This window comes from Microcoleus sp. PH2017_08_TRC_O_A (genome assembly GCF_020738665.1).
Taxonomy (GTDB): Bacteria; Cyanobacteriota; Cyanobacteriia; order Cyanobacteriales; family Microcoleaceae; genus Microcoleus.
On sequence record NZ_JAEQCE010000026.1, the window covers coordinates 1 to 57,671 of the forward strand.

The 57,671-nt window shown below is 46.4% G+C and carries 55 protein-coding genes and 1 pseudogene (1 of these 56 running past the window's edge); 30 read left to right on the top strand and 26 right to left on the bottom strand.

Annotated features, from left to right (window positions below; translation table 11 throughout):
- The 4 genes from JGK22_RS10955 to JGK22_RS10970 form a co-directional block, all read right to left on the bottom strand.
- A partial coding sequence (locus JGK22_RS10955; RefSeq protein WP_293312864.1) for an esterase-like activity of phytase family protein occupies positions 1-2,447 on the bottom strand: 2,447 nt, incomplete at its 3' end.
- Positions 2,448-2,512: 65 nt separating this feature from the next.
- The gene (locus tag JGK22_RS10960) at positions 2,513-3,469 is read right to left on the bottom strand and encodes an Rpn family recombination-promoting nuclease/putative transposase (RefSeq protein WP_293312866.1); all 957 of its coding nucleotides are present in this window, start codon (positions 3,467-3,469) and stop codon (positions 2,513-2,515) included.
- A gap of 46 nt (positions 3,470-3,515) precedes the next feature.
- Positions 3,516-4,208, bottom strand: a complete 693-nt coding sequence (locus JGK22_RS10965; RefSeq protein WP_293182760.1) for a response regulator transcription factor — start codon at positions 4,206-4,208, stop codon at positions 3,516-3,518.
- A complete protein-coding gene (locus tag JGK22_RS10970) occupies positions 4,198-5,304 on the bottom strand; it encodes a HAMP domain-containing sensor histidine kinase (RefSeq protein WP_293182762.1) in 1,107 nt (368 codons plus the stop codon). Before JGK22_RS10970 ends, JGK22_RS10965 begins: the two co-directional genes overlap by 11 nt.
- A 355-nt stretch (positions 5,305-5,659) precedes the next feature.
- Here JGK22_RS10970 and kdpA point away from each other — a divergent pair, with 355 nt between their 5' ends.
- The 6 genes from kdpA to JGK22_RS11000 all read left to right on the top strand — a co-directional run bounded on the left by kdpA (position 5,660) and on the right by JGK22_RS11000 (position 13,620).
- Positions 5,660-7,420 carry a potassium-transporting ATPase subunit KdpA gene (kdpA, locus tag JGK22_RS10975; RefSeq protein WP_293312869.1) on the top strand — a complete coding sequence of 587 codons (1,761 nt, stop codon included), beginning with the start codon at positions 5,660-5,662 and terminating at the stop codon, positions 7,418-7,420.
- Between the two features lie 74 nt (positions 7,421-7,494).
- A complete protein-coding gene (gene kdpB, locus JGK22_RS10980; RefSeq protein WP_293312871.1) occupies positions 7,495-9,600 on the top strand; it encodes a potassium-transporting ATPase subunit KdpB in 2,106 nt (701 codons plus the stop codon).
- A 149-nt stretch (positions 9,601-9,749) separates the two neighbouring features.
- On the top strand, positions 9,750-10,019 hold the full coding sequence (gene kdpF / locus JGK22_RS10985) for a K(+)-transporting ATPase subunit F (RefSeq protein ID WP_293182768.1): 270 nt from the start codon (positions 9,750-9,752) through the stop codon (positions 10,017-10,019).
- 162 nt (positions 10,020-10,181) lie between these two features.
- Positions 10,182-10,808: a K(+)-transporting ATPase subunit C gene (gene kdpC / locus JGK22_RS10990; RefSeq protein ID WP_293182770.1), complete on the top strand. Its 627-nt coding sequence runs from the start codon at positions 10,182-10,184 to the stop codon at positions 10,806-10,808.
- A gap of 208 nt (positions 10,809-11,016) precedes the next feature.
- Complete coding sequence (locus tag JGK22_RS10995; RefSeq protein WP_293182816.1) at positions 11,017-12,159, top strand: universal stress protein; 1,143 nt, start codon at positions 11,017-11,019, stop codon at positions 12,157-12,159.
- A 192-nt stretch (positions 12,160-12,351) separates the two neighbouring features.
- The gene (locus JGK22_RS11000; protein WP_363319199.1) at positions 12,352-13,620 is read left to right on the top strand and encodes a sodium:proton antiporter; all 1,269 of its coding nucleotides are present in this window, start codon (positions 12,352-12,354) and stop codon (positions 13,618-13,620) included.
- 126 nt (positions 13,621-13,746) lie between these two features.
- Here the strand turns inward: JGK22_RS11000 and JGK22_RS11005 are convergent, their stop codons facing one another.
- From JGK22_RS11005 to JGK22_RS11025, 5 genes are all read right to left on the bottom strand, one after another.
- Entirely contained in the window at positions 13,747-14,343 is a 597-nt protein-coding gene (locus JGK22_RS11005; protein ID WP_293182772.1) for a ferric reductase-like transmembrane domain-containing protein, read from the bottom strand.
- A gap of 239 nt (positions 14,344-14,582) precedes the next feature.
- Positions 14,583-15,437, bottom strand: a complete 855-nt coding sequence (locus JGK22_RS11010; RefSeq protein WP_293182774.1) for an AraC family transcriptional regulator — start codon at positions 15,435-15,437, stop codon at positions 14,583-14,585.
- A gap of 221 nt (positions 15,438-15,658) precedes the next feature.
- Positions 15,659-16,303 (bottom strand): class I SAM-dependent methyltransferase, encoded by a 645-nt coding sequence (locus JGK22_RS11015; protein WP_293182776.1) that lies wholly within the window; start codon positions 16,301-16,303, stop codon positions 15,659-15,661.
- Positions 16,304-16,432: 129 nt separating this feature from the next.
- Complete coding sequence (locus JGK22_RS11020) at positions 16,433-16,945, bottom strand: cupin domain-containing protein (RefSeq protein WP_293191898.1); 513 nt, start codon at positions 16,943-16,945, stop codon at positions 16,433-16,435.
- 4 nt (positions 16,946-16,949) lie between these two features.
- Entirely contained in the window at positions 16,950-17,429 is a 480-nt protein-coding gene (locus JGK22_RS11025; protein WP_293182780.1) for a hypothetical protein, read from the bottom strand.
- 198 nt (positions 17,430-17,627) lie between these two features.
- On the opposite strand from JGK22_RS11025, the gene JGK22_RS11030 reads away from it, so the two are divergent.
- The 3 genes from JGK22_RS11030 (at position 17,628) to JGK22_RS11040 (ending at position 21,783) form a co-directional block, all read left to right on the top strand.
- A complete protein-coding gene (locus JGK22_RS11030) occupies positions 17,628-19,082 on the top strand; it encodes a folate/biopterin family MFS transporter (protein ID WP_293182782.1) in 1,455 nt (484 codons plus the stop codon).
- Between the two features lie 162 nt (positions 19,083-19,244).
- Positions 19,245-20,756, top strand: a complete 1,512-nt coding sequence (locus JGK22_RS11035; protein WP_293207338.1) for a carotenoid oxygenase family protein — start codon at positions 19,245-19,247, stop codon at positions 20,754-20,756.
- A 124-nt stretch (positions 20,757-20,880) separates the two neighbouring features.
- Positions 20,881-21,783 carry a DUF4436 family protein gene (locus tag JGK22_RS11040; RefSeq protein WP_293191904.1) on the top strand — a complete coding sequence of 301 codons (903 nt, stop codon included), beginning with the start codon at positions 20,881-20,883 and terminating at the stop codon, positions 21,781-21,783.
- Positions 21,784-22,068: 285 nt separating this feature from the next.
- Here JGK22_RS11040 and JGK22_RS11045 read toward each other — a convergent pair whose 3' ends face one another.
- Positions 22,069-22,923: an SGNH/GDSL hydrolase family protein gene (locus JGK22_RS11045; protein ID WP_293312873.1), complete on the bottom strand. Its 855-nt coding sequence runs from the start codon at positions 22,921-22,923 to the stop codon at positions 22,069-22,071.
- Between the two features lie 294 nt (positions 22,924-23,217).
- On the opposite strand from JGK22_RS11045, the gene JGK22_RS11050 reads away from it, so the two are divergent.
- The 10 genes from JGK22_RS11050 (at position 23,218) to JGK22_RS11095 (ending at position 32,464) form a co-directional block, all read left to right on the top strand.
- On the top strand, positions 23,218-23,313 hold the full coding sequence (locus tag JGK22_RS11050) for a nucleotidyltransferase domain-containing protein (protein WP_293191989.1): 96 nt from the start codon (positions 23,218-23,220) through the stop codon (positions 23,311-23,313).
- 57 nt (positions 23,314-23,370) lie between these two features.
- Positions 23,371-23,583, top strand: a complete 213-nt coding sequence (locus tag JGK22_RS11055; RefSeq protein WP_293182792.1) for a hypothetical protein — start codon at positions 23,371-23,373, stop codon at positions 23,581-23,583.
- The gene (locus tag JGK22_RS11060) at positions 23,580-23,861 is read left to right on the top strand and encodes a type II toxin-antitoxin system mRNA interferase toxin, RelE/StbE family (protein WP_293182794.1); all 282 of its coding nucleotides are present in this window, start codon (positions 23,580-23,582) and stop codon (positions 23,859-23,861) included. The genes JGK22_RS11055 and JGK22_RS11060 overlap by 4 nt, the downstream gene beginning before the upstream one ends.
- 129 nt (positions 23,862-23,990) lie before the next feature.
- Positions 23,991-24,500, top strand: coding sequence for an RDD family protein (locus tag JGK22_RS11065; protein ID WP_293196260.1), 510 nt, complete (start codon positions 23,991-23,993; stop codon positions 24,498-24,500).
- Positions 24,501-24,538: 38 nt separating this feature from the next.
- Complete coding sequence (gene rpmG, locus JGK22_RS11070) at positions 24,539-24,727, top strand: 50S ribosomal protein L33 (RefSeq protein ID WP_293182798.1); 189 nt, start codon at positions 24,539-24,541, stop codon at positions 24,725-24,727.
- 211 nt (positions 24,728-24,938) lie between these two features.
- Positions 24,939-25,154: a 30S ribosomal protein S18 gene (gene rpsR / locus JGK22_RS11075; RefSeq protein WP_006631377.1), complete on the top strand. Its 216-nt coding sequence runs from the start codon at positions 24,939-24,941 to the stop codon at positions 25,152-25,154.
- Between the two features lie 302 nt (positions 25,155-25,456).
- On the top strand, positions 25,457-27,466 hold the full coding sequence (locus tag JGK22_RS11080; protein ID WP_293207336.1) for a ribonuclease R family protein: 2,010 nt from the start codon (positions 25,457-25,459) through the stop codon (positions 27,464-27,466).
- Positions 27,467-27,985: 519 nt separating this feature from the next.
- A complete protein-coding gene (locus tag JGK22_RS11085) occupies positions 27,986-29,431 on the top strand; it encodes a 1-acyl-sn-glycerol-3-phosphate acyltransferase (protein WP_293182802.1) in 1,446 nt (481 codons plus the stop codon).
- A gap of 453 nt (positions 29,432-29,884) precedes the next feature.
- A complete protein-coding gene (locus JGK22_RS11090; protein WP_293312875.1) occupies positions 29,885-30,778 on the top strand; it encodes a histidine kinase dimerization/phospho-acceptor domain-containing protein in 894 nt (297 codons plus the stop codon).
- A gap of 246 nt (positions 30,779-31,024) precedes the next feature.
- The gene (locus JGK22_RS11095; RefSeq protein ID WP_293217050.1) at positions 31,025-32,464 is read left to right on the top strand and encodes an IctB family putative bicarbonate transporter; all 1,440 of its coding nucleotides are present in this window, start codon (positions 31,025-31,027) and stop codon (positions 32,462-32,464) included.
- Between the two features lie 849 nt (positions 32,465-33,313).
- On the opposite strand, the gene JGK22_RS11100 is transcribed toward JGK22_RS11095, so the two are convergent.
- The 3 genes from JGK22_RS11100 to smpB all read right to left on the bottom strand — a co-directional run bounded on the left by JGK22_RS11100 (position 33,314) and on the right by smpB (position 35,447).
- On the bottom strand, positions 33,314-33,544 hold the full coding sequence (locus JGK22_RS11100) for an Osc7112_2153 family protein (protein WP_293185323.1): 231 nt from the start codon (positions 33,542-33,544) through the stop codon (positions 33,314-33,316).
- Positions 33,541-34,266 carry a tetratricopeptide repeat protein gene (locus JGK22_RS11105; RefSeq protein WP_293185324.1) on the bottom strand — a complete coding sequence of 242 codons (726 nt, stop codon included), beginning with the start codon at positions 34,264-34,266 and terminating at the stop codon, positions 33,541-33,543. The genes JGK22_RS11100 and JGK22_RS11105 overlap by 4 nt, the downstream gene beginning before the upstream one ends.
- Positions 34,267-34,979: 713 nt before the next feature.
- Positions 34,980-35,447 (bottom strand): SsrA-binding protein SmpB, encoded by a 468-nt coding sequence (gene smpB / locus JGK22_RS11110; protein ID WP_293185326.1) that lies wholly within the window; start codon positions 35,445-35,447, stop codon positions 34,980-34,982.
- A gap of 138 nt (positions 35,448-35,585) precedes the next feature.
- On the opposite strand from smpB, the gene xrtO reads away from it, so the two are divergent.
- Both xrtO and JGK22_RS11120 read left to right on the top strand, forming a co-directional pair.
- Positions 35,586-37,136: an exosortase O gene (xrtO, locus tag JGK22_RS11115; protein ID WP_293185328.1), complete on the top strand. Its 1,551-nt coding sequence runs from the start codon at positions 35,586-35,588 to the stop codon at positions 37,134-37,136.
- Positions 37,114-39,978: a TIGR02921 family PEP-CTERM protein gene (locus tag JGK22_RS11120; RefSeq protein WP_293203345.1), complete on the top strand. Its 2,865-nt coding sequence runs from the start codon at positions 37,114-37,116 to the stop codon at positions 39,976-39,978. The genes xrtO and JGK22_RS11120 overlap by 23 nt, the downstream gene beginning before the upstream one ends.
- A 248-nt stretch (positions 39,979-40,226) precedes the next feature.
- Here the strand turns inward: JGK22_RS11120 and JGK22_RS11125 are convergent, their stop codons facing one another.
- From JGK22_RS11125 to JGK22_RS11145, 5 genes are all read right to left on the bottom strand, one after another.
- Entirely contained in the window at positions 40,227-40,697 is a 471-nt protein-coding gene (locus tag JGK22_RS11125) for a cupin domain-containing protein (protein ID WP_293185330.1), read from the bottom strand.
- Positions 40,698-41,322: 625 nt separating this feature from the next.
- The gene (locus JGK22_RS11130) at positions 41,323-41,631 is read right to left on the bottom strand and encodes a Rieske (2Fe-2S) protein (RefSeq protein ID WP_293185331.1); all 309 of its coding nucleotides are present in this window, start codon (positions 41,629-41,631) and stop codon (positions 41,323-41,325) included.
- 53 nt (positions 41,632-41,684) lie between these two features.
- Entirely contained in the window at positions 41,685-42,353 is a 669-nt protein-coding gene (locus tag JGK22_RS11135) for an HAS-barrel domain-containing protein (RefSeq protein ID WP_293185341.1), read from the bottom strand.
- Between the two features lie 170 nt (positions 42,354-42,523).
- The gene (locus tag JGK22_RS11140; protein WP_293185343.1) at positions 42,524-42,715 is read right to left on the bottom strand and encodes an NAD(P)H dehydrogenase subunit NdhS; all 192 of its coding nucleotides are present in this window, start codon (positions 42,713-42,715) and stop codon (positions 42,524-42,526) included.
- Positions 42,716-42,913: 198 nt separating this feature from the next.
- Positions 42,914-43,984 carry an Mrp/NBP35 family ATP-binding protein gene (locus tag JGK22_RS11145; protein WP_293145049.1) on the bottom strand — a complete coding sequence of 357 codons (1,071 nt, stop codon included), beginning with the start codon at positions 43,982-43,984 and terminating at the stop codon, positions 42,914-42,916.
- A gap of 189 nt (positions 43,985-44,173) precedes the next feature.
- Here JGK22_RS11145 and hemF point away from each other — a divergent pair, with 189 nt between their 5' ends.
- The 3 genes and pseudogenes from hemF (at position 44,174) to JGK22_RS11155 (ending at position 46,169) form a co-directional block, all read left to right on the top strand.
- Positions 44,174-45,217 carry an oxygen-dependent coproporphyrinogen oxidase gene (gene hemF, locus JGK22_RS11150; protein WP_293185344.1) on the top strand — a complete coding sequence of 348 codons (1,044 nt, stop codon included), beginning with the start codon at positions 44,174-44,176 and terminating at the stop codon, positions 45,215-45,217.
- Positions 45,218-45,563: 346 nt separating this feature from the next.
- Positions 45,564-45,695, top strand: a pseudogene (locus tag JGK22_RS33255) (zinc ribbon domain-containing protein); the annotation flags it as partial.
- A 111-nt stretch (positions 45,696-45,806) separates the two neighbouring features.
- Entirely contained in the window at positions 45,807-46,169 is a 363-nt protein-coding gene (locus JGK22_RS11155) for an STAS domain-containing protein (protein ID WP_106149243.1), read from the top strand.
- Between the two features lie 191 nt (positions 46,170-46,360).
- Here the strand turns inward: JGK22_RS11155 and JGK22_RS11160 are convergent, their stop codons facing one another.
- Both JGK22_RS11160 and JGK22_RS11165 read right to left on the bottom strand, forming a co-directional pair.
- On the bottom strand, positions 46,361-47,011 hold the full coding sequence (locus JGK22_RS11160) for a chromophore lyase CpcT/CpeT (RefSeq protein WP_293185345.1): 651 nt from the start codon (positions 47,009-47,011) through the stop codon (positions 46,361-46,363).
- Positions 46,995-47,330, bottom strand: coding sequence for a hypothetical protein (locus JGK22_RS11165; protein ID WP_293185347.1), 336 nt, complete (start codon positions 47,328-47,330; stop codon positions 46,995-46,997). The genes JGK22_RS11160 and JGK22_RS11165 overlap by 17 nt, the downstream gene beginning before the upstream one ends.
- Positions 47,331-47,353: 23 nt before the next feature.
- Here JGK22_RS11165 and psb29 point away from each other — a divergent pair, with 23 nt between their 5' ends.
- Positions 47,354-48,067 carry a photosystem II biogenesis protein Psp29 gene (gene psb29, locus JGK22_RS11170; protein ID WP_293185349.1) on the top strand — a complete coding sequence of 238 codons (714 nt, stop codon included), beginning with the start codon at positions 47,354-47,356 and terminating at the stop codon, positions 48,065-48,067.
- 13 nt (positions 48,068-48,080) lie between these two features.
- On the opposite strand, the gene JGK22_RS11175 is transcribed toward psb29, so the two are convergent.
- The 3 genes from JGK22_RS11175 to JGK22_RS11185 all read right to left on the bottom strand — a co-directional run bounded on the left by JGK22_RS11175 (position 48,081) and on the right by JGK22_RS11185 (position 50,092).
- Positions 48,081-48,239, bottom strand: coding sequence for a hypothetical protein (locus JGK22_RS11175; protein ID WP_293196268.1), 159 nt, complete (start codon positions 48,237-48,239; stop codon positions 48,081-48,083).
- Positions 48,240-48,395: 156 nt separating this feature from the next.
- Entirely contained in the window at positions 48,396-48,938 is a 543-nt protein-coding gene (locus JGK22_RS11180) for a late competence development ComFB family protein (RefSeq protein ID WP_293185350.1), read from the bottom strand.
- Between the two features lie 212 nt (positions 48,939-49,150).
- The gene (locus tag JGK22_RS11185) at positions 49,151-50,092 is read right to left on the bottom strand and encodes a M23 family metallopeptidase (protein ID WP_293211930.1); all 942 of its coding nucleotides are present in this window, start codon (positions 50,090-50,092) and stop codon (positions 49,151-49,153) included.
- 235 nt (positions 50,093-50,327) lie between these two features.
- Between JGK22_RS11185 and JGK22_RS11190 the strand changes: the two genes are divergently transcribed.
- Positions 50,328-51,455 (top strand): formylglycine-generating enzyme family protein, encoded by a 1,128-nt coding sequence (locus tag JGK22_RS11190; RefSeq protein WP_293191945.1) that lies wholly within the window; start codon positions 50,328-50,330, stop codon positions 51,453-51,455.
- 337 nt (positions 51,456-51,792) lie between these two features.
- Here JGK22_RS11190 and JGK22_RS11195 read toward each other — a convergent pair whose 3' ends face one another.
- Positions 51,793-52,884: an acyltransferase gene (locus tag JGK22_RS11195; RefSeq protein WP_293183659.1), complete on the bottom strand. Its 1,092-nt coding sequence runs from the start codon at positions 52,882-52,884 to the stop codon at positions 51,793-51,795.
- Between the two features lie 119 nt (positions 52,885-53,003).
- Here JGK22_RS11195 and JGK22_RS11200 point away from each other — a divergent pair, with 119 nt between their 5' ends.
- Positions 53,004-55,319 (top strand): cation:proton antiporter, encoded by a 2,316-nt coding sequence (locus JGK22_RS11200; protein WP_293229851.1) that lies wholly within the window; start codon positions 53,004-53,006, stop codon positions 55,317-55,319.
- Positions 55,320-55,335: 16 nt separating this feature from the next.
- The gene (locus JGK22_RS11205) at positions 55,336-55,515 is read left to right on the top strand and encodes a hypothetical protein (RefSeq protein ID WP_293312877.1); all 180 of its coding nucleotides are present in this window, start codon (positions 55,336-55,338) and stop codon (positions 55,513-55,515) included.
- A 157-nt stretch (positions 55,516-55,672) separates the two neighbouring features.
- Here the strand turns inward: JGK22_RS11205 and JGK22_RS11210 are convergent, their stop codons facing one another.
- Both JGK22_RS11210 and JGK22_RS11215 read right to left on the bottom strand, forming a co-directional pair.
- The gene (locus JGK22_RS11210) at positions 55,673-55,885 is read right to left on the bottom strand and encodes an RNA-binding protein hfq (protein WP_293183666.1); all 213 of its coding nucleotides are present in this window, start codon (positions 55,883-55,885) and stop codon (positions 55,673-55,675) included.
- A 59-nt stretch (positions 55,886-55,944) separates the two neighbouring features.
- On the bottom strand, positions 55,945-56,091 hold the full coding sequence (locus JGK22_RS11215; RefSeq protein ID WP_293183669.1) for a hypothetical protein: 147 nt from the start codon (positions 56,089-56,091) through the stop codon (positions 55,945-55,947).
- Positions 56,092-56,148: 57 nt separating this feature from the next.
- Between JGK22_RS11215 and dapF the strand changes: the two genes are divergently transcribed.
- Both dapF and JGK22_RS11225 read left to right on the top strand, forming a co-directional pair.
- Entirely contained in the window at positions 56,149-56,985 is an 837-nt protein-coding gene (gene dapF / locus JGK22_RS11220) for a diaminopimelate epimerase (RefSeq protein ID WP_293183672.1), read from the top strand.
- Between the two features lie 497 nt (positions 56,986-57,482).
- On the top strand, positions 57,483-57,671 hold the 5' portion of the coding sequence (locus JGK22_RS11225) for a hypothetical protein (protein WP_293196276.1). Its footprint extends 954 nt past the window's final position; 189 of the gene's 1,143 nt are visible here — the first part of the coding sequence; the start codon lies at positions 57,483-57,485; its stop codon lies beyond the right edge, outside the window.

Here is a 57,671-nt window from a genome sequence, read left to right on the forward strand (position 1 = left end):
TCGAAAATGTCGGGGTCGAAGTCATTGAATAAAACGGATGGAAATCCGGTCAACACGCGATCGTGCTCGACTTTGTATGTGTCGGGATTGGCGATCGGCGGACTGTTGGTAATATTAATTACAAATGTCTGGTTTGCCGAAGTATCGATGCCGCCGTTAGCTATACCGCCGTTGTCTCTGAGGTTGAGAGTGATATTAGCCTTGCCAGTTCCACTTGTGGCGGGGGTAAAAGTCAGTTGTCCGAAAAAGCCGATCGCCGGTGGTACGCTAAACAAACCGGGATTGTCATTTCCCACGACTTGAAAGTTGACGGTTTGTGTTGACTCGTTGACCGGCCCTGGAGAAATGGCTATGGCCCATCCAGGAAAGGTTTGCAGGCCAGCACTGTGATTGACAGTGCGATCGGGCCCTTTGACAAACGACGGTGCATCGTTGACAGGATTAACAGTAATTGTTGCAGTCTCGCTGGCCGTACTGAAAGCTGCTAAACCCCCAATACTGCTAGCAGTTGAAATATCAGCCGTCCCCCCATTCGTGAGGGTAGTACCGCTAGAGTTAGTCGTCGTTCCATCCCACGATTGATAGGTGATATTAGCACTACCGTTGTAGTCATTATTGGGAAGAAAGCGGATACTGGCATTGCCTGCTAGCAGTCTCGCTGCTGCTGTTGACGGTGTACCGAATGCCGTCCAAGTCGCACCGCTATCAATAGAATATTGCCAACTGCCGTTAGTATTGTCTGTCGCCGTCACAGCAATTCCTTGAGTGTCGGCGGTGTCGGGATCTGTAACTATTCCTGCAATTAAAACAGAAACTAAGGTGCCAGTGTTGCTGGCAGAAGGTACATCTTCGTTAATTGCTGTTAGTACCGGCGAACCGCTGTTGTTGAGTACGGGTGCGTTGTTGGCTGCAAACGCTGCGAATCTGGTGGGAAGGGCAAAATTGTTGTCGCTGACAAGAATTAGCGTTCGTTTCCCAGTTGCTGTTTGAGGAGGCCCAAATGTCATCCCTTCAAAATTGTCAACCAGTGCCGGAGTGCCTGTACTGAGGAAATAAGCAGAAGTGGCGATCGGAGTTTTCGATACTGGTGTAATGCTAGCAACACCAGAAGCAATCAAACCGGTATTGTTTTGAATATCTGTCGCACCGTTTAAAGAAATTTGATAAAGCTTCAAATCCCCTGACGGCGGTGTTGTCGATAAGTCGAGAAAACGTTCGAGAACCAGCAGTGTATTATCATCAACGGCCAGCATTTCTGAAATGCCGTTGCGCGGATCGGTATTGTAAAGAAATTCTCCGTTTGTGGTGTTTGTACCTAAGTTATATCTGACAATTCGCGATCGCGCGCCAGCCGTTATATCTGAAGCAGGGCCGTCTTGTTCGAGAGCATTTTCTGTTGCTGTAAATAGAAAACTTTGACTGGGAGTAATCGTCAGACTTTCAAAACCTTGATTGTTGCGGATGCCGCTGTTAGGATCTGCTGATACGTCGTATTTGGGAGAAGCAATAGGCAGCGCGAAATTTTGAACTCCTGTTGCAATGGCGAAACTATTAATAAAAGGCTGGGTATTTGTCGAGAAATTGCCTTCAGAAGAGACGAAGACATTGCCGCCGATGAAGCCAATGCCCTCTGTATCCGATGTATCTGCGGCAAAGGGAGGCGGATTGCCAATCTGTGTCACCCCTGTAAAATTCACTTGTCCTGGTACTGGTGTCAAGCTACCGGAACTCACAGTAGGTATAGTGAGGGTGTAAAAGCGAGATGGGCCGGGACTGCCACCAGGAATATTGCGGCCGTCGGAGATAGCGTAGTAAGTGTTGCTTCCCGCGTAGGTAAGGCCCGACAGTCCACCTACCTGAGTTGTTGGTGTTCCAAAAGTTGTATTTGCCGGAAATCCTGCTTGTCCCAAAAGTTGTAAGCCGAACACAAATTGGTAAGCGGCCATTGTGGCTGACTCGATCGCCAACTCCGACTCCACCCACCCAGTTGTATAATCTAGTTCCCAGTCTCCGCCTAAAGCTGAATTGCCGATCGGCCCCCTGGAAGCAGCGATTTTTGCCTTTGTTAGCCGACTGATTTGCTGTACGAAACTAACGCCCGCATCATCCGCCGCCACATCGCACCCGTACAGCAAAATCTCTGCACTCTCTGCCAGCGATCGCGACCATTGCTGCAATTTTTCATCATAAAAGTTTAAATTTGTCAAGTTTAGATCGATCGCGCCTAACTGCAAACTCGCGGGGCTGCCGTGGGAAATGATATGAATACTGGTGATATTGCGGAGACTCGCTAGCGCTGCGGTGATTTGTGATACTCCATCCCGCGCCCGATCGAGGATAATTACTTTTGTCCCCGGTTTGATACCCTTGTGAAGAATTTGGATATCGGGTACGGCAGAGTCGAAAAAGGCGATCGAACTCATAACAGAATTGATAAAATTTGGCACAAAACACCTCTGGTTTGATGACCGTCGATAACTTAAATATATGCCAAATATACCAAACTCAGATATTAAATGTCATCCGTAAAATTTCGGGAATGTTGCTGCAACCAAGTCACCAAATCTGAAACACTTTCAAAATCAAACATCGCATCTCCTAAATCATCCAAATTCTCAAGATTCAACTCGCATATCTGCGTCTGAATGTCTGGAGAAATTTCACCAATTAGCCTCCTAATATTCCGGACTATTAATTCTGACTTGCCTCGTTCCATGCCTCGTTCCATGCCTCGTTCCATGCCTCGTTCTAGAGCTTGCTGAGCCGCTAGATCGATCGCCCCTTGTTGATCTTGAATCCAAAACTCTTGTTTTTGCAATTCATCTAAGTCTTTTTGACTCAGATTCGTGTCGTTAGCAATCTGAAAAGCTCTTTCAATTTCTGGCACCGCAACCATTGTATCGGGAACAGTTTCTAGGTTACTGGTATTTTTGACAAAATAAATCCACTTGTCCGTCAGCGTTGTCAACTCCGACAATTCCTTTTTGAATTTTGGCAGTTCGATAAACACCAACTCAATCTCGCTATCGGGACAATCGAATAGTCTTTGTGTTTCTTTGAAGGCAAATCTCGAAATTACTTCCAATTGATTGGGAAACATTTCAAAATCAGTGATATTCAAAGCAATTACTGGCCTGAGTCTGTAATAGCTATCGCTTAGATTTAATTGCATTCCATAAGTTTTAGCAGCATTATATAAAACTCGCTTACGATATTTTGCCACGTTCAAAACTTGGATTGTGACAATCACAGTTTTGCCATCATTAATTTTAGCTTTGACATCTAAATAAGTGTCTTTACTTCCAAAAATCTCAGCAGATAAATAAGGAGGGATGATTTCTAAATCTTCGATCGCAGATTCGCCTGCATAAAGCATAGCGTTCAAAAAACTCATCAAAATTTCTCGGCTTTTGTTAGAACAGAATATCTTCGTGAAGGCCAAATATAGTTTGGGATTGATAAAACCCATAGTTTTTAGCGATCGAGGTTTTGTCTATCATTATAAACTACCAGACTTAAGATTGACTGCCTAACAGTTCCTCTGCTACCAATCCTTTCTGAATAGCGAGCACTGCTGCTTGAGTGCGATCGCGCACTTCTAACTTTTGCAAAATCGCGTGGACGTGCACCCGCACAGTCCCCGGAGCGATGTACAATATTTGTGCAATCTCCTGATTGCTTTTCCCGCCCGCAACTAAGGCTAATATTTCCTGTTCCCTCGGAGTCAGCGGATTGTCTAAAACTTCCCATTTACTCGCGCTTTTGACAGGTTCGGGATTACTAAAAACCGCCCGAATTTCCGCAGTTGCGGCCTTGTCCCACCAAGAAGCGCCCGCCGCTACCGATCGAATTGCCAAAACCAAAGTTTCTGCCGCAATTCCCTTGAGACAATATCCTTGGGCTCCCGCAGCCATCAACCTTTCAATTAACGTTTTTTGGGCGTGAGATGTTAAAATTAAAACCGGAATTTCTGGATGTCTCTGTTTGATTTGGCGGCACGCTTCAATGCCACCAATTCCCGGCAAACCGACATCAAGAACCACCACATCCGGCAAGTGTTCCTGAGTCAATTCTACCGCCGTTTCTCCATCTTCCGCCTCGGCAATTATTTGCAAGGAACTTTCTTGCTGCAATCTGGTTTGCAGTCCCAACCGAAACAGTTCGTCGTCTTCAACTAAGAGAATTCGCAAGGGAGAATTAGGTTTCATTGGCAGAGATAGCTGGTAGTCGGAATCCAAACAAGGCACCTAAAGGCAATTTGTTTTCTGCCCAAATTATACCGCCGTGGGCGTCAATAATTTGGCGAGATAAGTATAACCCCAATCCCGATCCTTTGGCTTGCCGATCGCCATTTCCTTGATAAAAACGCTCAAACAACTGGGGCAGCTCATCGCTAGTAATTCCCAACCCGCTATCGATAACTTTCACCACCTGATCGGTTGCGTAAGATTCCATGACTATTTCTACTTTACCACCTCGGGGAGAATGGTTGATCGCGTTTGTTAGCAAATTAACAAAAACGCGCTGGAGTTGCACTTCATCGCCGTTTACCCACAAAGAACGGCGAAAGTCAGACTCTCCGTAACTTATACTAATATAAACTCGGCGCGCTGCCGATAAATGGATGAGTGTGGCAATTACTTCTTCTGCTAAAGCTGCTAAATTTACGGGCGCAAGTTGCAGTTTTAAACCTTCGGCATCGTTGCGGTAAACATCCAGCAGCGTTTCTACTAATTGTAGTGACATTTTTTGCGATCGCGCCATTGTTTCGAGAACTTTTTGCTGGCTGGTAGTCACTTCCCCAAAGTTTGCTCCCTGAAAAGCTTTGATTGTTTCAATTGCGCCCAGCATCGGCGTTTTCAAGTCGTGACTCAAAGTAGAGACAAAATCCTCTCGGATGCTGGCTAGCTGCTGCTGAGATTGCAACTGCGCTTTGGCGATCGCGATCGCTTCTTGATACTGCTGGGTGCGATCGCTCAAATATCCCGTGACTCCCAAGGCCATAACTGCGATCGCCCTATTTGCAACAGTCGCTAGGGCGATCGTTTCTCCATAGGGAACAAACAAGTTCAACAGCGTCAATGCTGCTGCTAACAGCGTAATTTGCAACTTTCCCAACCGACTCAACCGCGAATTTGCCAGTAAAATCGGCCCTGTATACAAATACCCAAACAGATATTCTGACGGCGTGGTAAATTCCAGTGCTATAACGATCGCGAATAAAATTGCGATCGACCACCTTCCGCGCAAATACTTTTCTTGAAACACCAAAATTTTGGGAATTTTCAATAAGCTGTCAAACATCTCTAATTAATCCATTTTAAGCTTGTAAAATATCAACCAATACAGTTAACTTAAAAACAATCTGATTTATGGAAAATGCCTGCATCGCCTATAAAATCGCGATCGTAAATTCGTCAAAAAGCGTTAAGTAAACCGTATTAAAATATCAACTACATTTTGGCGCAAAAAACAGCGTTTAGACAGCATTTATACCTGGAAGTATAGATTTAATACATTGGCTAAACATTCGCCTATCAGTAAAAGTATAGGTAAAAAAAGCATAATTTATAAACAGTAACTTATACCTTAAGACAGATTATCAACAACCCCAAACCTCAGTAAAGTAATCACTAAACGAGGAATTTTTAACACACTTATGTTACAAGGCTTAATTCAAATTGCATTAACCCTAATCATTTTAATCGCGATCGCGCCCGTGTTCGGCAACTACATGGCACGGGTGTACATGGGAGAACGAACCATTCTCGACCCCGCAATTAAACCACTAGAACAACTCATCTATAAAGCCAGCAATATTCGGTCTGTAGATTCCATGACAGGCTGGCAGTATGCCCGATCGCTATTATACAGCAATGCAGCAATGGGCATATTTGTATTCTTGATTTTCATGCTTCAGGGACTGCTGCCTTTAAATCCCACCAGCCTCAGCGCACCAACCTGGGATACCGCGCTGCATACAACTATTTCATTCCTCACAAATACCGACCAACAACATTACTCAGGCGAGACAACATTCAGTTATTTATCCCAGTTAACCCTGGGTTTTTTAATGTTCACCTCAGCAGCCACGGGTTTAGCAGTAGGAATTGCCTTTATTCGGGGACTGACAGGTCGCCCCCTCGGCAACTTTTATATCGATTTAATTCAATCTATCACCCGGATTCTGCTGCCACTTTCTTTGATAATTGGCTTGTGCTTACTAATTTCTGGAGTGCCGGAAACCCTAGCCGGCCCAGCAGTTGCGCGTACCTTAGAAGGCGGCACGCAAGTAATTGCTCGCGGCCCAGTAGCTCACTTTGAAAGCATCAAACAACTGGGAGAAAACGGCGGCGGATTCTTTGCCATTAACTCGGCTCACCCTTTTGAAAATCCCAACCCTTTTACTAACCTGCTGGAAACACTAGCAATGGTTTCTATACCAGCAGCACTAATTCACACCTACGGCAGATTTGCTAACAATAAAAAGCAGGGATGGCTGATTTTTGGGATGGTGTTTGCCATCTATGTAATTTTGATCGGCATTGCAGCAGTTGGCGAATATCAAGGCAATCCCCAAATTAATAGTTTGCTCGGTTCCGTGCAACCAAACTTAGAAGGGAAAGAAGTTAGATTCGGTTGGGCAGAAACTGTACTTTGGGCTGTCACTACGACTGGGACAATGTGCGGGGCTGTCAACGGAATGCACGATTCTTTAATGCCGCCAGGGGGTTTTGCTACTTTATTTAACTTGTTTCTCCAAATTGTTTGGGGCGGACAGGGAACGGGAACGGCTTACTTATTTATTTACTCCATTTTGAGCGTATTTCTCACCGGATTGATGGTGGGGAGAACGCCGGAATTTTTGGGACGAAAAATTGAAAAGCGGGAAATTGTTTTAGCTAGCGTTGTTTTGTTGATTCACCCGATCGCAGTTTTAATCCCCGGCGCCATTACCCTCGCCCTTACCGACAGCTTGAGCGGCATCAGCAACCCAGGATTTCACGGCATTTCGCAGGTGATGTACGAATACGCTTCAGCGGCGGCTAACAACGGTTCTGGTTTTGAAGGATTGGCCGACTCTCAACCGGCAACTACCGGACTTTGGTGGAATTTAAGCACTTGTTTTAGCTTGCTGATGGGGCGCTACGTTCCAATTATTGCCTTGCTGCTGTTAGCTGATAGCATGACGAACAAACAACTGGTTCCAGAAACAACGGGAACTCTCAGAACCGATTCAATTTTGTTCACCAGCGTCACCGCAGGAGTAATCATCATTTTGGGCGCGCTGACATTTTTCCCAGTCCTAGCTTTAGGGCCGATCGCAGAAGGATATGAAATCAGCAGCGGCAAGTTTGAAGCCGCACCCGTAACTGCACCCACAACACCTTTAGCAACACCAACTGCTCAACCTCAATAGCTAAAAACATCAACCTCACTATTCTCTTTCTCTGCGTTCTCTGCGTCCTCTGCGGTTCATTAAAATTCCAAATTATGGCTACTTCCAATACCCCCGATTCCCCAAAAAATCCCCGTTCCAGAGGCTCTCGCGAGTCTCGCAAACATACGCCAAAAGCAAATACTAAAGGCCTTTATCAAAGAGCTTTCAAAGAAGCTTTTATCAAACTAGATCCTCGGGTGATGCTGAAAAACCCGGTGATGTTTGTGGTATGGGTAGGCACAATTGTGACTGCATTATTAACGATCGACCCCACGCTGTTCGGCCCGGTTCCCGGCAAAAATCAGGTAGTTTTCAACGGTTTAGTCACGTTTATTTTGTTCTTCACCTTAGTATTTGCTAATTTTGCAGAAGCGGTAGCCGAAGGGCGCGGGAAAGCGCAAGCGGATGCACTGCGATCGACAAAAGCAGATACCACAGCCCGCAAACTCTTACCAGACGGTTCAATTCAAGAAGTTAGTTCGACATCCCTGAGACGCGGCGACCAAATTAAAGTGATCGCAGGCGATGTCATTCCTTCCGACGGCGAAGTGATCGCAGGTGTCGCATCCGTAGACGAATCTGCGATCACCGGGGAATCCGCGCCAGTGCTTAAGGAACCGGGTTCGGACATCGCCAGTTCCGTCACCGGCGGTACGCGCATCCTTTCTGACGAACTGACGCTGCGGGTGATGGCCGACCCCGGTAAGGGGTTTTTGGACAGGATGATCGCGCTGGTGGAGGGCGCTGAACGCTCGAAAACGCCGAACGAGATCGCGCTGACGGTACTGCTGGCGGTGCTGACTCTGGTGTTTTTGATTGTGGTATCAACGATTCCGCCGATCGGCAATTATGTAAAAACTCCTGTGGGCGTGGTAACGCTGATTTCGCTGCTGGTGGCGCTGATCCCGACAACGATCGGCGGTTTGTTAAGTGCGATCGGCATTGCGGGGATGGATCGCGTCGCTCAATTTAACGTGATAGCGACCTCTGGACGCGCCGTGGAGGCTTGCGGCGACGTGAACACGCTGATTTTGGACAAAACGGGAACGATTACGCTGGGCAACCGTTTAGCCGAGGAGTTCATCCCCGTAAATGGTCATTCGCTGCAAGAAGTGGCGCAGGTAGCGCTGACTGCGAGCGTTTTTGACGATACTCCCGAGGGAAAGTCGATCGTCCGTTTGGCTCAGAATTTGGGCGCACAGGTGGAGTTCGATCGCACCAACTCCCAAGGATCTGAAGGCATTGATTTTTCCGCAAAAACGCGGATGTCTGGTACGGACTTACCCGACGGTACGGAAGTTCGCAAGGGTGCGGTGGATGCGGTTAAAGGTTTTGTGCGATCGCGCGGCGGCAATTTCGGCCCGGATCTCGATGAAGCTTACGAGCGAGTTTCGCGATTTGGAGGCACACCCTTAGGCGTTTGTCAAGGTAGCGACACCTACGGAATTATCTATTTGAAAGATGTGATTAAACCCGGAATTCGCGATCGGTTTGACCAACTGCGAAAAATGGGAATTCGCACCATCATGCTCACCGGAGATAACCGAATTACAGCATCAGTAATTGCCGACGAAGCCGGAGTAGACGACTTCATCGCCGAAGCAACTCCCGAAGACAAAATCGAAGTAATTCGCAAGCAACAAGCCGAAGGTAAATTAGTAGCAATGACGGGAGACGGAACCAACGACGCACCCGCCCTAGCCCAAGCAAACGTAGGTTTGGCGATGAATTCCGGAACCCAAGCGGCGAAGGAAGCTGCAAACATGGTGGACTTAGATTCTGACCCCACAAAACTGATTGACTTAGTGACAATTGGCAAACAATTGCTAATTACTCGCGGCGCGCTGACTACGTTTTCGCTAGCCAACGACATCGCCAAATACTTCGCAATTATTCCCGCAATGTTTGCTCCCGTCGGCGCTTTAAACATCATGGGTTTAGCCAGCGGTCAATCGGCGGTTTTGTCAGCATTAGTTTACAATGCTTTGATTATTCCCGCTTTGATTCCCCTGGCACTAACTGGTGTCAAATTTAGACCACTAAGTGCCAATCAACTGTTGCAGCGGAACATTTTAATCTACGGATTGGGCGGAGCAGTTGCGCCGTTTATCGCCATCAAAATTATCGATGTTTTCATTGCTGCGATCGGGTTAGCATAAAAAACTTCGACTACCGATTCGCAGGGCGGATGTAACGGATGACTCTTCCCGGCTCTGCCTGGGAACGCATATCCAGAGGCTATGCCTCGATTTTCCCACAAAAAATCTAAGAGAAAGACAGATATTTAGTTCCCAACAAAGGAGAATTCATGAAACGGAATGATTTGCTGAATGATGTTTTACCCAGAGACTTTCAAGAAACAATTGAGTTAGCGAAAATGCTGCGATCGCGCCACCCAATCCCGGTGCAGCTATTTCTGGTAATGTGCTTTAACTTGATAATTGCACCCGCGGTTTATGCGGCTGCGGATGAAGGTTTGACCAAAAAAGCGGCGTGGGGTTTAAGTCTTTTGGGTTTAGTAATTATTGGGCTAGCAGTTTATTTGTTTGTCGTGATTTTTCAGCCAGAAAGATTTTAGGCATTTCCATTGTCAACCTTAGAAACCGGGTTTTTTACCGAATCTGGCGGCTAAACCAAATATTTTCGCAAAAATCCGGTTTCGGGCATCCAGTTTTTCATGACATCCGTTACACAATCCGTTACACAATCCGTTGCCGAACTTCCTTCATTGAGGTCATGTATGAGAGAATTAATCAGAGCTATTCGCGTTACTTTAGTTTTGTGGGGAATCACAGCGATTATTTATCCCTTAATCCTGCTCGCAATCGGTCAACTTGCTTTCAATTCCCAAGCAAACGGCAGTTTAATTACCAACCAAGGAGTTGTAGTCGGCTCATCGTTAATCGGTCAGTCTTTCGGCTCGGATAAATATTTTTGGGGTCGCCCCAGTACCACAAATTACAGCAGCTTTGCGGCAATAGATTACGACCCCACAAAGGCAGAAAATTTAAGTCAGAGAACGGGCGTTTCGGGAGCGAGCAATCTTGCTCCTAGCAACTCGGATCTGGTGAAGCGAGGTAATGAAAAAGATGGTTTTCAGGGGGTAGAAGTTGAGTTGGCTCGCCTCAATTTAGTTGGTATCAAACCGACTGCGGATTTAGTTTACACTTCCGGTTCTAGCCTCGACCCGCACATTAGCGTAGAATCAGCTCGATCGCAAATTGAACGGGTAGCAAAAGTGCGATCGGTCAATCTCAATCAAGTCGAAATGTTAGTAGCCAAAAATACAGATAGCAGATTTCTCGGTATTTTCGGCGAACCGGGAGTTAACGTCCTCAAACTAAATGTGGCTCTCGACGGTTTATAATACTCTGTGGTCAGTAGTCAGCAGTCAGTAGTGAATAGTCATTAGTCATTAGTCATTAGTCAGGTAGGGGCGGTGCCCCATGCCCGCCCTCTTAGTAGTCATTGGTAATCGGTAATTGACTGTCAACCGTCAACCGTCAACTGTCAACTATCAACTGCCAACTGCCAACTGCCAACTGTCAACTGTCAACTGTCAACTGCCAACTGCGATGATTCACTCTAGCGAACTCAGTAACAATTCCGACGCAATTTACGCCCAACCAAATCGCGGTTACGATCGCCCTCACCGCCGGGGAAAGCACAAAATCTTTATCGGAATGGCCCCCGGTGTCGGCAAAACTTTCCGAATGCTGGAAGAAGGGCACAGACTCAAATCTGAAGGCATTGATGTCGCCGTTGGACTGTTAGAAACTCACGGGCGGAAAGAGACAGCAGCTAAAGGCGAAGGACTAGAAATAGTCCCGCGAAAAGAAATGCTGCACGGCGAAAAAGCACTTACCGAAATGGATACTGAAGCCCTAATAGTACGCCGCCCTCAACTAGCATTAGTAGACGAACTGGCTCATACAAACGTTCCCGGTTCTCTGCGAGAAAAACGATATCAAGATGTCGAAGAAATTCTGAAAGCAGGGATAGATGTTTTCTCTACCCTCAACATTCAACACATAGAAAGTCTCAACGATTTAGTAGCGAGAATTACGGGAGTTGTAGTGCGAGAGCGAGTACCCGATCGCATTCTCGAAGAAGCTGACGAAATAGTCGTTATTGATGTCACGCCCGAAACCTTAGAAGAACGGTTGCGAGAAGGCAAAATCTACGCTCCTGAAAAAATAGAACAATCTTTAAAAAACTTTTTCCAGCGCCGTCATTTAATCGCATTGCGAGAACTGGCGCTGCGGGAGGTAGCAGATAGTGTTGAAGACGATGCAGCAACTTTAAAAGGTCAATCTTGCAACATTCACGAACGAGTTTTAGTATGCGTATCGACTTTTCCTAATTCCTTGCAACTGCTGCGGCGGGGTGCAAGGCTGGCGAACTACATGAATGCCCCATTTTATGCTTTGTTTGTGGATGCTCCCGATCGCTTCTTAACAAAATCCGAAAGCTTGCACGTTGAAACTTGCCAGAAGCTTTGCCAAGAATTTAACGGCCAATTTCTGCGGGTGGAAAGTCCGAATATCGCACAAGCAATTTCTGAGGTAGCTAAACAGTATCGGATTACTCAAATTGTGATCGGCGAAAGCCAGCAATCACGCTGGAAATTGCTGTTTCGGGGTTCTTTGACTCAACAGTTAGTGCGATCGCTCAAACACGTAGATTTGCACATCATCTCTACGGAAAAAAGTCGGTAGTTATTGGGCATGGGGCATGGGGCATAGGGCATAGGGCATAGGGCATTAGTTATTTGTCTTAGGTTTGGTGTTTGTTGTTGTTTCTAATAACTAATAACTCATAACTAATAACTCATAAATATAACTTTCGGAGGATAGCAGACTCTAGCTGGTGGCGGATGTGCCAGAAGCTTTTATCTGTCAAGATTGCACTTGTTAAAGCTGATTAAAAGTGCGATCGCTATGGTAGATCATTACATTCTAAATTTGCTAGTGATTGGCATCCTCCTGCTCACCGTCACCTTGGGCTCCGGATGGATTTCGCGATTGCCGGTATCTTATGCCTTAATTTATCTAATTGTCGGTATCGGATTGGGGCCCTACGGCGTCAAGCTGGTTGAATTGCGCCCCGATGCTCAATTTTTAGAAAGACTCACAGAATTTGTAGTTATTGTGTCTCTGTTTAGTTGCGGCTTAAAAATGAATCGCCCGCTACAACTTTGGGCCTGGAATTCCACCGCGCGGCTGCTCGGTTTTTTAATGCCGATTTCGATTTTTGCTGTTGCTGCGATCGCTCATTGGTTTGTGAAATTAGATTGGGGCCCTGCCATTTTACTAGGAGCAATTCTGGCACCCACAGATCCAGTTTTAGCCTCAGAAGTTCAGATAGCTGATATAGAAGATCGCGATGAATTGCGTTTTGGCTTAACATCGGAAGGCGGTTTGAACGATGCTTTAGCTTTTCCCTTTGTTTATTTCGGCATTTATGCGCTAAAAGATAACAACTGGCCGAACTGGTTTTCGCAGTGGGTGGCAGTTGACTTGCTTTGGGCGGGTTCCGCAGGTATCGTGATGGGCATTTTAGTAGCCAAAGCCGTCACTTGGATCGATCGCCGATTGCAACGCTACAGGCCCGCCGACGAACTAATGGAAGATTTCATCGCTCTCAGCACAATTCTGCTCACATATTCCCTCACCGAAGTAGTCAACGGCTACGGATTCCTCGCAGTTTTTGTAGCAGGAATTGTAGTGCAGCGCAGTTACCGCGACCCCGAAAAACCGCTTTCCCAACTGCACTTTACTGAGCGCATAGAAAAGTTAATGGAAGTAGGAACAATTTTAATATTGGGTTCCATGTTGCGCCTAGAAGCTCTCGTTGCACATGGAAGCTACGCCCTTTTAATAGCTGGATTGTTAATCTTTTTGATTCGGCCTGTGGGAGCTTGGATCAGTACGATCGGCGGTCGCTTGCATCCCGCCAGTCGCTTGCTGTGCGGTTGGTTCGGCATTCGGGGCGTCGGTTCAATTTATTATCTTACCTATGCTTTCGGTCACGGTTTGAAAGGCGAAACTGCCGAGAAAATTGCCTGGATTACTTTTACTACGATCGTAATTTCTGTGATTGTGCACGGCATTAGCGCCACCCCGTTAATGAACTGGTACGAGCGGCGAATTAAACCTAAAGTACCGGATTTAATTTAATTCACAGGACTAACACACCAAGCAGATGAAACTGGTTCTTAGTGAGGACTTCAGTCCTCAGAAATCAGGACTAAAGTCCTCACTACGAACCAGTTTTATTAAAGGATACAGGAGATGATCGAAGTCCTAACCAACTAATTTTCTCTGTATTCTCGGAGCAACTAAGCGGAGCATCATTGCTGCAACTAGCAACACTGTCAAAGGTAAATATACGATCGCCGATTTAACAATCTTGATACCGAATTCAAAGGTAAAAGCCAGCCAGAAATAGTGCATTCCAGCATTGTGTAGAATCTTCCAGGCCCGTTGACCTATCCATGCTGCCGATCGCTCAAAAGATGTTACAGTCATTGCAAACAGGAACACGTAGCCCAAGATCCCCAGAGGGTCAAACCCGGGCGACGCGCCAGAAGTGGCCCACCACAAGCCAGTCCAGGCGATCGCGTGATACGTATGCGACACAGCCATCGATAGCCCCAAATAGCGGCGATTTTTTAACAGCCACTGTGTAAATATATTGGGCCACAGCCTGCGAAGTGACGAAGCCACAAAAGCACATAGAAATAAGATACACGAAGTACGAGCAGTTGCTCGAATCGCCAACCGCATCGCTGTCTCATCAACACCGTAAATCAGCCAAATCACAGCAAGCATAATCCCAATTGTCAGCGCCGAAAAACCAACAATGCTCCATCCTTCCACAGCAAATTTACTACCTTTCATCCGTGATGAATCCTTACAATAAATTCTCATATCCTGTCCGATCGAACACCATGAAAAAATTGGTTCGTAGTGAGGACTTTAGTCCGCATCAAAGAGAGGGCTAAAGTCCTCACTACGAACCAAACCTTATGATTGCCAGTAATTAACAGGACACGAACTCAGTACATACTAAATTTAGCGATCGCCCGTGGCCGCTGTCTTGCCAAATCTTCCCAAAAATGTCCTAATCTTCCCAACCTTCAAAGCGCATCTCTATAAGCCTTTGGAGTAGTTTTAACCTGTTGGCGAAACACTCTGGTAAAATGACTTTGACTTTGAAATCCGACTTGGTGGCAGATTTCTACAAGTGTCAACTCCCGCAGCCGAAGCAACTGCTTTGCTCTCTCAATGCGGCATTTCATCACATACTGATGGGGTGTAAATCCTGTAGATTGCTTGAACAAACTTGCAAAATAATGCGGACTAATCTGCACAGCACTGCTCAGATTTTCCAAACTCAAATTACCATCCAAATTTTGCTCAATATAATTGAATACTTGCCTTAGTTGATACTTGCACAACCCGCCCGTATAGTTTTTAATTTCAGGAGTAAAAGAACAATAACGCCTCAGCAAATGCACAGCAAGCGCTGTTGCCATTGACTCTGCATACAGGCGACTGTCTGCGCCTCCGGCTGCTAATTCTTGCTTCAAAGCCAGCGCCATATGCTGAATTAACGGATCGCGTAGATGCAACTGCGGCACCAACTCAATTTTATCTGCATCCACAGAGTCAAAAGCAGCGCGCGCCAGCATTTCAGGGGCGAGAAACAGCTCAATTAATGGAACTTCGCGATCGACAAATGTTCTCGGAATAGTTTGAGTAGCAGGAATAATCGCAATATCGCCGCTGGCGTAATCTACCTCTTGCAAACTTCCATTCAACATAAAACTCGCCCGAAAATCATTTTCAGCGATGAGAATAAAGTGGTGTTCTAAATCAGTTTCCGGCATTTCGTCAGCAGGTTCTAGCTCATAAATCAGATTCAAACCATTCCATCCCAATTCAAAGCTAGAAAGGAGGTGCAAATGCGGTGCAGGTTCATTATCAGACACAGCGAGTCTCGACTTCGAGCGACAAAAACGGTTTGTAGTGAGGACTTTAGTCCGCAGATTTAGAGGACTAAAGTCCGAACAGTCGGGTGCATCTGGTTTTTGAAGAGGGCGAAGCATGACCGCATATAAGTTATTAGTTATAATCTCATATTGATTGCGGTCATGCTTCGCCCCTACACGCATATTTGCTTGCAGATGCACGCCTTACTATCGAACTAATATTATTGCGATGCGATTGGTTTCACCCCAATTAATAAAGCGAGTTCCCGCCACTTCCAATAACAGTCTGCATTGTCAAAACCAATTTCTCTAAACCAGCGCAGTTGTGTTTCCACATCCAGCAATTTATTAGAAGGATCTTCACCCTCTTTGCTGATACCCAGTGCCTCTCGAAACTTCTCATGCAAAGCCTCTGTTGGGGACGCTACGTGCTCCAAATTGCAAAAAATGCCTCCGGGTTCCAAAAGCTCGAAAATCTCGGCGTAAAGCGAACGTTTGCGATCGTCCTCTACGTGATGGATGGCAAAACTAGAAACGATCGCATCAAACTTGCCCAAATCCGGCAGAGGTGCGTCAAAATTGTGCTCGATTACCGTGACAGTATTGTCATCAGCAAAGCGAATGCGGGCTTTTTCCAGCATAGTTGGCGAAAAGTCGATCGCCACAGATGCAACATTCGGGCGATCGCACTTCAGCAAACCCAACAACCGCCCATCACCCGTACCCACATCCAGAATCCGCTTGACATCTTTCGGCACTTCCTCCAACAAAACCGCCTCACCCTCAGTGCGGTGAGGAATACCATCAGCCTTAGCAAGATACCACAAAGCGTGTTCCGCAGAACTCCAAAGATTAACTTGACTCATAAACAGTTGACAGTTGACAGTTGACAGTTGACAGTTGACAGATGAGTGCGAGGTTTTTAAGACGGGGATTTAAACCTCTCCATAAAAACAATCCGCCCGCACCTGAAGGGGGCTAATAACCCTTGATATTTAGTAAATCTCGCCGTTTTTATGCGTAAAAATCCAACCATTATCGCCCGCTTTCGCGATTAAGTCATCATCGGGATAACTTGCTGAATCATCAGGAGTGCGATCGCCAATTTCCAGATAAACAACATCAGCATTCGAGCGATTCACCAAATGATGCCCGTCAGCATCTCCAGCCGGAAAACCTGCCGCCATACCCGATTTTAGCAATTGCTCACCCAAATTTGTAATCAGAGTAACTTCCCCTTCCAGAACATAGACTAACTCATCTTGACGAGAGTGCCAATGTCGAAGAGCAGAGCAACTTCCCGGCGCCAACCTCACCAAATTTACCCCAAAATTCTGCAAACCCGCAGCATCACCCAAGCGTTTTTTAACTCTTCCCGCAACAGCAGATTTAAATTGCTGAGGATAATTTGAGCCTGTACTTTCTGGGACATTATTAGGATGAATAATCATACAAAACTCCTTCTCTTCTTTCTCTTCCTTCGCGTTTTTCGCGCCTTCGCGGTTCATTTCTCTATTCCAAAGGTTTCAAAGTAGTAGGATTTTCACGAATCGGTTTAACAAAACGGCTGTTCGCCCGCACAAAACAATTACCCTTATCCGTGGAAATCGGCAACCAAGGCTTACCCTGAGAGTCAGCAATCATAATTTGATTAGCATTATTTCCAGTCACCGCTTGCAAGCGCTGTCCCCGCCGAAAAGTGGTCACCACAGGCCACTGCGAAACATTATGTTTATTTTTTTCAAATAACTCATCTGGTGCATCAAGAGCATCTACAGAAACAGATCTAAATCGCTGAGCCATCCGGCAATTTAACCCTTGAGAATCCGAGTCAACAACCACCCAATTCACCTGCCTGTTGCCCCGCTGTCTCGCCAGCAGCCCCGTATAATCTCCTTGCTGATTAGCAACAGGTAAAGCCAAGGCTAAATGAGCCCCCGCTCCTAAAATCCAAGTTACTGCCAGAGAGAAAATTCTGATTTCTGCTTTCATTGATACAAAAAATCCTTAAATTCAGATTAATTACAATCGTAGCAAGCTCTCCTGGCGATCGTCCAAGTGCTAATTGCTGAAACCCTTGCTTCCCTTGGACTTCTGTCAACCGTCAACTGACAACCGTCACAACCGTCAACTGTCAATTCATTAAGAATGTGTTATAAATATTGAGATTCATTAAGAAATATTGCTCAAATGCTCCTTTCCCCCTCTGGCGCCAGCAAACTCAAAGAATCCTTAAAAGAAAAAGTATTCTTCGGGAATGAGCCAACCCCGGAACTCATAGCCATCTTACTGATTTATTTCGTCCAAGGCATCCTCGGACTAGCCCGCTTAGCCGTCAGCTTCTTCCTCAAAGACGAACTCGGCATGACTCCCGCCGAAGTCTCAGCCATGCTGGGCGTCGTCGCCATACCTTGGATTATCAAACCCTTGTTCGGCTTCATGTCCGACGGGTTGCCCATATTCGGCTACCGCAGACGGCCTTATATCGTCCTCTCGGGGCTGTTGGGAACGGCAGCATGGGTGGGGATGGCCACAGTCGTACACACGCCCTTAGCGGCCACAGGGGCGATCGCCCTAAGTTCCGTTTCACTAGCCGTCAGCGACGTAATCGCCGACTCCCTAGTAGTAGAAAGAGCGAGAAAGGAAACAGTTAGCGACGCCGGTTCCCTGCAATCCTTGTCTTGGGGCGCATCAGCCATTGGCGGACTAATTACCGCTTACCTCAGCGGTTCCCTGCTGCAACACTTCAGCACCCACACCATCTTTTTAATCACTGCATCTTTCCCGCTAATCGTATCAACAACAGCCTGGTTAATTACCGAAGAAAAAGTCAACAAAAGAACCGACTTTGAAACAGTAAAAGACCAACTCAAACAACTGCGGCAAGCTGTTGCCGAAAAAACAATTTGGTTGCCCACCGCCTTTCTATTTCTGTGGCAATCCACACCAAGCTCGGACTCCGCCTTCTTCTTTTTTAGCACCAACGAATTAGGCTTTCAGCCAGAATTTCTCGGACGAGTGCGCCTCGTCACCAGCATAGCCGCCCTCGTTGGCATTTGGCTGTTTCAGCGCTACCTCAAAGCAATTCCATTTCGAGTCATTTTCGGCTGGTCAACAGTCATTGCAAGTGCCTTGGGCATGACTACATTATTATTAGTAACTCATGCCAACCGAGCATTAGGAATTGACGACCAATGGTTCAGCATCGGAGACAGCCTGATCCTGACAGTAATCGGACAAATTGCCTATATGCCCGTGCTGGTACTATCAGCGCGGTTGTGTCCTCCAGGCGTCGAAGCAACCTTATTTGCAGTGCTGATGTCTGTCACCAATTTAGCAGGAATTATTTCCTACGAAGGCGGTGCAATTTTGACACACTGGCTCGGAATTACCGATCGCAATTTCGACAACCTCTGGCTGCTAGTAGTCATCGCCAACCTCTCCACACTGCTACCCCTCCCCTTCTTAAACTGGCTCCCGGCAGAAAGCACAGAAAGCGGCGATCCAAACTACCAACAATCTCTCCCAGTATTAGAACCCGAACTGGGCTGTGCAAAACCGGGCGGACAGCATTTCATGCCCGAATACTTTCCCGACTTAGTACCGACATCAATTCCCGAAACCCGCACCGTAGAAAGCAAATGAAGGAAGAAAGAAGAAGGAAGAAGGAAGAAGGAAGAAGGAAGAAAATAGACTGCGAATATCTTGATAGTTTTCTTTCTGCTATTTTTCTCTCCTTTATTTCTTTCTTTCTCTCTGCGCTCTCTGCGCCCTCTGCGGTTAAATCAATAAAAGCTTATTCTACCAATGCAAAACTTACAAACTTCCCCAGCCAAAACAGTAGCCCCAAACTTATCATACGATCGCAAAGACTGGCAGCGTGGCTACGAATCCCAACCCAACGAAGCCGACTACTGGATTGACAACATCGAAGGCGAGATCCCAGAAGGCTTACAAGGCACATTCTTTCGTAACGGGCCCGGATTATTGGATGTCAACGGATCGCGCATCCACCACCCCTTTGACGGCGACGGCATGATTTGTGCGATCGCAATTTCCCAAAAACGCGCCCACTTCCGCAACCGATTCGTGCACACCGAAGGCTACCTCGCCGAACAAAAAGCCGGAAAAATCCTGCACCGAGGCGTATTCGGCACACAGAAACCCGGAGGCTGGTTAGCCAACATCTTTGATGTCAAAATCAAAAACATCGCCAACACCAACATCATTTATTGGGGCGACAAACTGCTAGCACTCTGGGAAGCAGCACAGCCCTACAGACTCGACCCCCGCAGCCTAGAAACCCTCGGATTAGAAACCCTAGACGGCATCTTACAACCCGGTGAAGCCTTCGCCGCCCACCCCAGAATTGAAAAAGGGAAAAATGGCAAAGGAGACAGATTAATCAACTTTTCCGTCAAGCCCGGTTTGTCAAGTACAATCACGATTTACGAACTCGACGAAACTGGCAAACTATTGCAGAAACACGCCCATGCAATCCCGGGTTTTGCCTTCCTACACGACATGGTAATTACCGAGAATTACTGCATATTCTTCCAAAATCCTGTCAGCTTCAATCCCCTACTTTTCCTGTTAGGATTTCGGAGTGCAGCGCAGTGCATTAAATTTTCGCCAAACAAGCCCACCCAGGCAATTTTAATTCCGCGCAACGGCACTGACGAGGTAAAAATATTAGAAACCGAACCTTGTTTTGTGTTCCACCACTGCAACGCCTGGGAAGAAAACGGCGAAGTTTTTGTAGATTCAGTTTGCTACGAATCATTTCCCACTGTCGAACATGACGGCGATTTTCTGGAGATTGATTTTGACACCATTCCAGCGGGCGAGTTGTGGCGGTTCAAGTTAAATCTGCAAGACAAAACCGTGCAGCATCAAGTTGTGGAAACTCGGTGTTGCGAGTTTCCGACTTTGCATCCGAATAATGTCGGACAACCTTACCGATATCTTTATATCGGCGCCGCTGACTCTGCCACTGGGAATGCTCCTTTGCAAGCTATTCTTAAAATAGATTTCCACACGGGTGAAAGGCAAGTTTGGAGTGTCGCGCCGCGCGGCTTTGCTGGTGAACCAGTTTTTGTTCCCCGTGATTCAGCCGTCTCGCCTGAGGCTGCAAGGGCTGAAGATGACGGTTGGCTGCTGGTTTTGATGTATGATGCGGCTAATCATCGATCGACCTTAGCGATTCTAGATGCCCGCGACATCACCAAAGGCCCCCTAGCGCGCCTGCATTTAAAACAGCACATTCCCTACGGTTTGCACGGCAGCTTTACACCAAACGTACTGCTTCCCGAGAACTAAGATAAAATAGGTTTGTAGTGAGGACTTTAGTCCGCATCCGTCAGAGGACTAAAGTCCTCACTACGAACCTTTTGTATTGCGGGGAATACTAACAACAAGTCAATACATAAAATATCCCTAATTAATGCAAACTGTCAACAAATCAAATATCAAAAAAATACTTATTTTAATTTGCAGCCTCGCCGTAAGTTTGGCAATTATCTTATCTATTTACTCTCACAATGCTAATGCCCAAGAGCCTTACAGCCCCTCTCCAGATACCGCTGTAGCCCCCAAAGGCTTGGTTGAGGTCAAAATGACCGTAATTGGCGTAGACCCGATTAAAAACGAATTAGAAACCCGCTTGCAGTTCGAGCTTAAAGGTATTTATAAAAAAGGGCCTACTTACCCGGCTCAAGATTTATTAATGACAGTTAACGGTGCCAATATCGAGGATTCGGAAATTAGCTTTAAAGAAGGCAAACCGATGATTGTCCCGGCATTAAAGTTTAACTTAGTCAAGGGAAAAATCAACAATTATCCGTTTGACACGCACATTGCTAAAGTAGCTATTTCAATTGACCCGCTGGCTTCAATTGGCAAACAGTTTGCTCCCTTCCAACTAAATCCTGTGCCGCTGGAATTTAAATTTAATGCCGATGTTCCCGGCTTCGATATCAGTTATAAGCCGATGGAAGAGAATTCATCTATATTTATTTATATCGATGTTTCAGCCACGCGATCGATTCCGGTAAAATTCTTTTCCTTGGTGATTATTGTGATCATGTGGGTGCTGTCAATCATGGCGCTGTTGCTAGCATTAAAGGTGATGAAATCTGGCAAGTTGCCGGAAGTCGGAATGTTGAGTTGGACAGGTGTGATGCTGTTTGCTTTTCCCGGCATTCGCAACTCTCAACCGGGAGTTCCGCCAGTGGGAACTGCTAGCGATTTCCTGTCATTTTTTTGGACGGAAATGATTGTTGTGGTAGCGTTGGTGATCATCGGTAGCTGTTGGTTGAAGCGCTATCATCCGCCGCTTGATGATTAATACCATTTATGAAAAATATGGCTGCGAAAAAAAATGACTTGTTTCCATGCACCCTAAGTATCAGGTGCGTCGCTGTGAGATTGTCGATTGGATTTAGGGATTTTTTATGGCGACGCACCCTACAAATACTAATGACTACGGCTTGTTTCCTCAACCCTCTTTGTCAGGTGCGTCGCTGTGAGATTGTCTGTCAAATTTAGAGATTGTTAAGGGCGACACACCCTACAGCTACTTCTTTCCTTCTTCCTTCTTCCTTCCTTCTTCCTTCTTTCTTCTTCCTTCTGCTCAATTTTTCACCTGCAAATTTTCAATATCCTTAGCGGGTACTCCCAAACCGCGCAATATAGTAAAAGCAATGATTCGATATCCCGACGGATTCGGGTGAACTCCATCGGCTGCTAACAAATTTAGAGTTTTTCCGGCGTGTTTTTGATAGGTGCCGATAACTTCCCGAAAAGGCGCATTCAAATCGATAAACAAGCACTGATTTTGCTTGGCAATTTCTCGCATCGCCACAACATATTCTTGCAACCTGCGATTTTCTGGGCCGTCGAGAATCTCGCGGATGGGAGTAGGAGAAAGCAGCACGACTCGAATTCCTGCGGCTTTTGCTGCCAGTACCATTTGAGTTATTTTGTCTATATATTCTGCCAGCGGTAATCCCGCAGCTAGGTTGCCTTGCGGATGAAATTGCAGGTTTTTGAAGTCGAAAAAAGCGTGCCAAACGTCGTTAACTCCGGCGTTGATCGTGACTAAATCTGGCTTTTTGTCGATCGCATCTTTCTGAAAACGCGCCTGCATATCACTCGCCTTGTTACCGGAGATTCCCGCGTTGACGATCTCGATTTTGCGATCGGGATACAGGGCATTTAGATAGCGTTGCAGCAGCCAAACGTAACCTCCTGGGTATTTCGCCGCTTCGGTGATGCTGTCCCCCACAGTCACAATTATGCGCTTCCCGGCGAGCACGTTTTGGATTTCGGGCGGCGGCGATGCTTCGGATACAGGTTCTTTAAACACGGGAATTAAGGAGTGAGGAATGTTGAACGCGATAACAGCAGCAATTACGGCGAGGACAAGTCTGATTAACACTTGCTTCAGCGGGGATTTGGGACGGGGCGATCGCACATTTGCAGACATTACACAGTTTTTGACGAAAAGTTTAAGTTTTGATCTTGGGATTTCCGGGCAAGAGTTTCGGTGATTAAGAATATCCTAACAGTCTTGGCAGTTGCTATATAATTATATTAAGGGCTTTTTTGACACTCCTGATGTGAACGCGGGGGGCTTCCACGAATGGATCTGTAAGTCTGTAAAGTTTCAAATTAAATTGATGCTTGAGGAAATCCTATGCTGAAGTTACAATAGTTATTAAAGTCCAAGGGCGAGGATATCCTGGCGGTGGCGCTGCGACATGGGGCGTTTAATGTACGGGTGTTTGGTTCGGTGGCGCGGGGTGTTGTCGATGAGAGTAGTGATATTGACCTTTTGGTGGATTATAACGGAATAAGGATTAAGCCGTTTGATTAAGGATTGGGTTTTGGCGGAGGCGAAATATTTCGTTGATTTTAGTTTAAAGGAGGCTGTATGATGACTGTACAAGAAATTATTGCTCAGGTCGAAAGTTTATCAATAGAAGATCAGGATCAGTTGTTTGAGCTAATCCGCAAGCGACGGATTGAAAATCGGAGGGATGAAATTTTGGCTAATGCTCAGGAAGTTTTTAGGGCTGTAGAGACTGGAACAGCCATGAGAGGAACTTTTGAAGAGTTGAAGTCATATTTATTGGAGGAGGAATGATTTTAACAACAGATCCGAGTTTCAAAAGAAGTTTTAAGCGATTAATCAAAAAAAATAAGCAATTACAAGACCAGATATTAGAGGTTTTAGAATTGTTGGGCGATGATCCTTTTAATCCGGCTTTAAAATCTCATAAGTTAACGGGGAAATTGGACGGTTTATGGTCTTGTTCAGTGGCCTATGATTGTCGAATCATTTTTGCTTTCAAAAAAGATGCTACAACAGGTGATGATTTAATTGTCTTGGTTGATATTGGAAGCCATGATGAGGTTTATTAATATGTAGCTGCGCCTTGACCTTATGCCCTACGGCTTCAAGCCCCTTGATTTCGATTACGATAGAAATAGGACTTACCCATTTCAAAGTAATTCTTTTTTTGGCCTATGAGTTCCGACCTAGTTCCCCTCTTGCCCAAAGTATCACTCGATCGCCGCGCCGGTGCCTTCTGCATTGACGCGATCGCCGTTTGGATACCCAGTTTGCTTCTCGGTACAAATCCGATCGCCCAAACCTTTCTTTTTGTCCTGCTGTGGATGATAATGCGCGTAGCCATCGTCAGGAAAAACCAAGGTCAAAGTCTCGGGCGCTGGGCCCTGGACATGAAAATTTTCGATCCTAGATTCCAACGGACTCCCGGAGTGCAAGAATTGTGCAAGCGCGAGGCATTGCTGGGCTTTTGCGCCGCCCTAGCCTTCGCAGGTGTAGGTGGGCTCACCTCCACTAACGCGGGCGTCTTGCTGCTGATGTTACCACTGGCGATCGACTGTAGCGTTGCTTTCACCGACGCAGAAAGGTTTCCCCAAGCTTTTCACGATCGACTCGGTAGGACGATCGTCATCGGAACCAAGCGCGGCTACTCGCTTGACATCAAAGTTAGAAGATTGCTTGACCAAGTGCAGACAAATGTGAGACGATAATAAATTGTGTTTAAATTAGTCGAAATTTATTTAGAATTATGGCTAAAGGCGTCCGCATCATAATTACCCTAGAGTGTACTGAGTGCCGAACAAACGCGAGCAAACGCTCCAAAGGCGTGTCTCGGTACACCACGACCAAGAACCGTCGCAACACGACGGCACGGCTAGAACTCAAAAAGTTCTGCCCCCACTGCAACAAGCACACTACTCACAAAGAGATCAAGTAGGGAATGGGGCATGGGGCATGGGGAATGGGGCATGGGGCATGGGGAATGAGTAGTATTTAAGGATTAATGGCTAATAGTTTCTACTATCGCAGTCATTTAAGAATCTTTTAAGAATTACTGATTACCGATTGCCAATTACCAATGACCAATGACCGATTACCAATGACCAATGACCAATGACCAATGACCGATTACCAATTACCAAAGAACCATGACTTACTTTCGCCGGCGCGTTTCGCCAATCAAACCAGGAGACCCGATCGACTATAAAGATGTCGATTTGCTCAAAAAATACGTCACAGAACGCGGTAAAATCTTGCCCCGCCGGATTACCGGTTTGACGGCAAAACAACAGCGCGACCTGACCCGCAGCATCAAAAGAGCAAGAATTGTAGCTTTGATGCCCTTCGTAAACCAAGAAGGCTAATTGGATTTTGGATTTTAGATTTTAGATTTTGGACAAAAATAGGACTTACGCGAAAACAACGTCTTTTTGTCGCAAGCGATGGTAGCTAATAGCTGGCAATATTTGGTATTGAGTCGCTGGTGCGTAAGTCTTAATCAAAATCTCAAAAGTTAAAAATTAAAGCACAAAAAGCAGAACTTTTTAGATGTTAGTTTTGACAATTGATTTAAAAAATGTAAACATCCAAAATCTAAAATCGGAAGCAAAGAAACTCGATAAGTGGCAACTGTAAAAATCCAAAATCTCAAAAATAAAGCGGGCAAGTGGAGAAGGGAACGTTAGTAGAATTTAGAGTGCACGGCGACCGCCGCCTGGCCGTTGCCGATCGCCCTGACGGCAAGAAAAACTGGGTAGTGGTAGACGAAAACGGTCAACCGCACAGCATTCCGCCAAAACAAATCAGCTATGAAGCAGTCGGAGAAACTTACAAACCCTCCGACATTTCCAAATTTCTTAAAGAAGTAGAAGCTTACTCAGATCCGTCGAGTCTAGAAGTAGCTTGGGAACTTCTAGTGGGCGACGGAGAAAATACAGATCCAGAAGCCCTGGCTATGCTGCTATTTTCCGATCGCACTCCGGCGCAATGTTATGCAGCTTATTGTTTGCTGTCCACAGATAAACTGTATTTTAAACAAAAGGGCGATCGCTACGAACCGCGACCAGTTGCCCAAGTAGCCGAAATCAAACACCAGCAAGAAGTAGAACAGCACCGACACCAAGAATCCCAAGGATTTTGGGATCGAGTTAAACGGCGGCTGGCTGGGGAAAATAATGTAGATTGGGCAACTAGCGATCGAACTCGCCTCGATGCCCTAGAACGCTTTGCTACCCTCGGAGAAGAAGCAACTCACCGCACGCCGGCCTTAGAAACTTTAGCCAGCTTACAACGTCCCGAAAACCCCGAAGCAGCATTTCAACTCCTAGTCGATCTCGGCCTGTGGAGTCCCCACGAAAACCTGTTTTTGCGGCGAAGCCAAATTCCCCTACAACTATCGGCAAAGGTATTAGAAGTAGCGCAAAGCTGCCTAGAAGAACCCTCAACCGACTCAGACACAGATCGTCTCGATTTAACTCACCTCAAGGTTTACACGATCGACGACGAAAGCACTACGGAAATCGACGACGGACTCAGCCTAGAATTCCTCGAAAACGGCCAGCAGCGTCTGTGGATACACATAGCAGATCCGACCCGCTTGCTTTCCCCCGGAGACGAACTCGACCTCGAAGCCAGAAAGCGCACCACTACAGTGTATCTGCCCACGGGCATGATCCCCATGTTTCCCCCAGCTTTGGCAACCGGGCCGATGAGTTTAATTCAAGGTAAAGAGTGCAGCGCCCTCAGCTTTAGTGTCACCTTAGATGAAATCGGCGCGGCCCAAGATTACAGCATCCATATCAGCAAGATCAAACCCACCTATCGCTTAACCTACGATGACGTAGACGAAATGCTGGAGTTGGGAATTGAAGCAGAACCGGAAATAAGCGCGATCGCCTCGGCGGCAAAACTGCGTCAAAAATGGCGCGAAGCCCAAGGCGCCATCAGCATTTTCATGCCCGAATCCGTCATCAAAGTCCACGGCGACGAGATCAAAATCCACGTCATCGACGACTCTACAGCCAGATTGCTAGTAGCGGAAATGATGATTTTAGCTGGCGAAGTCGCCGCCCGCTACGGTCAAACTCACGAGCTGCCCATACCCTACCGCTATCAGCCGCAGCCGGAACTCCCCCCAGAGGAAGAACTGCTGGCCGTGCCCGCTGGCCCAGCCCGCGCTTGCGCCGTGCGCCGCTGTATGCCCCGCAGCGAAATGGGTCTGACCCCCGGACGCCACGCAGGTTTAGGTTTGGAATCCTACACTCAAGTTACTTCCCCGATCCGCCGCTATACCGACTTGCTGACTCACTTCCAAATTAAAGCCCACCTGCGGGGCGAACCACTGCCTTTTTCCGCCCAAGAAATACAGGATATTGTGATGTGTCTCGGTACCGCAGTTAGAGAAGCCTCTACCGTGGAACGCCAAACAAACCGTTATTGGGGATTGGAATATTTGCGGCGCAATCCTGATGAGGTTTGGGAAGCTTTGATGCTGCGCTGGTTGAGGGAAGATAGCAATCTGGCTTTGATTTTGTTGGAAGAGTTGGGTTTGGAGTTGGCGATGCGATTTGGTCGATCGGTCGAAATTGGCGATCGGCTAGAAGTCAAAGTCACTCACTGCGATCCGCGATCGGACGTGATTAACTTCCAAGAGATGATTTTTGAAGCAGCACAATAGGATTTTAGATTTTAGATTTTAGATTTTAGATTTTGGATTGCCAAAATCTTACTGACAGGAATTGTGCGTTTGCGGCTATAAACCAATAAGCTTAAGTTAGCAATCTCATTGAAGTGGGTTTTGTTTCTCTAGGGGCGGTTGCAAGCGCCGTCTTATATCATGTCGAGTCGATTACCATCACAAAAACCGTTTGTTTGTAGTGCGGACTAAAGTCCGCTTTCAGGCTGCGGACTAAAGTCCGCACGCGCGATCGAATCTGATTGCGGTAAATCGATCGCACATGATTAACTAAGGAACTAAAATTTAATAACTTACACTCTTAAAAGTGGGATGGGCCAGAAGATCCCGTTCTTTCTGGACGGGCGGGACGCCCATCCCACAAGAACAATAAAAATTGTAAGTTAAGCTGTTGTGCATTTAAACTGTATGTCAAGAAATAATTCAAGTCTTGTGGGATGGGCTTCTAGCCCGTCCCGAATATGCAATTGAAATGCACGACAGAAAATTTAAAATCGCCAAATGCCCAATTCTATAAACCAAGTTCAGCCACCGCTGGAATTCATACCCCCAGCCTACAACCCCCTCATCGTCAATGGTTGTCAGCAAATACTCCCCTGGTGGCTGCGATTTAAGACAAATATCAGCCACATTCAAGCCGAAAACGTCGAAACCCTCGCCGAACTCTTCCACCAATTTCAAAATCAAAAAGTTCGCTTCTTACTCGCCTTCCGCCATCCCAACTCCGACGATCCCTACTGTTTGGGACAACTAATTTGGAAACTCGTTCCCCAGGCGGCGCGCGCCAAAGGCATTCCCCTGCAATTCCCGGTACATTCCCACTTTATCTACGATCGCGGAATTCCTCTGTGGGCCGGTTCTAGCGTCGGCTGGCTATATTCTCGCCTCGGCGGTACTCCGATTGTGCGCGGCAAGATCGATCGCGCTGGATTGCGATCGGCCCGCGATTTATTCGCCAACAGCCAATTTCCCATCGCCGCCGCCCCAGAAGGCGCCACCAACGGTCACAATGAAATAGTTAGCCCCCTGGAACCGGGAATCGCTCAAATGGGCTTCTGGTGCGTTGAAGACTTGCTAAAAGCCGGACGTACTGATGAAAAAGTGTTGATTGTGCCGATCGGCATTCAATACCGCTATGTCAATCCACCCTGGGAACCCTTAGAAAAACTTTTAACTCAATTAGAAATAGATTGCGGACTTCCAGCCTTAGAACCCACCGAGATTGCTAAATTAGAGGCAGAAAATCTCGCTCCCGCAGACCAGCATCACAAATTCCAATATCTGCGCCTGATTCGAGTTGGCAACCATTTACTAACAGTAATGGAACAGTTTTACGCCCGTTTTTATCATCGAAATTTACAGTTAAAAACATCTTCTTTGACATTAATACCGCTGCCCGAAACAACGACAAACGATTCGGAAAATGAAGCGATGATTCCTCGACTGACAGCACTGTTAGACGTAGGCTTGCAAGTAGCAGAAGAATATTTTAACTTGAAGCCCAAAGGCAGTTTGATAGACCGCTGCCGCCGTCTGGAACAAGCAGGCTGGGACTATATTTATCGAGAAGATATCAAAGATATTGCAGGACTTTGTGCCTTAGAAAGAGGATTAGCCGATCGCCTCGCTGAAGAAGCAAGTCTGCGGATGTGGCACATGAGACTTGTCGAAAGTTTCGTCTCAGTCACCGGCAGATACGTCCAAGAAAAGCTCACAGCAGAACGTTTGGCAGAAACAACTTTACTGCTGTGGGACGTACTGACTCGCATCAAAGGCGGAAATCCTTTCGGCCGCCCTTCTTTGGGCAAACAGCAGGTGCAAATGACCGTGGGCAAACCGATATCAGTGGGCGATCGCTGGGAGGGATATCAAAGCAGCCGCAGGGTAGCAGTTGCCGAACTCACTCAAGACTTGCAATCCGCTTTAGAAGGAATGATTAAATCTTAATTAGTCCGAATCTGCAATTAGGAATAGGGAAGTAGGAAGAGAGACGCAGGAAGAGAGAAGCAAAAATAAGGATGATATAGCAACCGCCACATAGGTTAGGACATAAATCATGTCATGAATAGATCCTATAACCCTTTAGCATAAACGGTTTGATTCTCGTACTACGTAACTGTCAACTGTCAACTGTCAACTGTCAACTGTCAACTGCTATATATTGCCTTTGGGTTGCCACTCTATTTTTAATTCGTGCAGCAAACAACTTGTTATAAACTTGGGGAAGATGTATAATAAGTAACTAAGTATCAGTGCCGGTTAATCACTGATAATAAAGTTGTTTCGTTCGGCGTTTTAAGATTTTGAGGGCTGCCGTCCTCAGTACAAACTTAATTAGAATTATTTAACCGGACTCGATCTAACAATAAGCGCTCGATAATGAACCAACAAAAATAACCGATGAATAACAAACCTATCGATTTATCTACTAACTCAATTAAAGTAAAACTGCTGAATCATTTAGCGCAAGAATTGCTCACCCCGCTCACTTCTGTCCTCGGCATGGCAAGCGTATTGAACCAAGAAATTTACGGCCCCTTAACGAGCAAGCAAAAAGAATATATCGACGTGATCCAAGACAGCAGCCGATCTTTGCGATCGCTAGTTGAAGAAATTTTGGAACTGGCAGATCTAGACGATACCGCTTTCACATTGAAGCGAACCGCAGTTGATATAGAAACTTTGTCTCAGCAAGTTGTGACAACCCTGTCGCCAGCAGCCTCTAGACGAGAGCAAGAAATTAACTTGTCAATGGGGCCCGGGCCGCGCATCTGGCTGGCCGATAAGGATAAAGTTCAGCAAATGCTGCACCACTTAATTTTTAGCATTATTCAATCGGCTGGGGCAGGCAGCGTGATTCGAGTCCACGTTTCTCGGAAACAAGACGGTATCAATATCGGAGTTTGGGTTTTTCATCCTTGGTTGGGTGAAAGTTTGCCCCATGCTAAACTCTACTCCGACTACTTGTTGAAGGTCGGAGCCGATCGCGGTGCGCGATCGAACTCCGAAACCGATTCCCTGGAATTTGAACCGGAAGTCCCGTCACAGCAACAGGCTTCGCAGCGATTAACGCTGGCGTTTTCTGAGTTGGCGGCTTTGGTGGCCGAGAATGCTGCGGATACGGCACCTGTGTTAGCTGGTTACGGCGCTAGGGAACGCTTGGGGCTGCTGCTTTGCTGCCAGTTGGTGGAAATTCAAGGCGGCAAACTCTCGATTCAAGGCACTCCAGAATCTGGATATCGCTACGTGCTCTGGCTCCCCTGTACCAATGCTACCGAGTTGTTGGAAAGATGAAGTCAGTTGGCAGTTGACAGTTGACAGTTGACAGTTGACAGTTGGCAGTTGGCAGTTGGCAGTTGGCAGTTGGCAGTTGACAGTTGGCAGTTGACAGTTGGCAGTTGGCAGTTGTTAGAAATAACAAATACCTTTTTCCCTGTTTGCCCAATGCCCAATTCCCGATGCCCAATTCCCTGTTTGGCCAATTCCCTGTTTGCCCGATGCCCAATTCCCGATGCCCAATTACCAAGTACAAATCTAAAAATGAATTCAGTTTGGCAACAGTTAACTCTGGCAAATTTGCCGCTCTCTCAGTGGCAAAGTGGCAGTTATTTATTGAATTTGGCGATCGGCTCTTTGCGCGGTTGGCGGCAGAGTAGCTGGCTGATGCAGTGGGCCGAGCCCCTGGGTTTTGTTTTGCTCGCCTTGACGTTCGGTATGGGCCCATTTGTAAACAACGCCCTGGTGGGTGTGTTGATGGCTGCTGCCGCTGCGTTTTGGGTGCTGCTGACTGTTTCGGACGATCGCGCGATCGCCCTCACACCCATTCACTTGCTGGTACTTTTGTACTGGGGCATTGCTACCGTCGCCACAGCAATGTCGCCGGTGAAAGCCGCCGCTTTTACAGGCTGGACGAAGCTAACGCTGTATTTGCTATTTTTTGCACTGATGGCGCGGATATTGCGAGATTCCCGTTTGCGATCGTGGTTAATAGCCGTATATCTTAATGTTGCTTTAATTGTCAGTTTCTACGGCGTGCGGCAGTGGATTGATAAAGTGCCACCATTAGCTACTTGGAACGATCCGACTTCTACTCAAGCCGATGTCACCCGAGTTTACAGTTTTTTGGGCAATCCCAACTTGCTCGGTTCCTATTTGCTACCAGCCATTGCCTTGAGCGCCGCCGCACTTTTTGTGTGGCAAGGATGGGGAACCAAACTTTTAGCGTTGACGATGCTGGTAGTGAATTGCGCGTGTTTGCGCTACACCGACAGTCGCGGTGCTTGGATCGGTTTTGTGGCTGTGCTGGTGGTGTTTTTAGTCCTGCTTTGGTACTGGTACAGCCCTTTAATGCCTAGGTTCTGGCGCACTTGGGCGCTGCCGTTAGGGTTAGGAGGTTTGGCTGGAGCGTTAATTTTGGGAGTAGCTTTGGTGCCAGCCTTGCGCGATCGAGTTTCGAGTATGTTTGTCGGCCGCGGCGACAGCAGCAACAATTTTCGGATTAATGTTTGGACGGCGGTGATTGACATGATTCGCGATCGGCCAATCCTCGGCATTGGGCCCGGAAATACTGCTTTTAATAAAGTTTATCCGCTTTATATGAAGCCAAAATTCACTGCTTTGAGCGCTTATTCTGTGCTGCTAGAAATTGCCGTCGAAACTGGTTTTATCGGTTTAATGTGTTTCCTGTGGCTGATGACTGTTACCGTCAATCAAGGTTTGTTGCAGATCAAAAAATTGCGCGACGCACAATTTAACAGCTCTCATTTAGAGGAAGAATCCCCAAATCTCAAATCAAATCAGGGGTTTTGGTTGATTGGGGCGATCGCCACTTTAACTGGTATGATGGCTCACGGTTTTGTCGATACAGTTTGGTATCGGCCGGAAGTTAATATGCTTTGGTGGTTGATGGTGGCGATTATTGCTAGTTTTTATAGCAATTCTCAGCAGCAGCAAGATTCAGGTTTGACACAGGGCGAGTAGAATAGCGATCGGAAAAATCAGGTACCCCTGGGTAATCACCGAAAAGCTTGCGGTTCAAAAATCGAACTTATAAAAGTAATGGCGGGGTTTTATCCCCGCCCGGTAAGGATTCCAGTTCCCAAAAAGCAGACAGCTTTCCTAAAGCTGCAAGCGATGATTTGACACTCTCCGACCTGAAGGTGCGGAGATTCTTAAGAAGCTTTGACACTCTTAAATACGCTGTCAAGACACATCTAGACGTTCAAAACAACTACCTTTTGGTGTTGCAATTACGCTTACTTTTTTGATTTATGCTTTCGTTCGCACTTCTCAACACTAAGCCAGTTCGGTACGCTCCCCATCCTGCGCTGCTTGGCTGTGCCATAGTCTTTCTCAAACAAAGATGTTGAGGGTGTCTTACTGCCCGGAATTTCACCGTTCTAGGAATGGTTCTACGCGTAGTTGATACGCCTACTTGTTCCACATTGTTAAAAACTATAACACAGATTACTGGCAACCTAAAGGTTGCAACTGCGTTTCATCCCCGGCTTGAAAGACCGGGGTTCTCACGCGACGCGCTATAGCCTTTCTCAAATAAGTGAGGTATGCCCTATGCCCTATGCCCTATGCCCTATGCCCTATGCCCTATGCCCTATGCCCTATGCCCTATGAGCACCGCACTGTTACTGAAAAAGGCTATAGTCATCAGTCATTTCCAATTCTTTAATCTCAAATCTCAAATCTCAAATCTCAAATCTCAAATGGTATAAGGTGCACAGCGTGCACCTACATAACTACTACTACATACTACATACCTGTTAGTTGTAAAGTGCTAGTGGCGAACTCTACAAAAATTATCGAAAATAACTCTTATTCTTCGCTATCCGAAGGCATTGCAAATCTCGGACACGCATAATATCCATCTCTATCTTTGCACCGCCGCCACGTCGTAGACTGATTCAATTGGAACAGCGTTGCGACTGATTCATTCACTGTGGGTGTAACAGTTGCAGGAGTTGGCATTGCTCTTGAGGCTTGACTTAGCTCCATTACCGTTATAATTGCCAGCATGGCTGATGAAAGCAAAACTGTGCGTTTCATTTATTTGTTTTTTCCTCTTTTAATCGTTGACGTGCCATTCCTATCCATATATCCTCATCGAATTCTTGGGAATCCGCATACTTTAGACAAGTTTTCCACTGCGGTAGCGCTTCCTTCGTCTTTTTCATCCCTTCTAGGACTTGCGCTTTTAAGCAGTAAGTTGCAGGTCTTTCACTATCAAGCTTAATCGCTGCATCCAGATGCTGCAATGCCTCTGAATATCTACCCTGTTTCAGCCGAGCCCATCCCAAATTTTTGAGTAAGGAATATTTTACTCGATCGTCCTCAGCTAATTTTAAACCTTGCCACAGCAAGTGAACGGCAGCAGCATAGTTTTTCTTGTCTACTATATATAATCGAGCTAAATTGCTGTAAGCAGCAGGGAGACCCAGTTTGGCAGCTTGCAGGTATTTTCCTCGGGCGCACTCTAAATCTTGCACCTCTTCGCACAGCCATCCCAAATTGTAAAGAGCTGTTCGGCTCTTGGGATCTACGGAGAGGGCTAATTCATAGGCTTTTTGAGTATCAGCCAATCTATTGGCTTTGTAGTTTTCAAAGCCCTTATTATTAAACAGTGAGGCGAGTTCCGGCAACCCAAATTGCCAGCCGCCAAAGCCTACTGCTAGCATCAGTAGGAATGCCGCCCACTTGGAGTGATGATGCTTTTTTGTTGGCTCTTTCATGACATTAAAAATGTTAGCTAACGGTGTCGTTTTTAGCATCTTTTAACTTGAGAGTTGTGATATTTTGTTGTCTAGATTTAATTGCCACCCTCATGGCATCATAATCTTAGGAAATGAAGGAAGGCTTGAACTCATTTCTCATTTATGGTTTGCAACTCCACAGCCGAATGCTTGCCTCATGCTGCGATTACCTAGATGTATTCGAGCATAGGTTAACCCTTCGCGGGACTCCACAAGCAATCCGGATATTTTCAGGAAGATTGAAGATTGAAGCGGGAAGAAGGACAGTTGACAGTTGACAGTTGACAGTTGACAGTTGGCAGTTGACAGAAGAGCCCGAAGAGGTTGACAGAAGCGGTTGAGAGGACTGATGACTGAATGACTGATGATATGGTGTTCGCTCGATTAAGGGCACGCGCGAACAGTTTGTAGTGCGTCCTGGTGTCCGCTCTGAAGCTGCGGACACCAGGACGCACTACGAACCATTTTTATTATGGTTATGGATCGGACATGATAGGCAGCATCTGAGTTTTGTATTTATAGTGCGAGCGTCCCCGCTCGCGTACTATACAATACGCGAGCGGGGACGCTCGCACTCAAAAAAAAATGCTTTTTACAAAAATGAGATGCTCCCACATAATATAACTGATGACTGTTGACAGTTGACAGCTTGCCCCCTGCCCGAAGAGCACAGTCGTTGGGTTGATAGGTGACAGTTGACTGTTTACCGACTAATGACTGATGACTGATGACTAAAATTGCTTCATCGCGCGTTCCATATCCCGCTTGTCTTCGCGTTTCTTCAAATCTTCGCGCTTGTCGTGCAGTTTTTTCCCTTTTCCCAAACCGATATCAAGTTTTACCCAGCCACCTTTCAAATACATTTTTAACGGCACTAAAGTCAAACCTTTTTCTTCCACTTTGCCGATTAATTTGCGAATTTCCTGCTTGTGCATCAGCAATTTGCGGGTGCGGCGAGGCTCGTGATTAAAATAGTTGCTAGCACTTCTCCACGGCGAAATATGAACGTTAATCAGCCATATTTCGCCATTTTTAACCAAAGCATATCCGTCCCGCAAATTCGCTTTTCCTTCCCGAATCGATTTGACTTCGGTTCCCTTTAACTCGATTCCCACTTGATATGTATCTATAATTTCATACAAATGGCGCGCTTGTCGGTTGTCGCTAAGAATTTTGTATCCTGTACTTTTTTCGCTCATTTTTACCTCCGATTAAATTATTATAAGGCTAACATTTATGTATAGAAAATAGAAGCTTGACAAAACTTAATTTACGGGTCTAGGCATTACCAATTTTGCTGAGCTAAGATTTCATCAATGTGAATTTCAAGCGGTATCATGCAGCGCACCAATATTCCAGATTCGGGAATTTCAGATTCTGTTAGTCCCCCTCAGGCGGTTAATTTGGTTTGGCTGGCTCCTTTTTTGCTGGCGCTTGCTTGGTTTTGGGCCAATATCTCGGCTGTTAAGTGGCTGTTATCGTCGTTTGTTGAGATACCGGCACTGTACAAGATAGCAATTGGTTTTCTGATTGTAGCATTAGTAGTGCGATCGCCCCAACCGAGCGATCGCCCGCGCGCATTTTCCCGCAACTTCATTTTGAGGCGCAATCCGCTGCTGTTGATGTTGGGTGCAGGTGTTTTGGCGATCGCCACAGGGTGCATAATTAATATCCCACAAGTTAGCGTACTGCTATTTATCCTCGGAACTTACGGGCTGTGCGGCTTCTTTGCGGAACCGAATTTTTGGCAAAAAAACTTGCCAATTGCCGGCTTGCTGGCTTGTATTTTACCCTTCAGCAATCAGTTTAATAGCGGCCTCGGCTTGCCCGCGCGAGTGATGACTGCTCACGTAGTAGAACAGTTGCTCTCATTCCTGCACGTGGGAGCTATTTCTTCCTACGATATCCTGATTTTGGAAAACGGCATCGCTCACGTTGATATACCTTGCAGCGGCATTAAAACCCTATTAGTCGGGACGCTATTTTTGCTAGTGGCTACCTGGTTAGAAAGCCGAAAATTAAGTTTTCAATGGCTGGCAGTATGCGCTGCTAACTTGTTAATGTTGCTGTCTGCTAACGCTTTGCGGGTTGTCGCGCTAGTGCTGGTTGCCCAAGTTTGGCAACAGCCAACCTATGCAGAAATCCTCCACGTACCACTGGGAATTGTAGGTTTAGTCTGCGGTTGTTTTGTAAGTTGGTTGATGCTGCAACAAGTTCCCAAATTTCAGCCAACAAAACAAATTGATTTCAACTCGCAACGAGATTCGGAAATACTGAAAAATCAGCCTCTGGCAAAAGCCGGACTAATTGTGACGGTGACTGTTTTAGCAGGAATTTCTCAATTGTATCATGTCGAAAGTACAAAAGTAGCGATCGCCCCTTTACAACTACCCCAACAAATTATATCCGAAGCAATCCCGCTGAATCCCAGCGAACAAAGATTCTTCGGCAATTACCCAGATACAAAAGCCGAAAAAAAGAGATTTGTCTCAGGTAACTTGCACGGTTCCCTCCTCGCAGTAGCCAGCACATCTTGGCAGACTTATCACGCACCAGAGTTGTGCTTTGTAACCAGTGGCATCTCCGTTAATCGAATAGAACAAAAACAGCTAACTCCTACCGTAACCGCTCGCTGGCTGTATCTCAAAGACAACCAACTATCCGCTGCATACTGGCTGCAATCTCAAGCGCAAACCACAGATAACTTCTTGTCGCGCATCGGCAGCGACATCACCCATCGCAATCAGACTTGGGTGCTAGTTTCCATTCTTTTTGACAGTTTCGTAAATCCTGAAAATTCCGAGGTACAAGAGTTTACTGCTAACGTACATAATGCTGTCAAACAAAGCTTAAAAGGAGCAAAAAATGAAAGCAAAGCAGGTATTTGATGCAATTTTTAGAATTGTTTTTTGGGTGTGGAACCTGACATTTTTGTCAACTGTTTATCTAGGAATTTTGCCATACCTAGCAATTCCGTTAATCCAAGCAACAATAGACGGAATTATTCCCCTTGAATTTTCCTTAACCCTAACAGCACTGATAGCAGTACCGACAGTGTTTACCATAGTAGGAGCAAGGCGCTTTCACAAGCAACCATTGCAGCTAATGCGCTTGTTTTACGGAGTAGAAGCGCCGTTGTTTTTGCTCTGCTTAATCAGGCTGTTTATGCTTCGAGAACTGAATCCAGCCAGCTCGCTAATTATCGCTACAATCGTTTTGTGCATTGCAGCATTTTTAGTAGAAATGCTGTACGGATATTTTGGGAAACAAGAAAATATTGAAGATATTTCAATATCTCAAGATGCTCGCAACAGAAAGTCCAGTTCTATTGGATTCATGGGAAACAAGCGAAGTGCGTGGATACAGTTAGCATTTCACAGCTTAATGCTGCTAGTTGGAACTTGGGCGGCAACCTTGCTGATGTTTTACGCTCTACCTGTCGCATTTACGCTGGTAGTTGGATTTTTAAGTTTTGCCTGGGTAGCACCACTGATTGATTCTCTAAAGTACACTTCATTATCCATAATTTGGTGGCTACCATTATCCTTGATTCTGTTTGGTCTTACCTCCAGCTTGTTCGTAGTAATGCCTTCGCTTTACGGCTTTCTATACATCCAATCTGGACGCAAAGTATTTCGCAGTTTTGCTTCCCAATACGGAAAGAATCAAGCAATCATGGGCAGCTTGGGAGTCATGGCTGCTTGGCTGGCAATTTTCGCAGCTTTGCTACAGCAGCCGCAAATTCAAGCCATGAAAATTCTGGCAACTCCCGCAGCAAATGACACTGCGCGTCAAACTTTATTAGCCAAGTCTGATATGATTCGATCGGGCTTAGTTAATGCTTATTTATCTCCGTACCGCTATCTCAGCACTGTGGGAGAAAACAACCACATTTATGAGATGTACAAAAATACGTTCAGTTTGCCTAACACAGCGGCTCGCAACGTGCAGAACAGCTACAATTTTTTAATGTCGCCGTTTTTGTATCAAGGCTCTGATTCCGATGTTAAAAAAGCCGAAAAACTCTACGCTGGATTCTTCGATACCGAAATTCAAAAAGGTGACACGGAAGCAGTAAAGCACGCAGTGCAGTCAACATCTAACCGCCAAGAAGCTAAGGCAGGTTTGCTGAATGTCAATGAGGAAAAAGTATGGTTGCAGTCGCAAGAAGTTACAATCACAGAAAAGGGCGATTGGGCTGATGTTCAACTCTACGAAGTTTACAAAAATCAAACGCCGAACTTGCAAGAAGTATTTTATTACTTTTCACTGCCGGAAAGCGCCGCAGTTACAGGAGTTTGGCTGGGCGATACTGGGGATTTGAAAAGGCGTTTTGCATTTAGTGTGTCGCCCAGAGGTGCTGCACAGCAAGTTTACAACCAGCAGGTGAGAGAAAATGTAGACCCGGCTTTGCTCGAACAAGTTGGCCCGAAACAATACCGCTTGCGAGCTTTTCCAATTCCGGCTAAACGAGAGTTTTCGCGCACGCAAACTGATGGGCCAACGGAAATGCACTTGTGGCTGACTTACAAAGTGATGCGACAACCACAGGGTTGGGCGATGCCTGTTTTAGCAGAAAAACGTAACATTTATTGGGATGGAAATACTCGCCGCACAATTGCCGGAAAACAGGTAAATTACAAAGGAAAAGAGGCAAAAGAAACTTGGTTGCCGAGTTTTGTGCTAGCAGTTTCCCGGCAGCAAGCAATACCGCGTCTGGCAAATTTTCCGGGAGAAAATACGATTTCTGCTAAGCCACTGGTTGATGCAAATTATTCGCTACCGCAGGGCAAAAAGTTTGCAGTTATTCTGGATACTTCCCGCAGTATGACGGGGAAAACAAAGGAGGTTAAGGAGACTTTTGAATGGTTGAAAGCGAATAGTTTAAAAGCAAATACGGTTGATTTGTATGTGGGGAGTGCTGCGGGGATGCCGCCGAAGTTGGTGGAAGATTTGGGGAGTTTTGATGTTGGAAAGTTGACGTTTTATGGTACGCTCCAACTTAAGGATATTCTGCAACAGTTTGCACAGTTACGCGCCGATCGCACTTATGATACTGTATTCTTGGTGAGCGATCGCCACAGCTATGAGTTATCCGACGATCGCAAAACCAGCGTTTCCATGCCCTCACCCCTATGGACTGTGCATTTGGGAGGCTTACCACCGGCTTACGATGATGGAACTTTAAAGCTGATTCAAGATAGCGGTGGCGGAGTTTCTACCGATATCAAAGAGGCGATGCAGCGAGTGGCGACGACAGCATCATCAGGGAAATCTGCAATTAGTGTTGTTGATGGCTATGTTTGGAGTTATGCCAAAACTCCCAAGTCGGCGGCGGTTGCGAAAATAACTGATGATGAAAATGAAGGTTTTAAACCGATAGCTGCGCGGCAGTTGATAACCGCCCTTAGCAAAGAGAAAACTTCCAATCAGTTGACTCAGTTGGATGCAATGCACTCGCTAGCTAAAACTTTTAAAGTCGTCACGCCTTATTCTTCGATGATTGTGCTAGTTAATGACGCGCAAAGGGCGCAGCTAAAGGCGGCGGAAGCTAAGAGCGATCGATTTGAAAGAAAGATAGAATCGGGTAAGGAGGAGTTGACGAAACCGAACAATCCTTTGAATGTTTCTGGGGTTCCGGAACCGGAAGAATGGCTGCTTTTGATCGTTGGGGCGATCGGGCTTTTGGGGGTTTTCCTCCGTCAGCGGCGCGCCAAAGTGATAGGTTGAAAAGTGCGGTGGTTTAAAGTTAATTAACTCCTTCCCAAGCGATGTGCTTGGGAAAGAGTCATATCATGTCCGCTCTATTACCATAACAAAAACAGTTTGTAGTGCGTCGGGAGTGTCCTCCGCATGAAAGCTGACTGAAGTCCGCACTACGAACCAATCTGATTGTGCTTAATTACTCGGACACCATATGAACCCCAGATGCCAGTTCAAAACTTTAATCCGCCACCACCAAGCACCAGTAAAGTCGATTAACGCTCGATCAAAATTGCTTTCGGTTTCTGAGAATCCAGGAGAGAAGTGGAAAGCAGAATTACCAGATCTCCTGTTTCATTTTGACCGTGATGCACCATACCCCCTGCCTCAACTAAAGAATCTCCCACCGTCAGACGAGTAGTTTGGCCCGCGTCTAGGGTTTCTTCTTTACCATTGGCGCGTTTAATTTTCGCGATTCCCTGGACAACAGTATAGGTGAGTGTCCCCAATTCAACTTTGAAAATTTGCATCCCTGGATGAACGTGAGGCAGCAGTTTTGCCATACCAGGAATGGTATAACGTACTAATTCTAAAATTCTACCTTCTGCCTCACTAGGATAACCACTCGCGAAGACTTCCCGTTTCACGGTTTGACTATAGGTATTGATAGGTGGTGGTGTTTGCTGACTTCTGACAATTGCAACTGTTCCCAAGCTAATCATCACCATCAAAAAAAAAACAGGCATAGTTTTTTCATGATTTTATTTGTTGGAATATCTGGTTTTCCGTCCCTAGTTGAGATTTTATCTTTGACGCTCCTTGCCGCGTGAAGGTACGAGGAGTATGAACACTATTGAGAATGTTTGTTGGGTTATAAAACAATACGGTTTACTTAACACTATTTATGCCCGGAGATCACCCTAAATCCCCCGCATCGTTGCGGGGACTTTAAGAGCTTCTTGTCCCCCCCGCATCTCCCGGGGGGTTAGGGGGGATCTGTCTTAAGTGAACCGTATTGGGTTATAAAATTACTGGTATCACGCTCGGAACCCTTCTATTAAATGCGTGGGACTTTGTAATTTACCAGGCAACTCAGATTCTTATGCTCTGCCTTGTTTGGCTCCCATGTCGGCAAAGCCTCCCGGCGCTAGCAGGTTTGTGTTGGAAACAGCACATAATAAGATTTTGACAAATTGTTGTTACGGTTATTAACGGTTATTAACTATATAAAAAATATCTATCTTAAGGCATAGATTGCCAGACACGGTGCCGTGCCGTGTCCCTACAGGTAAAAACCTCTAATTTATTTTTCTTATTTTTTTATTCTTATGAGATTTTGTTTCAAATTGGTATGAATAAATGACTGATGAATCATGATTCATTGATGTCAACAAAAACGATTTCGCCCTCAATCTTTACGGGATAAGACTCTAGGGAATCACTCGGTGCATTCAAACATTTACCAGTATCTAACTTGAATTGAAATTTATGAAAGGGACAGGTAATGATGCCATTACTTACTTTCCCCATATCGATCGGATATTCTAAATGAGTGCAAGCATTGCGGTAACAAGTGACATTCGCACCTTGGCGATTCAAAATTAGTGAAATTCCTTCAACTTTTACCTTCAAAATATCCCGTTCGGGAATCTGATTTAGCGCTGTTACGTCTACCCACATAAAATATTTTTTCTGAGTTGTCTATACTTTTCTATTTCCATATATATCATACCCTACGGATGAATCTGACTCAAAATCACCCGCAACCGATCGTAATCATCCTTCAACAAAACACTTAAATTCCTGCCCGCTTCCACCAACCAAGATCGATCGCGCATTCGCAACTGATAAATCTCCCGAATCGTCGCAGCCGTCAGCGCATCCACAGGCGCATTCGTCACTCCCAGCAGCGTCCTCAAAAAATCCAACTGCACCGTAAAATCAATCACCTCATCCGGTTCGCAGCGATAAACCGCTTGGTGAATTTGCGGCGGGCGCGGCGGCAAATACTGATAAATTGTACCCCTCGATGGGCCGTGGCCGTTCAACCTTTCCGGTGGCTTCTCAAACCCCACAAGCGCCACTCGAAACTCGGTTTTCAGCATCGCAAAAATCTGCGGTTGTTCTTCCCGCAACTCTTCCAGCGATAAACCCAAAGCCCTAGCTCTGTGCACCGAGTCGATCGGGCTAGTGGTAGCATGGTAAACTACGCCGTAGATTTGATTTTTTGACTCTTCATCTTCCGCCTTCACCCAACTCCCAAAAGGTGGCATCACCGGAAAACTCAAGTCATCCGGTTCCAAGCATTGAGCCAAAAACTCTGTAGTTGCCGTCTCGATGACTTCAGCAATGCGATCGGGATGCCGCTCTTTTGTTCCAAATTGGGGTAAAGGTAAACGCATATTAGTCAGTTGACAGTTGACAGTTGACAGTTGGCAGTTGGCAGTTGGCAGTTGGCAGTTGGCGGTTAGCAGTTGGTTATTTATTATTTGTTATTTGTGAGTGGGTACTAATAACCAATAACCAATAACTAATAACAAATAACAACTGACTAATGACCGCTGACTAATGACTATTTCGCGCGACCAGCCGTAGCATCCACAATATCCAATTGCGATAAGCGGAACGTGATCAGCTTGTCCCAATTGCCACCTTCAAACAATACCGCGACTTTCCCGTCGGTAACTCGCTGCACAAGTCCTTGAAAGCCGTAGTAAATCTCGCCCTTATCTTTAACTCGAACTGCCGAACCTGGAAAAATCATAATTCTTTGAATGTTAAGTTTGCTCTTTATAGCTTACCGTTTCTCGTTTCTAGTTCCCAAGCAGAGCTCGGGAATTAGGCAAACCTTCGCCAACAGGAGACAAAGCTGGGAAACGAAAGTTTGTGAGACTTCTCCCAAAAACTGTTGTGGGGCAGGCCGGAGAGCCTGCCCTTGACGAACTTTTGGATGAGATGTCTATTAGGCTAGGGCTGCTACAGAAACTTTACCAGCAATGCGACCCGCGATCGCCCGCAACTCCCTCGCCGAAGCAGAACCCGGTTGTCCCACGACAATTGGCACACCGGAATCGCCACCTTCCCGCAGCGGAATTTCCAGCGGAATGCGGCCTAACAGCGGCACTCCCAACTCTGCCGCCGTCCTTTCGCCGCCGCCGGAACCGAAAATATCGTATTGCTTGTCAGGCATATCCGGCGGCACAAAATAACTCATATTTTCCACAATTCCCAACACCGACACTCCCAACTGTTGGAACATCTTCAACCCCTTGCGGGAGTCCAACAAAGCCACCGTCTGCGGCGTCGTCACAATCACCACACCAGCCATCGGCACCGCTTGGGCCATTGTCAACTGCGCGTCTCCAGTACCCGGAGGCATATCGACAATCAGATAATCTAAATCGCCCCAATTCACCTGGTAGAGGAACTGTCGGATGATTCCGTTCAACATCGGGCCGCGCCAAATTACAGGCTGGTCTTTCTCAATTAAAAACGCCATCGACACTAATTTGACGCCGTAGTTGAATGCGGGTTCGAGGCTTTCTCCGCTTTTTCCATCCCTAACCATTACTTTCGCGTCCCCCAAACCCAACATATTTGGGTCGTTGGGCCCATAGATATCGGCATCCAGCAAACCCACCTTTGCGCCGGTTTGCGCCAGGGCTACTGCCACATTCACCGCCACCGTGCTTTTGCCGACGCCCCCTTTGCCGCTGGAAATTGCGATAATATTTTTAACGCCTTCTATGCCTTGGCGATCGACCACTCCCTTCTGCTGGGGAGTCTCGGCTGTCACCTCCACAGCCACTTTTTCGACTCCTGGCAACTGTTTGACCGCTTTTTGGCAATCTTCGACAATAAATTCTCGCAGCGGGCAAGCAGGCGTTGTCAGCACTAAAGTAAAACTGACGACTCCGCCGTCAATTTTGATGTTACGAATCATGTTCAATTCCACCAAACTTTTTTGCAGTTCGGGGTCTTGCACAGGTCGCAGGATTTCTAAGACTGAACTAATATCGAGTGTACTGGGCATTGTGTTCTCCACCATAGCTCTGCAATTGTGTCAGTGAATGTTCGATCGCAAGTTTAAGTATATTTTTATTGCTATTTTTTAATGTAACTTCATAGCGATCATTTGCAGACCTGCGGTGGCATAATTACATGGCGACTGGATTTGGCAATCATCACCATCTAAGATTCAAATCTGACAACAGAAAATTTTATGACAGTTTCTACAACACTTAAAACCACGACTTCTCCGTTTTTGCCGCCCGCTGACTCTAGAGCTAGAGTCAGCCAATTTATGAAAAGCCTACAAGACGAAATTTGTCAAGCCCTCGAACAGGTCGATGGCGGCGGCAAATTTAAAGAGGACTCTTGGGAACGCTCCGAAGGCGGGGGCGGACGTTCTCGCGTTATGCGCGAAGGCAATGTGTTTGAACAAGGCGGAGTTAATTTTTCCCAAGTTTGGGGCGAAAGTTTGCCTGCTTTGATTCTGACCAAGCACCCAGAAGCTGCCGGTCACGATTTCTACGCCACTGGTACTTCGATGGTGCTGCACCCCCGCAATCCCTACTTGCCTACGGTTCACCTGAATTACCGTTATTTTGAAGCGGGCCCGATTTGGTGGTTTGGTGGTGGTGTCGATTTGACTCCTTATTACCTGTTGGATGAGGATGCAGCTCATTTTCACAAAACTCTGAAATCAGCTTGCGACAAACACCACTCGGACTATTACCAGACATTTAAACTCTGGTGCGACGAATATTTTTACCTGCCCCACCGCCAAGAAACTCGCGGTATCGGCGGCCTGTTTTTTGACTACCAAAACGCTCAAGGCCCGCTTTACCGCGACCAAAATGTCAAAGGGAAAGCTGCTGAGTACAGCAAAAATGTCGGAAACCCGGAGCCTAGAAGCTGGGAGTCGCTGTTCGCCTTCATACAGGACTGCGGCCGCGCATTTTTGCCGGCTTACACCCCAATTGTTGAAAAACATCGATCGAAAGCATACGGCGAGCGCGAGCGCGATTTCCAACTTTACCGCCGCGGCCGTTACGTTGAATTTAACTTAGTGTACGATCGGGGCACGACCTTTGGCTTACAGACCAACGGACGCACCGAATCGATTCTGATGTCCCTGCCACCTCTGGTACGCTGGGAGTATTGTTTCGAGCCAGAACCCAACTCTCCAGAAGCCGAACTCTACTCAAAGTTCTTAAAACCGCAAGATTGGGCGAATTGGATGCCTCAGCAGTCACCGACGTGAGTTAAACTACTGAGAAAGTCCTTAGCTAGCAATTAAGTAGACAGAATGGTAAACTTTTACACAAACACTCATAGTGTGCCATGTTCAAACCCTGCGCGATTTGCGAAAAAGCTTGGACTTTCAGTATCAAGTCACTACTTACTTATGCAAAAACCACGCAACTATAAGTAGAAGATTTAAATGTTGATCGGATGCCAAAAAATCACAAACTAGCGCAGGCAATAGCTGACTGTGGATTCTCTGAATTCAAGCGTCACCTAGAATATAAGGCGAAAAAGTTTGGTTGTGAAATAATCATTGCTGACCGCTGGTTTCCGCCCTTGCAAAACAATAGTCAAGCTGTGGGCATATCCAAGATATGCCACTGAAAGAAAGAACCTTCAACTGCGAAAGTTGTGGTAATTCGATGGACAGAGACTTGAAGGCAGCGATTAATTTATCACGCTTGGCTAAAGCGCGAAAGCTTACTGAGGGATAACCGCTCCCATGCTCCCTGTGAAGTAAGAAGCAAATGTCTAGACTTGTCTAGTATTTGTATAGCAGAAAGTAACCACCGCGATAAATAGTAATAAATTTGAGGGAAGGGTCAGTGATTCATATTGATCAAAAAACCCACACGCTATCTGACGGTACAACAGTTATCGTCTTAGCACCGACAGGACGGTTGGACATCACGACAGCTTGGCAATTCCGCCTCAAGTTGCAAGAGTGTATTTCCAAACTCAGCCGTCATGTCGTCGTGAATCTTGGTCAGGTAAACTTTATCGATAGTTCTGGCCTGACCTCGTTGGTAGCCGGTATGCGCGATGCGGATAAAGTTAAGGGCAGTTTCCGCATTTGCAATGTTCATCCAGAAGCCAAACTGGTGTTTGAAGTGACCATGATGGATTCTGTCTTTGAAATATTTGAAACAGAAGAAGAAGCTCTAGAGGGGGTGCCGCGCGCAAGTTAAGAAAACCGGGCGGTTGAAACCGCTTCTACACAAACAAAACCTGCCTCCGCAGGTTGAAGAAGACCGGGCGATTGAAATCGCGTCTACACAAACTTGCACGTGTCTGGTGCAGGTTAAAGACCGGGCGGTGAAAATTACGCGATCTTCTTCTTTAGTCCGCGGAGGCGGACTTTGTTTCTGTAGACGCGGTTTCAACCGCCGTCCGATCCGATCCCAAGCGTATTGGCAAATATTTCAGAAGCAAAATCCTGACGCTTGACAAATCTAAAAGGGCCCATTAAAGCTCCCCAGATAGCCTTACCTGTCGTGGGGTTTATTCCTTTGTCGTAGCTGAGAAATTCCTCGTCTGCGGCTTCAAATCCCAAGTCTACTTGGTAAGTTTGCCCATCGTAGGTAAAGCAGCAACGAGTTCCCTCCGGCAGAGATGCCCGAAATCGATAGCGGTTTGAGCCTAAATTTTGCACCGCAACCGAGAGGGTGCAGCCGGGAAGAAGTTCGACTTGCTCGCCCTTGAGTTTTGCCAGTAAGTCGGGGTTGCGACCGGCTCCTTTGACGGCTGCGATATCCTTGAACATATAATACTGAGCTTCTATAAGTTCCGGCGCTGTCTTCACGTGCCTCAGTTGCACGATGCGGGGACGGTAGGGCTTGTCTAATTCTAGAATATTGGCTTGTTCGGCAAACAGGGCAATGCTGGGTTCGTCCAAGAGAGGCACGGGCAGGGGTCTTTGCCAAAAACGCAGGTGGACGTACCACGCCGGATCTGCTAGCGCTTGTTCTCGGTTGTCAAATTCGCCCGCCATGTATTGGGCTAAAGCTCTTAATTCAGGAGAAATTGTCATGTTCGTTCGATTTTTGAGGATTGGGCTTGACAATAAAATTTGATTGTGGTAAAGGTTGCCCGAAGAGGGCCTGGCAAGTCAGAAGATGGGATTTATCAGCGATCCCAGAAGAGCTATGATTGTAAAGATACTTGGCTTTTGCCATCGTATTGCGACAGATTAATTGTTGCTGCCGATCGCCCGCAAAATCTTCCAGGGTAAAATTTTGCCTCGCAGTCTCGGCTGCACAGTTAAAAAAAACTGGCAAATTTTGCCAGGGAGATCGCCAATCGACTCTCCCGACTTTACTCATGCCGCGCTGGTCCACCTGTGGCGGCACAATTATTTATCTATAAAACTCAGGTGAACAAGAACCGTACTGTTTCAGATACTAAGCGAAGTTTCTATACGATTCACACTCGACCGATTAACTCAATTTACCGTCGAGTGGTGGAAGAGTTGATGGTAGAAATGCACTTGCTTTCGGCGAATGTAGATTTTCAATACGACCCGATTTATGCTTTGGGCGTGGTGACAGCTTTCGATCGATTCATGCTCGGGTACGCCCCAGAAGCAGACAGACTTTCGATTTTTAACGCTTTGTGCAAAGCCCTAGAAGACGATCCCGATCGCTACAAGCAAGACGCTCACAGATTGGAAAGCTTGGCCGATCGCCTTGGAGGGTCTGAGTTGCTCTCGTGGCTCGATCGCTCCACCAGCTTTGAAGATACAGGAGATTTGCAAGCGTCCTTAGGGGCGATCGCCAGCAACGCTCAATTTAAGTACAGTCGCTTATTTGCGATCGGTTTGTTCTCGCTGTTAGAAAAAGCTGACCCCGAAATGGTAAAAAACCAAGAAACTCGCAACGAGGCGATCGGCAAAATCAGTGCAGCTTTGCATTTACCTGAAGACAAAGTTAGCAAAGATTTAGATTTGTACCGCAGCAATTTGGAAAAAATGGCCCAAGCGCGAATAGTGCTTCAAGATGTCATCCAAGCTGAACGGAAAAAACGTGAAAAACGAGAAACAAAAGTTACTGCCGGCCCCTCCGCAGACTCTTCTGAGAGCAATAATTAATTGTTTGAAGTCATTAGTCATTAGTCAGAAGGAAAAGGGAATTGTTTGTTTTAGGTGGCAAACAAACAATTCCTTTAATTTTTTTTTCAATTGTGACGGATGTCTTGTGACCAAAAAGAATTGGTTTAAAGCCGGAATCCCGATCGGGAGAAATTAAAATCAGACGATTCATTACTCCAATCCCACATCCCCCTTCCTTCTGCTGTCAACTGTCAACTGTCAACTGTCAACTGTCAACTGTCAACTGTTTCTGGCTCAAAAACTAAAAATCCCGCTTTTTGAATTGAGCGGGATCGACTTAACCAAAATAGAGCTGTTGGACGTGGTACTACGGCTGCGGCTCAAAATTAACGGCGTTAGCTTGCAGCCAATTGCTGAGATTTGACAGAACTTCGGTTCCAGAAGACGGCTTACCCAAAGCTGTGGGGTTTACGGGTTCAGGTCTGACCAAGTTGCGGTCGATCGCTGCGTTGACTTCTTTGGAAATCAAATCGTGAAGCTGCTCTTTAGCCCTAGCCCTTTGAAAGTGAGCTCCCTCTTCCGTCGTAGCGTACAGAGGGGGCAGCCTATTTAAAGCATAAGCCGCAATATCTCCCACATCCAGACTCTGCTCGCTGCTCGCCGCCTCAATTTCTGCCACCCTGGCGATCGCCTCGCTAAGCACCAACTCTTCCATCACATTGATGAACTGTTTGCGTGGCAGAACCACCACTTCTCCGGTCAACAAAGCTCCCATCAGGCGATCGAGAGCCATGTACTCTTCGATCGACAATTCAGAAGCCGTATTGCAGATTCGTCCCACCTCAGCTTCCATAGACGGCGTTAAATAGCCGTCTTGCAAAGCCTGTTCAACAATTTTTTCAATACTCATATATGCTTCCCGCTCAACGGCATCATTAATACAGTTTTGTTTTGTAAAGACGCAATTGCTGGCGTCTTGAGATTCGAGTTTTGAGGCTTGAGTTGAGAATTTTTGTACAAATCATAACCCAATAGTGATAACCCAGAACAGTTATCTACACACCCCAGCCACAAACTTACCCCATAATTGACTTTTAAATTCGTCAAAATCGGTAAAAAGTCCTACTCAACTCCCTGAAGCCGCCAAGGTACCGGATCGACAGACTGCCCGTGCACGTAAAGTCCCCAGTGCAGGTGAGGGCCTGTCGAAGCCCCCGTTGACCCCAAAGCACCAATTACTTGACCCGCTTTCACGAAATCGCCTTCCTTGACATCAATCCGGCTGAGGTGCATCAAAATACTTGCTACCCCTTGACCGTGGTCGATACCAACTACATTACCGTGGATTTTGAACCCTTGGGATTCGCGTCCCACGAGAGACACGCGACCGGCAGCCGGTGCAACTACAGGGGAACCGTAAGGGCCCGCGTAATCGACGCCGCGGTGGTAGTAGTCCTTAGCAAATACCCCATTATAGTACCGACGCACGCCGTAAATAGTGGTAATTTCGCCGGAGTTGGGGCGCAACAATTTGCCATCCCAAAATTTTTGGGGTGTCACCAGTGCTTTAAACGCGTCCACGCGATCGAATTCGGCATCGGTACCTTCGGAGTCTTTCCCAGGTGGCAGCCAGATGGATTGAGTGGGAAAATCTCGATCGCGCACTTGCACATTCAACTTCTGCACTTGTCCGTCACCGGAGACTTGAACAACGCGCGCACCGGGTTTCTCCAGTGGTGTCGTCGGTAGCAGGGCCCGAAAGCGATTATTGCCGATCGGAAAAGCAGGGTAATTTTTCTGCTGTAAAGACACTTTTGGAGTTTCCCCGCCGTTACCGTCAACCTGAATAATTACCGACAGCGTATCACCCAGTTCGGGATTTGGCGGCGTCACCTGCACCTGCAAAGCTTGCACCGGCGATACCAGACTGAGAATGCTGGCAACAATTGGGCCAGTCAAAATCGCCCTGTTTATGTTTGCCTTCAATAGCCTACACTCCCAAATAGCACTCGCAACTATTTTGGCACTTTGTCCCCAGTTAGCTCGATTCGCAGTTGCTGTCATTACCGATATCCTTAACCTTTGTCTAGCTAATGTTACACAAAGTAGCTAAATTTAGCACGCTTTGACTCAAAAAGGTAAAGGACTATTAAGACTTACGCAAAGTACGCGAATGTAGCGTGAGTTAGCGGAGCGTAACGCACTATTTGTCTTATTTGTAGCGTTGGTAAGTTTTGAATATTTGACATAGCTATTAAGTAAATGCCACAGTGGTTAATCATACAGAGGTCAAAATGCCATGCCAAATGAGCAAAATCAACCTGGAGAATATGATGCCGTCCTTGGCGGTCAAAATTCAACTCCTGTCGATGCGGCGGTACTGGGAGGAATTACAGGCGTTAAAAGCCGCTTAGCCTCACCCGCTGTCGAAGTCAGAATCGCTGCACTATCTGAGGCGCTCCAATATGGAGAAGCTGGCTTAGACTTGCTTCTTCAAGGACTGAATGATAAATCGCTACAAGTAAAATTTGCGGTTTACAATTTGCTAAAAGATCGAGATGAATCAAAGATAAAATGGCAATTAAATAATTTTTTTTATACCTTTAATTTTGATGTCATCACGGTAGACCACTACAGCGGCAACGAAAATAGTCGTTGTGTTAAGTCGGCTCAAGTTTTTAATGAAGACTTAGGTGACAAACTTGCACTTCAGATGGTTTATATTCCTGGTGGCAAATTCGAGATGGGTGCGTCACATCTTGGAAGTGAGCAAAAGCCGTCGCATCAAGTAACGATTCAACCTGTCTTTATGGCGGAATATACAGTTAATCAAGCACAGTGGGAAAGGGTAATGAAAAGTAATCCCTCTCATTTTAAAGGAGCTAAACGACCTGTCGAACAAGTATCATGGGATGAAGCTATCGAATTTTGCGATCGGCTTACTCAAAAAACAGGCAATAGTTATCGTTTACCTTCAGAAGCAGAATGGGAATATGCTTGTCGCGCTGGAACGAACACAGACTTCTATTTTGGTTCGACAATTACAACGGATTTGGTTAATACTAGCTTTGATGTGCCTTATACGTCAAGTTTTCCTGCTTTCGAGGGTCTAGATACTGACTATGCTTTTATACATCGCAGTAATCAAACAACTAATAATGGGAAATTTTATCCGAATAGTTTTGGACTCTACGATATGCACGGAAATGTTTGGGAATGGTGCAGTGATTGCTACCACTCTAACTATAACGGGGCCCCCTCTGACGGAAGTTCCTGGGAAATAGGTGGATCGGAGAATCAACGGATGTTGCGTGGAGGCTCTTGGGATAGTGATAGCTCCAAGTGCTCTAGTTTGTATCGTTACTCTCTCTCGCGCGACAGCCGGAGGAATGACATTGGTTTTCGCGTTGTTATTGACCTTGTGTGAATGATTCCACACAATAGTACGGTGCGTCGCCTTCTAAAATATGCAAATTCCAGCGAAAATGTCACAGCGACGCACCATCCAATAGTAGGGTGCGGATTCTTCTAAAATATGCAAATTCGATCGACAATCTCACAGCGACGCACCATGGAAAATAAAGTGCGATCGAACTAATTAAACCCTGTGGTGCGTCGCTTTTAGATTTTTCGATTTTTTACCGAGATTCTGGATTGCGACGCACCCTACACCTCAAAATCCCCCCCCTGCTGACGTATTGCGGTAAATCGATCGCAAGTTAAGCTCGATCGCACCGCACATCTCACAGATCCGCACCCTACAATTAGCTGGCTTGCGCCTTCGGAAGAAACATTTTTTCAACAATATTTTTCCGCAGATAAACTGTCAATGGTTTTTCGATGAAAGAGTAGAATATGCAGCCGACAACTACAGCAAACAATGCCACCATAGCCGGAGCAAAGAAACCGTCGAAATATTTTCCTAAATTTGCCTTTTGCACAATTTTTGTAGTTGCTGATATCACCGGGCTGTGGAGCAGAAATATTGAATATGAGGCATCGCCCAGGAAAATTAAAAGATAAGGAAGTCTCGGAGAATCCTTAAGGTCGATCGAAGTTGCAGCAACGATTAATATAGCTGCCAGCACTGCAAAAGTCTTGATCCGATCGAACTCAATGTTGCCCCAAGCCACAAACAGTCCTAAAATAACATATCCTAAATTTGCTATCCCAAATAATATCCATCTGTAATTAGTAATCTTATTGTTATATTTAAGCACGATATACGCAGCCAAGCCACCCAAAACAAATTCTAGATTCATATTGCCAAATACTAGATTCAGCAAGAAAAAAGCATCGGGAAATGTTACTACTTTAGAAAAATGTAGAAATGTGACAAATAGCCAAGCCGACAGCAGAGGCACAGACTGTTTAGGTTTTAGCCAGATAGCTATGCTGAACAATACATAAAAATAAATTTCGTAAACTAAAGTCCAACCTACATCGAGAATTGGCTTGCCATATTGAGGAATCAATAGCAGCGACAGAATTATCTTGTCCAAACTTAAGTCTTGAGCATTAGCAAAACCTGGAATCAGTAGAAAGAAAAACACAACTGTCAGAGTAATTATCCAGTAGATTGGGTAAATTCGCACGCAGCGCTTGACTAAAAATGATTTTAACTGGTCTTTTTTACCGATCGCCGATCGGTGAACGTAGACCATGATAAAACCGCTCAATACAAAAAAGTAATCAACACCACTCCACCCAGCCTGAAATAAATTAAAAAAAGTAACTTGATTTAATCTTTCCGTGCTCATCTGGTTGACGTGAAACATTACCACCAATAAAGCCCCAATCCCTCGATAAACTTGCAAGAGATTAAGCTTTTTGTGAGGATTTGAACTCTTTGTCATTAGAAAATACCTTGTTCAAGAGTGGCAGTTGGGCTTGCTACTCAACTATAGTCAACGCCCCCCAACATAGTCAACACATTAAACACTATAATATAACTTTACACTTTTTTCATAAAGTTGTGCAAGAAGACTTCCGACTGATTGTTGACTTAGTTCTAGTTCTCGCTGCTGCCGCAGCAGGAGGACTCTTTGCATCGTTGTTGCGACAGCCGGTAATTCTCGGATACCTCCTGGGAGGGATCGTAGTTGGGCCGGCCGGTTTGGGGCTGATTAAAGAATTAGTTCAGGTAGACACCCTGGCAGAATTTGGTGTGGCTTTTCTGTTGTTTGCTTTGGGAGTAGAGTTTTCATTCGCCGAACTAAATCGAGTTAAAGCAATTAGTCTGGGCGGGGGGGGCTTGCAAATTGTGCTGACGATCGCCATTACTACTGCAATTTCCTTGGGTGTAGGCTGGGTAGAATCCCCTGCCCAAGGGGTGTTTTTAGGGGCAATCCTGTCGCTTTCCTCGACGGCGGTTGTACTCAAATGCTTGATGGAACGCAATGAAGGCGGTACTTCCCACGGACAAGTCATGCTGGGAATCTTGGTAGTTCAAGATTTGGCTTTGGGGCTAATGCTGGCAGTTTTGCCGGCCCTCAATCAGCCCGCAGAGGCGATCGGCATGACGGTAGTCTGGGCCCTGGTGCGGATCGGATTATTTGCTGCGGGTGCAGTAGTAGCGGGCATTTGGATCGTACCGCAGTTGCTGCGCTACCTCGCGAGAACAGAAAGCCGGGAACTGTTTTTGCTGGGAGTTGTGGTTTTGGCTTTAGGGATTGCGCTGCTGACAGAATATCTGGGTTTCTCGATCGAGATGGGCGCATTTGTGGCGGGTTTAATGATTTCGGAGGTGGAATATGCCGACCAAACTCTAACTTATGTCGAGCCTTTGCGAGATATTTTTGCATCCTTATTTTTTGTTACCATCGGAATGTTAATCGACCCGGTGTTTCTCTGGAACCATCTAGAGTTAATTTTGGGACTGGTATTTCTAGTATTTGTCGGCAAATTCTTGATTGTAACGCCGATCGTCCGATTATTTGGCTATCCCCTAAAAACAGCATTAATCGCAGGTTTGGGCTTAGCTCAAATCGGAGAATTTTCCTTTGTACTCGCTAGTTCTGGCCAAGCTATGGGACTGGTTTCGCGAAACGTTTACCTATTAATTTTAGGAACGACAGCAGTCACCTTGGTGCTGACGCCGTTTGTATTGAGAAGCGTGCCACAGTTATTCAAGTGGGCGGAAAATTTCGGGCCTTTGCAGCACTATTTTGACCAAACATCTCAACCTGTCGAAATAGCTGAAACTTTGCCGGAACAAAATCATGTTGTGGTTTGTGGCTACGGGCGAGTTGGCAGAAATTTAGTCAAAGTGCTGCAAAGCCGCAACTGTTCAATTGTGGTAATCGACGAGTCGGAAAGCAGAATTCAAGAGTGCAGAGTGTCAGGAATTCCTTACATTTACGGGAATGCTGCCAGCTTGCACGTATTGGAAGCCGCCGGGGTAGAACGCGCCAAAGCAATGGCGATTACTCTTCCCGATCCGATGAGCACTCGCTTGTGTCTGAAGCGGGCTTTAGAATTAGTCCCGGATTTGGATATTGTGGTGCGCGCCAACAAAGATAAAGATATTGAACTGCTTTACCAACTGGGGGCTTGGGAAGTTGTGCAGCCGGAGTTTGAGGCTAGTTTAGAACTGTCTGCCCACTTGCTGGCTGGGATGGGTTTGTCAGCAATGGCTATTGGGCGAGATGTGCAGCAAATTCGCAGCAGCCGCTATCTGGAATTGCGGCCGGCGCGGGAACCTTTGGCGGTTTCCCGGGATTTGAAAGTGGCGGTTCGAGATCTCAACGGCGATTGGTACAACTTACCGGAGGGCTCTCCCATTGGTGGGATGACTCTGGAAGAAACTAACTTGCGGCAGTTGACAGGGGTCAGCGTGATGGCGATCGTCCGCGAAGATGGCGAGGAAATTGATTATCCTAACGGGAAGGCTGCTTTGCTGTCGGGCGATCGACTTTTGGTAGTGGGTGAACCGGAAGAACTGATTAGTTTTGAGTTGCTGGCGAAGGGCGAAGTTGCTGTCCCCGAGGGCGACAGTTCTTGTCAGTGGTTGAGGTTACCAGCCAACAGTCCTTGGGTTGGCCAAAAACTGTCAGAGGTAGATTTGCTCACTCAGTATGGGGTGCAGGTGCGGGCGATCCGCCGGGAAGGGAAGTTTACTCGCTGGCCGGATGGAACTACTGATTTGCAAGAGGGCGATCGTTTGCTGCTGTGCGGCGGCTTCTACGAGCTCGGCTTGATGCAGCGGACGGCCTCGCCTCCGCTGCCGCAACCAGCCTTAAAGCTGCCTTTTGTCACCGCCCAAGTTAGCGAAAAGCTATTTAGCGATTAGTCATGGGGCATGGGGCATGGGGCATGGGGCATCGGGCATCGGGCATCGGGCATCGGGCATCGGGCATCGGGCATTGGTGCTGTCCGCGCGATCGAACGTTATTAGTCAGACGGAAGACGGAAGAGGAAAGACGGAAGAGGGAAGCCCTGTAGGGGATGTAACGGATGTAATATCAAATCCGGTAGCATCGGAATAATATATTTCAATTATGTAGTGCGAGCGTCTCGCTCGCGATTGGTTCGCGAGCGAGACGCTCGCACTATATAACTCCGATGCACCCGGAAACGATATAACGGATGGAAGGAAGAGCGAACAGGAAAGATTTTCCCCCTCTCCCCCTCTCCCCCTCTTCTTCACGCGTTGGGTTTGAGATAAGCAATTGCCGATCGCGAGATCAGAATTTGTGTTTCTGAGGCATCGAGGAGGCAAATGCAGCTATGATCCTGCCAAAAAATTCTGCCGGCTAACAAGTCGCCAGTCATCAGTTTGATCTCTAACTGTTCTTTGTCTTTGATGTAGCTTTGTATTAAGCGAACGCTGGGCAATCCGGTCTCAAATTCAGACATACTGGGAAATGGGTAAATTGGTTATTAGTCATTAATCATTAGTCATTAGTCATCGGTCATTAGTGCTGTCCCCGATCGCGAACAGCATTAGTCATTTTTTTGCTATCAACTGTCAACTGCTTGCGGGTTCGCGTAGACGAAGGGTCAACTGCTTTACCCGATCGCCCTTCGGCTACGCGAGCGGATAAACGCAGTCGTTGGGTCAACTATTAACTGTCAACTGTCAACTGTCAACTGTCAACTGTCAACAGAGGTTTGTTTTTATGTCGATCGAGTTTGCGAAGTATCACGGACTGGGCAATGATTTTATTCTGATTGACAACCGCCACTCCTCAGAACCAGTTTTAACACCAGAACAAGCTGTGTCCATGTGCGATCGACATTTTGGGATCGGCGCAGACGGCGTGATTTTTGCTCTTCCGGGTCAAAACGGCACTGACTATACGATGCGGATTTTTAACTCCGACGGTTCGGAACCGGAAATGTGCGGCAACGGGATTCGCTGTTTGGCTAAGTTTATCGCCGATTTGGAAGGTGAGAAGGCAAAAACTGAGTATCGCATCCACACTCTGGCGGGTGTGATTAGCCCCGAATTGCGATCGGACGGTCAGGTTAAGGTGGATATGGGACTTCCCCGGTTGCTGGCTGCGGAAATTCCGACAACTTTGGCGGCGCCAGATGCCAAAGTGATAGATGTGCCGATCGAAGTTGCTGATAAATCTTGGTCTGTTACCTGTGTCAGCATGGGAAATCCTCACTGCATTACGTTTGTAGAAGATGTTTCGGCTGTGGCTTTGGAAACTCTCGGCCCTCAATTTGAACACCACCCAGCCTTCCCGCAGCGTATAAATACCGAATTTATTCAAGTTATACGACGGGACTACGTAAAAATGCGGGTGTGGGAAAGGGGCGCAGGTGTTACTCTAGCTTGTGGGACTGGTGCTTGTGCTGCTGTGGTGGCTGGGGTGTTGGTCGGAAAGTGCGATCGGACAACTGCTGTTGAACTCCCCGGTGGCGTTTTGGAAATCGAATGGGCAGAAGTTTCTGGGCGGATTTACATGACTGGGCCAGCACAGCGAGTATTTACTGGTTGTCAGTAGTCAGTTGACTGTTGTCAGTTGACAGTTGTCAGTTGACAGTTGACAGTTGACAGTTGACAGTTGACAGTTGACAGTTGACAGTTGACAGTTGACAGTTGACAGTTGACAGTTGACAGTTGTCATTGGTCATTGCTCAAAAGGAGTTTTTTGTGGAATTAACAAACAAGAAAAATTCTTAAATTCCAAATTTTTCTTTAATTCTTTAATTATCAAGAATGCTCAATGACTAATGCCTTGCGCCTTGTGAAGTCATATCAAATCCGGTAGCATCGGAATAATATATTTGAATGATGGAGCGTGCGAGCGTCTCACTCGGGAACCAATCGTTCGCTATGGACGCTTGCACTACATAATTCCGATGCAACCGAAAACGATATCATAGGCTGAAGACTAATGACTAATGACAACTGTCAACTGTCAACTGTCAACTGTCAACTATCAACTGACTAAGCCTGAATTCTCAAATCTCAAATCTAAAATTAAGTAGGTGGATGTGCATGGCTGGAGGTATTTATCTGATTCAGGACGACGACAGGCTGGTAGAAATGATGGAACAGCCCTACGACTCGGAAGACCAGTTACAAGACTTGCTTGTAACTTATCCTAATCTGATTGCCGGAGATCAAATCGATCGCGCGACGGCGCGGAAGTGGCTGTTAATTTCACGGGAATCAGTGCCCACCGAT

Coding starts and splice junctions, on each gene's coding strand:
- JGK22_RS10960 (WP_293312866.1), bottom strand. CDS start 3,469: ATGGGTTTTATCAATCCCAAACTATATTTGGCCTTCACGAAGATATTC.
- JGK22_RS10965 (WP_293182760.1), bottom strand. CDS start 4,208: ATGAAACCTAATTCTCCCTTGCGAATTCTCTTAGTTGAAGACGACGAA.
- JGK22_RS10970 (WP_293182762.1), bottom strand. CDS start 5,304: ATGTTTGACAGCTTATTGAAAATTCCCAAAATTTTGGTGTTTCAAGAA.
- kdpA (WP_293312869.1), top strand. CDS start 5,660: ATGTTACAAGGCTTAATTCAAATTGCATTAACCCTAATCATTTTAATC.
- kdpB (WP_293312871.1), top strand. CDS start 7,495: ATGGCTACTTCCAATACCCCCGATTCCCCAAAAAATCCCCGTTCCAGA.
- kdpF (WP_293182768.1), top strand. CDS start 9,750: ATGAAACGGAATGATTTGCTGAATGATGTTTTACCCAGAGACTTTCAA.
- kdpC (WP_293182770.1), top strand. CDS start 10,182: ATGAGAGAATTAATCAGAGCTATTCGCGTTACTTTAGTTTTGTGGGGA.
- JGK22_RS10995 (WP_293182816.1), top strand. CDS start 11,017: ATGATTCACTCTAGCGAACTCAGTAACAATTCCGACGCAATTTACGCC.
- JGK22_RS11005 (WP_293182772.1), bottom strand. CDS start 14,343: ATGAAAGGTAGTAAATTTGCTGTGGAAGGATGGAGCATTGTTGGTTTT.
- JGK22_RS11015 (WP_293182776.1), bottom strand. CDS start 16,303: ATGAGTCAAGTTAATCTTTGGAGTTCTGCGGAACACGCTTTGTGGTAT.
- JGK22_RS11020 (WP_293191898.1), bottom strand. CDS start 16,945: ATGAACCGCGAAGGCGCGAAAAACGCGAAGGAAGAGAAAGAAGAGAAG.
- JGK22_RS11025 (WP_293182780.1), bottom strand. CDS start 17,429: ATGAAAGCAGAAATCAGAATTTTCTCTCTGGCAGTAACTTGGATTTTA.
- JGK22_RS11030 (WP_293182782.1), top strand. CDS start 17,628: ATGCTCCTTTCCCCCTCTGGCGCCAGCAAACTCAAAGAATCCTTAAAA.
- JGK22_RS11035 (WP_293207338.1), top strand. CDS start 19,245: ATGCAAAACTTACAAACTTCCCCAGCCAAAACAGTAGCCCCAAACTTA.
- JGK22_RS11040 (WP_293191904.1), top strand. CDS start 20,881: ATGCAAACTGTCAACAAATCAAATATCAAAAAAATACTTATTTTAATT.
- JGK22_RS11045 (WP_293312873.1), bottom strand. CDS start 22,923: ATGTCTGCAAATGTGCGATCGCCCCGTCCCAAATCCCCGCTGAAGCAA.
- JGK22_RS11055 (WP_293182792.1), top strand. CDS start 23,371: ATGATGACTGTACAAGAAATTATTGCTCAGGTCGAAAGTTTATCAATA.
- JGK22_RS11060 (WP_293182794.1), top strand. CDS start 23,580: ATGATTTTAACAACAGATCCGAGTTTCAAAAGAAGTTTTAAGCGATTA.
- rpmG (WP_293182798.1), top strand. CDS start 24,539: ATGGCTAAAGGCGTCCGCATCATAATTACCCTAGAGTGTACTGAGTGC.
- rpsR (WP_006631377.1), top strand. CDS start 24,939: ATGACTTACTTTCGCCGGCGCGTTTCGCCAATCAAACCAGGAGACCCG.
- JGK22_RS11085 (WP_293182802.1), top strand. CDS start 27,986: ATGCCCAATTCTATAAACCAAGTTCAGCCACCGCTGGAATTCATACCC.
- JGK22_RS11090 (WP_293312875.1), top strand. CDS start 29,885: ATGAATAACAAACCTATCGATTTATCTACTAACTCAATTAAAGTAAAA.
- JGK22_RS11095 (WP_293217050.1), top strand. CDS start 31,025: ATGAATTCAGTTTGGCAACAGTTAACTCTGGCAAATTTGCCGCTCTCT.
- JGK22_RS11100 (WP_293185323.1), bottom strand. CDS start 33,544: ATGAAACGCACAGTTTTGCTTTCATCAGCCATGCTGGCAATTATAACG.
- JGK22_RS11105 (WP_293185324.1), bottom strand. CDS start 34,266: ATGCTAAAAACGACACCGTTAGCTAACATTTTTAATGTCATGAAAGAG.
- smpB (WP_293185326.1), bottom strand. CDS start 35,447: ATGAGCGAAAAAAGTACAGGATACAAAATTCTTAGCGACAACCGACAA.
- xrtO (WP_293185328.1), top strand. CDS start 35,586: ATGCAGCGCACCAATATTCCAGATTCGGGAATTTCAGATTCTGTTAGT.
- JGK22_RS11120 (WP_293203345.1), top strand. CDS start 37,114: ATGAAAGCAAAGCAGGTATTTGATGCAATTTTTAGAATTGTTTTTTGG.
- JGK22_RS11125 (WP_293185330.1), bottom strand. CDS start 40,697: ATGCCTGTTTTTTTTTTGATGGTGATGATTAGCTTGGGAACAGTTGCA.
- JGK22_RS11130 (WP_293185331.1), bottom strand. CDS start 41,631: ATGTGGGTAGACGTAACAGCGCTAAATCAGATTCCCGAACGGGATATT.
- JGK22_RS11135 (WP_293185341.1), bottom strand. CDS start 42,353: ATGCGTTTACCTTTACCCCAATTTGGAACAAAAGAGCGGCATCCCGAT.
- JGK22_RS11140 (WP_293185343.1), bottom strand. CDS start 42,715: ATGATTTTTCCAGGTTCGGCAGTTCGAGTTAAAGATAAGGGCGAGATT.
- JGK22_RS11145 (WP_293145049.1), bottom strand. CDS start 43,984: ATGCCCAGTACACTCGATATTAGTTCAGTCTTAGAAATCCTGCGACCT.
- hemF (WP_293185344.1), top strand. CDS start 44,174: ATGACAGTTTCTACAACACTTAAAACCACGACTTCTCCGTTTTTGCCG.
- JGK22_RS11160 (WP_293185345.1), bottom strand. CDS start 47,011: ATGACAATTTCTCCTGAATTAAGAGCTTTAGCCCAATACATGGCGGGC.
- JGK22_RS11175 (WP_293196268.1), bottom strand. CDS start 48,239: ATGAATCGTCTGATTTTAATTTCTCCCGATCGGGATTCCGGCTTTAAA.
- JGK22_RS11180 (WP_293185350.1), bottom strand. CDS start 48,938: ATGAGTATTGAAAAAATTGTTGAACAGGCTTTGCAAGACGGCTATTTA.
- JGK22_RS11185 (WP_293211930.1), bottom strand. CDS start 50,092: ATGACAGCAACTGCGAATCGAGCTAACTGGGGACAAAGTGCCAAAATA.
- JGK22_RS11190 (WP_293191945.1), top strand. CDS start 50,328: ATGCCAAATGAGCAAAATCAACCTGGAGAATATGATGCCGTCCTTGGC.
- JGK22_RS11195 (WP_293183659.1), bottom strand. CDS start 52,884: ATGACAAAGAGTTCAAATCCTCACAAAAAGCTTAATCTCTTGCAAGTT.
- JGK22_RS11205 (WP_293312877.1), top strand. CDS start 55,336: ATGGGGCATGGGGCATCGGGCATCGGGCATCGGGCATCGGGCATCGGG.
- JGK22_RS11210 (WP_293183666.1), bottom strand. CDS start 55,885: ATGTCTGAATTTGAGACCGGATTGCCCAGCGTTCGCTTAATACAAAGC.
- dapF (WP_293183672.1), top strand. CDS start 56,149: ATGTCGATCGAGTTTGCGAAGTATCACGGACTGGGCAATGATTTTATT.